This is a genomic window from Streptomyces sp. Da 82-17 (genome assembly GCF_046098215.1).
Lineage (GTDB): Bacteria > Actinomycetota > Actinomycetes > Streptomycetales > Streptomycetaceae > Streptomyces.
Genome location: NZ_JBJURH010000007.1, coordinates 1 through 56,161, shown reverse-complemented (window position 1 = coordinate 56,161; position 56,161 = coordinate 1). Strand labels below are relative to the sequence as shown.

At 70.4% G+C, this 56,161-nt stretch carries 53 protein-coding genes and 2 pseudogenes (1 of these 55 cut by a window edge); 30 read left to right on the top strand and 25 right to left on the bottom strand.

The annotated features are described in order from the left end of the window. Positions 1-849: the 5' portion of a glutamate-1-semialdehyde 2,1-aminomutase gene (gene hemL / locus ACIDOF_RS13895; protein WP_409006420.1), read on the bottom strand. 489 nt of this gene lie to the left of the window's left edge; only the first 849 of its 1,338 coding nucleotides appear in the window; its start codon is at positions 847-849; its stop codon lies off the left edge, out of view. 505 nt (positions 850-1,354) lie between these two features. On the opposite strand from hemL, the gene ACIDOF_RS13890 reads away from it, so the two are divergent. Both ACIDOF_RS13890 and ACIDOF_RS13885 read left to right on the top strand, forming a co-directional pair. Beyond that, entirely contained in the window at positions 1,355-1,792 is a 438-nt protein-coding gene (locus tag ACIDOF_RS13890; protein ID WP_409006148.1) for a hypothetical protein, read from the top strand. Positions 1,793-1,955: 163 nt separating this feature from the next. Next, positions 1,956-3,092 carry a MerR family transcriptional regulator gene (locus tag ACIDOF_RS13885; RefSeq protein WP_409006147.1) on the top strand — a complete coding sequence of 379 codons (1,137 nt, stop codon included), beginning with the start codon at positions 1,956-1,958 and terminating at the stop codon, positions 3,090-3,092. Between the two features lie 55 nt (positions 3,093-3,147). On the opposite strand, the gene ACIDOF_RS13880 is transcribed toward ACIDOF_RS13885, so the two are convergent. The 3 genes from ACIDOF_RS13880 to ACIDOF_RS13870 form a co-directional block, all read right to left on the bottom strand. Beyond that, positions 3,148-3,591: a MerR family transcriptional regulator gene (locus tag ACIDOF_RS13880; protein WP_409006146.1), complete on the bottom strand. Its 444-nt coding sequence runs from the start codon at positions 3,589-3,591 to the stop codon at positions 3,148-3,150. A gap of 185 nt (positions 3,592-3,776) precedes the next feature. Continuing rightward, the gene (locus ACIDOF_RS13875) at positions 3,777-4,670 is read right to left on the bottom strand and encodes an SDR family NAD(P)-dependent oxidoreductase (RefSeq protein ID WP_409006145.1); all 894 of its coding nucleotides are present in this window, start codon (positions 4,668-4,670) and stop codon (positions 3,777-3,779) included. 35 nt (positions 4,671-4,705) lie between these two features. Continuing rightward, positions 4,706-5,275 (bottom strand): hypothetical protein, encoded by a 570-nt coding sequence (locus tag ACIDOF_RS13870; protein WP_409006144.1) that lies wholly within the window; start codon positions 5,273-5,275, stop codon positions 4,706-4,708. A 270-nt stretch (positions 5,276-5,545) separates the two neighbouring features. On the opposite strand from ACIDOF_RS13870, the gene ACIDOF_RS13865 reads away from it, so the two are divergent. Further along, entirely contained in the window at positions 5,546-6,649 is a 1,104-nt protein-coding gene (locus tag ACIDOF_RS13865) for a magnesium and cobalt transport protein CorA (protein ID WP_409006419.1), read from the top strand. Between the two features lie 118 nt (positions 6,650-6,767). Here the strand turns inward: ACIDOF_RS13865 and ACIDOF_RS13860 are convergent, their stop codons facing one another. Next, a complete protein-coding gene (locus tag ACIDOF_RS13860) occupies positions 6,768-7,340 on the bottom strand; it encodes a TIGR03086 family metal-binding protein (RefSeq protein ID WP_409006143.1) in 573 nt (190 codons plus the stop codon). A gap of 88 nt (positions 7,341-7,428) precedes the next feature. On the opposite strand from ACIDOF_RS13860, the gene ACIDOF_RS13855 reads away from it, so the two are divergent. Further along, positions 7,429-8,265: a DUF6597 domain-containing transcriptional factor gene (locus ACIDOF_RS13855; protein ID WP_409006142.1), complete on the top strand. Its 837-nt coding sequence runs from the start codon at positions 7,429-7,431 to the stop codon at positions 8,263-8,265. Between the two features lie 18 nt (positions 8,266-8,283). Here the strand turns inward: ACIDOF_RS13855 and ACIDOF_RS13850 are convergent, their stop codons facing one another. Beyond that, positions 8,284-8,961: a TetR family transcriptional regulator gene (locus ACIDOF_RS13850; RefSeq protein ID WP_409006141.1), complete on the bottom strand. Its 678-nt coding sequence runs from the start codon at positions 8,959-8,961 to the stop codon at positions 8,284-8,286. A 172-nt stretch (positions 8,962-9,133) separates the two neighbouring features. Here ACIDOF_RS13850 and ACIDOF_RS13845 point away from each other — a divergent pair, with 172 nt between their 5' ends. The 3 genes from ACIDOF_RS13845 to ACIDOF_RS13835 all read left to right on the top strand — a co-directional run bounded on the left by ACIDOF_RS13845 (position 9,134) and on the right by ACIDOF_RS13835 (position 11,843). Beyond that, positions 9,134-10,654 carry an FAD-dependent oxidoreductase gene (locus tag ACIDOF_RS13845; RefSeq protein WP_409006140.1) on the top strand — a complete coding sequence of 507 codons (1,521 nt, stop codon included), beginning with the start codon at positions 9,134-9,136 and terminating at the stop codon, positions 10,652-10,654. A 164-nt stretch (positions 10,655-10,818) separates the two neighbouring features. Further along, complete coding sequence (locus ACIDOF_RS13840) at positions 10,819-11,580, top strand: SDR family NAD(P)-dependent oxidoreductase (protein ID WP_409006139.1); 762 nt, start codon at positions 10,819-10,821, stop codon at positions 11,578-11,580. Continuing rightward, positions 11,577-11,843 (top strand): hypothetical protein, encoded by a 267-nt coding sequence (locus ACIDOF_RS13835; RefSeq protein WP_409006138.1) that lies wholly within the window; start codon positions 11,577-11,579, stop codon positions 11,841-11,843. The genes ACIDOF_RS13840 and ACIDOF_RS13835 overlap by 4 nt, the downstream gene beginning before the upstream one ends. Positions 11,844-11,909: 66 nt before the next feature. On the opposite strand, the pseudogene ACIDOF_RS13830 reads toward ACIDOF_RS13835, so the two are convergent. Further along, a pseudogene (locus tag ACIDOF_RS13830) lies at positions 11,910-12,452 on the bottom strand (RtcB family protein); the annotation flags it as partial. Between the two features lie 139 nt (positions 12,453-12,591). Between ACIDOF_RS13830 and ACIDOF_RS13825 the strand changes: the two are divergent. The 8 genes and pseudogenes from ACIDOF_RS13825 to ACIDOF_RS13790 all read left to right on the top strand — a co-directional run. Then, on the top strand, positions 12,592-12,999 hold the full coding sequence (locus ACIDOF_RS13825; protein ID WP_409006137.1) for a hypothetical protein: 408 nt from the start codon (positions 12,592-12,594) through the stop codon (positions 12,997-12,999). Between the two features lie 103 nt (positions 13,000-13,102). Next, positions 13,103-14,275, top strand: a complete 1,173-nt coding sequence (locus ACIDOF_RS13820; protein WP_409006136.1) for a putative T7SS-secreted protein — start codon at positions 13,103-13,105, stop codon at positions 14,273-14,275. A gap of 37 nt (positions 14,276-14,312) precedes the next feature. Then, a complete protein-coding gene (locus ACIDOF_RS13815; protein ID WP_409006135.1) occupies positions 14,313-14,996 on the top strand; it encodes a hypothetical protein in 684 nt (227 codons plus the stop codon). A gap of 207 nt (positions 14,997-15,203) precedes the next feature. After that, on the top strand, positions 15,204-16,385 hold the full coding sequence (locus ACIDOF_RS13810; RefSeq protein WP_409006134.1) for a tyrosine-type recombinase/integrase: 1,182 nt from the start codon (positions 15,204-15,206) through the stop codon (positions 16,383-16,385). Further along, on the top strand, positions 16,382-17,719 hold the full coding sequence (locus ACIDOF_RS13805) for a hypothetical protein (RefSeq protein WP_409006133.1): 1,338 nt from the start codon (positions 16,382-16,384) through the stop codon (positions 17,717-17,719). Before ACIDOF_RS13810 ends, ACIDOF_RS13805 begins: the two co-directional genes overlap by 4 nt. Beyond that, a complete protein-coding gene (locus ACIDOF_RS13800) occupies positions 17,719-18,849 on the top strand; it encodes a tyrosine-type recombinase/integrase (RefSeq protein ID WP_409006132.1) in 1,131 nt (376 codons plus the stop codon). Before ACIDOF_RS13805 ends, ACIDOF_RS13800 begins: the two co-directional genes overlap by 1 nt. Before the next feature lie 8 nt (positions 18,850-18,857). Beyond that, a complete protein-coding gene (locus ACIDOF_RS13795) occupies positions 18,858-19,364 on the top strand; it encodes a DUF6262 family protein (RefSeq protein WP_409006131.1) in 507 nt (168 codons plus the stop codon). 186 nt (positions 19,365-19,550) lie between these two features. Next, positions 19,551-19,876 (top strand): annotated as a pseudogene (locus tag ACIDOF_RS13790) (alpha/beta hydrolase); the annotation flags it as partial. 49 nt (positions 19,877-19,925) lie between these two features. On the opposite strand, the gene ACIDOF_RS13785 reads toward ACIDOF_RS13790, so the two are convergent. Further along, positions 19,926-20,813 carry a 3-hydroxyacyl-CoA dehydrogenase family protein gene (locus ACIDOF_RS13785; RefSeq protein WP_409006130.1) on the bottom strand — a complete coding sequence of 296 codons (888 nt, stop codon included), beginning with the start codon at positions 20,811-20,813 and terminating at the stop codon, positions 19,926-19,928. A 102-nt stretch (positions 20,814-20,915) separates the two neighbouring features. On the opposite strand from ACIDOF_RS13785, the gene ACIDOF_RS13780 reads away from it, so the two are divergent. The 3 genes from ACIDOF_RS13780 to ACIDOF_RS13770 all read left to right on the top strand — a co-directional run bounded on the left by ACIDOF_RS13780 (position 20,916) and on the right by ACIDOF_RS13770 (position 23,347). After that, positions 20,916-21,713 carry an acetoacetate decarboxylase gene (locus tag ACIDOF_RS13780; protein WP_409006129.1) on the top strand — a complete coding sequence of 266 codons (798 nt, stop codon included), beginning with the start codon at positions 20,916-20,918 and terminating at the stop codon, positions 21,711-21,713. Continuing rightward, complete coding sequence (locus tag ACIDOF_RS13775) at positions 21,710-22,339, top strand: TetR/AcrR family transcriptional regulator (protein ID WP_409006128.1); 630 nt, start codon at positions 21,710-21,712, stop codon at positions 22,337-22,339. The genes ACIDOF_RS13780 and ACIDOF_RS13775 overlap by 4 nt, the downstream gene beginning before the upstream one ends. A gap of 120 nt (positions 22,340-22,459) precedes the next feature. Beyond that, entirely contained in the window at positions 22,460-23,347 is an 888-nt protein-coding gene (locus ACIDOF_RS13770) for an alpha/beta hydrolase fold domain-containing protein (RefSeq protein WP_409006127.1), read from the top strand. Between the two features lie 93 nt (positions 23,348-23,440). On the opposite strand, the gene ACIDOF_RS13765 is transcribed toward ACIDOF_RS13770, so the two are convergent. Then, complete coding sequence (locus ACIDOF_RS13765; protein ID WP_409006126.1) at positions 23,441-23,695, bottom strand: transposase; 255 nt, start codon at positions 23,693-23,695, stop codon at positions 23,441-23,443. 517 nt (positions 23,696-24,212) lie between these two features. Next, the gene (locus ACIDOF_RS13760) at positions 24,213-25,469 is read right to left on the bottom strand and encodes an RtcB family protein (RefSeq protein WP_409006125.1); all 1,257 of its coding nucleotides are present in this window, start codon (positions 25,467-25,469) and stop codon (positions 24,213-24,215) included. Positions 25,470-25,714: 245 nt separating this feature from the next. On the opposite strand from ACIDOF_RS13760, the gene ACIDOF_RS13755 reads away from it, so the two are divergent. The 3 genes from ACIDOF_RS13755 (at position 25,715) to ACIDOF_RS13745 (ending at position 29,468) form a co-directional block, all read left to right on the top strand. Next, positions 25,715-26,752 carry a DUF3558 domain-containing protein gene (locus ACIDOF_RS13755; RefSeq protein ID WP_409006124.1) on the top strand — a complete coding sequence of 346 codons (1,038 nt, stop codon included), beginning with the start codon at positions 25,715-25,717 and terminating at the stop codon, positions 26,750-26,752. Between the two features lie 165 nt (positions 26,753-26,917). Next, positions 26,918-27,811, top strand: coding sequence for a DUF3558 domain-containing protein (locus ACIDOF_RS13750; protein WP_409006123.1), 894 nt, complete (start codon positions 26,918-26,920; stop codon positions 27,809-27,811). Positions 27,812-28,016: 205 nt separating this feature from the next. Further along, on the top strand, positions 28,017-29,468 hold the full coding sequence (locus ACIDOF_RS13745; protein WP_409006122.1) for a DUF2637 domain-containing protein: 1,452 nt from the start codon (positions 28,017-28,019) through the stop codon (positions 29,466-29,468). Positions 29,469-29,547: 79 nt separating this feature from the next. On the opposite strand, the gene lysS is transcribed toward ACIDOF_RS13745, so the two are convergent. Next, positions 29,548-31,341 (bottom strand): lysine--tRNA ligase, encoded by a 1,794-nt coding sequence (gene lysS, locus ACIDOF_RS13740; RefSeq protein WP_409006121.1) that lies wholly within the window; start codon positions 31,339-31,341, stop codon positions 29,548-29,550. A 243-nt stretch (positions 31,342-31,584) separates the two neighbouring features. On the opposite strand from lysS, the gene argS reads away from it, so the two are divergent. After that, a complete protein-coding gene (gene argS, locus ACIDOF_RS13735) occupies positions 31,585-33,339 on the top strand; it encodes an arginine--tRNA ligase (RefSeq protein ID WP_409006120.1) in 1,755 nt (584 codons plus the stop codon). A 15-nt stretch (positions 33,340-33,354) separates the two neighbouring features. On the opposite strand, the gene ACIDOF_RS13730 is transcribed toward argS, so the two are convergent. Further along, on the bottom strand, positions 33,355-34,563 hold the full coding sequence (locus ACIDOF_RS13730) for a PLP-dependent aminotransferase family protein (RefSeq protein ID WP_409006119.1): 1,209 nt from the start codon (positions 34,561-34,563) through the stop codon (positions 33,355-33,357). Between the two features lie 145 nt (positions 34,564-34,708). Between ACIDOF_RS13730 and ACIDOF_RS13725 the strand changes: the two genes are divergently transcribed. The 4 genes from ACIDOF_RS13725 to ACIDOF_RS13710 all read left to right on the top strand — a co-directional run bounded on the left by ACIDOF_RS13725 (position 34,709) and on the right by ACIDOF_RS13710 (position 37,841). Beyond that, complete coding sequence (locus ACIDOF_RS13725) at positions 34,709-35,035, top strand: hypothetical protein (RefSeq protein ID WP_409006118.1); 327 nt, start codon at positions 34,709-34,711, stop codon at positions 35,033-35,035. Next, positions 35,032-36,348 carry a transglycosylase SLT domain-containing protein gene (locus ACIDOF_RS13720; protein ID WP_409006117.1) on the top strand — a complete coding sequence of 439 codons (1,317 nt, stop codon included), beginning with the start codon at positions 35,032-35,034 and terminating at the stop codon, positions 36,346-36,348. The genes ACIDOF_RS13725 and ACIDOF_RS13720 overlap by 4 nt, the downstream gene beginning before the upstream one ends. Before the next feature lie 66 nt (positions 36,349-36,414). Then, positions 36,415-36,804, top strand: coding sequence for a VOC family protein (locus ACIDOF_RS13715; RefSeq protein ID WP_409006116.1), 390 nt, complete (start codon positions 36,415-36,417; stop codon positions 36,802-36,804). Between the two features lie 125 nt (positions 36,805-36,929). Then, on the top strand, positions 36,930-37,841 hold the full coding sequence (locus ACIDOF_RS13710) for an NAD(P)-dependent oxidoreductase (protein ID WP_409006115.1): 912 nt from the start codon (positions 36,930-36,932) through the stop codon (positions 37,839-37,841). Here ACIDOF_RS13710 and hemB read toward each other — a convergent pair. Then, on the bottom strand, positions 37,805-38,797 hold the full coding sequence (gene hemB / locus ACIDOF_RS13705; protein ID WP_409006114.1) for a porphobilinogen synthase: 993 nt from the start codon (positions 38,795-38,797) through the stop codon (positions 37,805-37,807). The genes ACIDOF_RS13710 and hemB overlap by 37 nt on opposite strands. 291 nt (positions 38,798-39,088) lie before the next feature. On the opposite strand from hemB, the gene ACIDOF_RS13700 reads away from it, so the two are divergent. Then, a complete protein-coding gene (locus tag ACIDOF_RS13700; RefSeq protein ID WP_409006113.1) occupies positions 39,089-40,474 on the top strand; it encodes an FAD-binding oxidoreductase in 1,386 nt (461 codons plus the stop codon). An 83-nt stretch (positions 40,475-40,557) separates the two neighbouring features. Here ACIDOF_RS13700 and ACIDOF_RS13695 read toward each other — a convergent pair whose 3' ends face one another. The 5 genes from ACIDOF_RS13695 to ACIDOF_RS13675 form a co-directional block, all read right to left on the bottom strand. Then, positions 40,558-42,213 (bottom strand): uroporphyrinogen-III synthase, encoded by a 1,656-nt coding sequence (locus ACIDOF_RS13695; RefSeq protein ID WP_409006112.1) that lies wholly within the window; start codon positions 42,211-42,213, stop codon positions 40,558-40,560. Further along, complete coding sequence (gene hemC, locus ACIDOF_RS13690; RefSeq protein WP_409006111.1) at positions 42,210-43,190, bottom strand: hydroxymethylbilane synthase; 981 nt, start codon at positions 43,188-43,190, stop codon at positions 42,210-42,212. Before hemC ends, ACIDOF_RS13695 begins: the two co-directional genes overlap by 4 nt. Continuing rightward, positions 43,187-44,950: a glutamyl-tRNA reductase gene (locus tag ACIDOF_RS13685; protein ID WP_409006110.1), complete on the bottom strand. Its 1,764-nt coding sequence runs from the start codon at positions 44,948-44,950 to the stop codon at positions 43,187-43,189. Before ACIDOF_RS13685 ends, hemC begins: the two co-directional genes overlap by 4 nt. Next, the gene (locus ACIDOF_RS13680) at positions 44,947-45,777 is read right to left on the bottom strand and encodes a redox-sensing transcriptional repressor Rex (protein WP_409006109.1); all 831 of its coding nucleotides are present in this window, start codon (positions 45,775-45,777) and stop codon (positions 44,947-44,949) included. The genes ACIDOF_RS13685 and ACIDOF_RS13680 overlap by 4 nt, the downstream gene beginning before the upstream one ends. Positions 45,778-46,119: 342 nt before the next feature. Then, positions 46,120-46,398 carry a glutaredoxin family protein gene (locus ACIDOF_RS13675; protein ID WP_409006108.1) on the bottom strand — a complete coding sequence of 93 codons (279 nt, stop codon included), beginning with the start codon at positions 46,396-46,398 and terminating at the stop codon, positions 46,120-46,122. A gap of 139 nt (positions 46,399-46,537) precedes the next feature. Between ACIDOF_RS13675 and ACIDOF_RS13670 the strand changes: the two genes are divergently transcribed. The 3 genes from ACIDOF_RS13670 to ACIDOF_RS13660 all read left to right on the top strand — a co-directional run bounded on the left by ACIDOF_RS13670 (position 46,538) and on the right by ACIDOF_RS13660 (position 50,302). Continuing rightward, positions 46,538-47,482: an HAD family hydrolase gene (locus ACIDOF_RS13670; RefSeq protein ID WP_409006107.1), complete on the top strand. Its 945-nt coding sequence runs from the start codon at positions 46,538-46,540 to the stop codon at positions 47,480-47,482. A gap of 399 nt (positions 47,483-47,881) precedes the next feature. Continuing rightward, positions 47,882-48,709 carry an ECF subfamily RNA polymerase sigma factor, BldN family gene (locus ACIDOF_RS13665; RefSeq protein ID WP_409006106.1) on the top strand — a complete coding sequence of 276 codons (828 nt, stop codon included), beginning with the start codon at positions 47,882-47,884 and terminating at the stop codon, positions 48,707-48,709. A 375-nt stretch (positions 48,710-49,084) separates the two neighbouring features. Then, the gene (locus ACIDOF_RS13660; RefSeq protein WP_409006105.1) at positions 49,085-50,302 is read left to right on the top strand and encodes a DUF5667 domain-containing protein; all 1,218 of its coding nucleotides are present in this window, start codon (positions 49,085-49,087) and stop codon (positions 50,300-50,302) included. Positions 50,303-50,372: 70 nt separating this feature from the next. Here ACIDOF_RS13660 and ACIDOF_RS13655 read toward each other — a convergent pair whose 3' ends face one another. The 7 genes from ACIDOF_RS13655 to ACIDOF_RS13625 all read right to left on the bottom strand — a co-directional run bounded on the left by ACIDOF_RS13655 (position 50,373) and on the right by ACIDOF_RS13625 (position 56,135). Continuing rightward, on the bottom strand, positions 50,373-51,428 hold the full coding sequence (locus tag ACIDOF_RS13655) for a lysophospholipid acyltransferase family protein (RefSeq protein ID WP_409006104.1): 1,056 nt from the start codon (positions 51,426-51,428) through the stop codon (positions 50,373-50,375). A gap of 14 nt (positions 51,429-51,442) precedes the next feature. Then, entirely contained in the window at positions 51,443-52,525 is a 1,083-nt protein-coding gene (locus tag ACIDOF_RS13650) for an NAD-dependent epimerase/dehydratase family protein (RefSeq protein ID WP_409006103.1), read from the bottom strand. Between the two features lie 186 nt (positions 52,526-52,711). After that, positions 52,712-52,810, bottom strand: a complete 99-nt coding sequence (locus tag ACIDOF_RS13645) for a 30S ribosomal protein bS22 (RefSeq protein WP_003948845.1) — start codon at positions 52,808-52,810, stop codon at positions 52,712-52,714. 132 nt (positions 52,811-52,942) lie between these two features. Continuing rightward, a complete protein-coding gene (locus tag ACIDOF_RS13640) occupies positions 52,943-53,152 on the bottom strand; it encodes a helix-turn-helix domain-containing protein (RefSeq protein ID WP_282517019.1) in 210 nt (69 codons plus the stop codon). 157 nt (positions 53,153-53,309) lie between these two features. After that, the gene (locus ACIDOF_RS13635) at positions 53,310-54,125 is read right to left on the bottom strand and encodes a phosphatase (protein ID WP_409006102.1); all 816 of its coding nucleotides are present in this window, start codon (positions 54,123-54,125) and stop codon (positions 53,310-53,312) included. A gap of 141 nt (positions 54,126-54,266) precedes the next feature. Continuing rightward, positions 54,267-55,430: an acetoin utilization protein AcuC gene (locus ACIDOF_RS13630; RefSeq protein WP_409006101.1), complete on the bottom strand. Its 1,164-nt coding sequence runs from the start codon at positions 55,428-55,430 to the stop codon at positions 54,267-54,269. Between the two features lie 60 nt (positions 55,431-55,490). Beyond that, positions 55,491-56,135 carry an HAD family hydrolase gene (locus ACIDOF_RS13625; RefSeq protein WP_409006100.1) on the bottom strand — a complete coding sequence of 215 codons (645 nt, stop codon included), beginning with the start codon at positions 56,133-56,135 and terminating at the stop codon, positions 55,491-55,493. Positions 56,136-56,161 lie beyond the last annotated feature (26 nt).

Genomic DNA, 56,161 nt, shown 5'->3' with positions numbered 1-56,161 from the left:
CGCCGGGAAGCCGCCGCCCATGACCTTGCCGAACGTCATGAGGTCCGGCACGACGCCGTCGACGCCGAACCAGCCGGCCCGCGACGTACGGAAGCCGGTCATGACCTCGTCCGAGATGTACAGCGCGCCGTTGTCCCGGCAGAGCTGCTTCAGGCCGGCGTTGAAACCGTCGCGCGGCGGGACCACGCCCATGTTGCCCGGCGAGGCCTCGGTGATCACGCAGGCGATCTCGCCCGGGTGCGCGGCGAACGCGGCCCGCACGGCCTCCAGGTCGTTGTACGGCAGCACGATCGTGTCGCCCGCCTGGGCGCCGGTGACGCCCGGGGTGTCCGGCAGGCCGAACGTGGCGACGCCGGAGCCGGCCGCGGCGAGCAGCGCGTCCACGTGCCCGTGGTAGCAGCCGGCGAACTTGACCACCTTGGCGCGGCCGGTGCAGCCGCGGGCCAGGCGGATCGCCGACATCGTCGCCTCCGTGCCCGACGACACCAGGCGGACCTGCTCGACCGGCGCGATCCGGTCGACGATCTCCTCGGCGAGCGCGACCTCGCCCTCGCCCGGCGTGCCGAACGACGTGCCGCGCGCGACCGCGTCCTGCACCGCGGCGATCACCTCGGGGTGCGAGTGGCCGAGGATCATCGGTCCCCAGGAGCACACCAGGTCCACGTACTCCCGGCCGTCGGCGTCGGTGAGATACGGACCGGTGCCGGACACCATGAAGCGGGGCGTGCCCCCCACGGCGCGGAACGCGCGCACGGGAGAGTTCACGCCGCCGGGCGTCACGACGGCCGCTCGGTCGAAAAGCGTCTGCGAAACGGGGGCTTCGTATGAATACGGCACTTTGGTCCTGATCTGCGATGCGTCGGTGCGTGGACGCCGACGGAATTCGACGGGAGTCTGCGCAAGTCTGTGCAAGTGTGCGTAAGTCTGCGCAAGCAGGTGGGTCGCTCGGTCATAACGACCGGGCGTCAGCCCCCTCGCGTCTGCGAGACTGGGTGGACATAGGGAAAGCTCACACAAGCCATGGTGTCAGAGCCTCCGGACATCCTGTGGACAGGTGTTTCAGCACGGCTGTTCACACCCACGTTTCGGCGTACGGTCACGGGGGAGGTCAACTGACACGATGATCGGGTTGCACGGCATCGCCGTGTTGCCTAAAAAGCAGTCGGGTGGAGATATGCATCGCGGTGGCGGACTGGGCGAGGGGACCGACGACCTCGGTCCCCGGCGTGCCCGCCGGGGGAGGCACCGTAGGGAACCTGAGGCCGCGGAGCCGGCGGACACGACGGCGGGCGCGCACGACCGGCGCGACGCCACGACGGGGATCCCTTCGAGCACGGGGAGCAGGAGTGGCCGGGTGGGGGTGACCTACAAGTACTTCGGCGCCCCGGACGGTGCGACCGCCGCCCGGGTGCCCATCTCGATGCGGCCGGAGGAGCTCGGCGGTGACGAGCTCGGCATGGGCGGGATGTTCACGAAGATCAAGCCGGAGACGATGGCCGCGATGGTCCTCACCGGCATCGAGGGCATACCCCTGCACAAGGTGCCCCCGCTCGAACTCGTCGTCCTGCACCCCGACTACGCCGTCGTGAAACTCCCGATGACCGTCGTCGACCCGCTGCGCGGCATCGGCGAGGAGTCGGTCGGCGCGGCCGCGTTCATCTGGTCCACGGTCCCGGACCGCGGCGGCCCGCGCGACGCGTTCAACGTCTATCAACTGCTCCACGAATGGCAGGACTTCAGCCACCGCCTGCACGAGGCGGGCCATCAGGCCTATTGCCTGGTGTGGCCTTAGGGCTTGGAGGCGGAAAGCCTCTTCTCCAGCCCTCTGTTGACCTTCCCCTTGGGGAAAGCCGCAGCATCGGCCTGACCGGGGCGAGAACTCCCGGTCGAGGAAGGTTGGAGTGCGGACGCCATGGGTGCGGACGCACGGGGTGCGGAGGCACGGAGGCACGGGGATGGGGCTGCTCGGCATCGGCGCGTTCGCGAAAGCGGCACGCCTGTCACCCAAGGCACTGCGGCTGTACGACGAGTTGGGGCTGCTGACTCCGGCGCACGTCGACCCTGCAACCGGCTACCGTCGTTACGCGCCCGGCCAGTTGGAGCAGGCCCGCCTCGTGGCGTGGCTGCGCCGCATCGGGATGCCGCTGGCCCGGATCCGTACCGTGTGCGCGCTCCCGCCCGATGCCGCGGCGCAGGAGGTCCGATCCTTCTGGGCGCAGGTCGAGGCGGACATCGCCGGCCGCAGAGACCTGGCCGCCTTCCTCGTCGACCATCTGACGCGGAAGGACCCCGCCATGACATCGACGACCGGAACACCCGCCACCCCGCTCGGCATCCGCTACGCCGCGCTCTCCGACACCGGCCTGGTCCGCGAGAGCAACCAGGACGCGGCCTTCGCCGGCTCCCGTGTACTCGCCGTCGCGGACGGGTTCGGCCCCTCCGGCGGCCCCGCCAGCGCTGCGGCGATCGACGTGTTCAAGCGCCTGCAGAGCGAGCCCGTCCCGGCCGGTGACCTCCTCAACTCCCTTGCGGAAGCCGCCGACCGCGCCGGGGCGGCCGTACGGAACGTGGCCGCCGCCGACCCCGCGCCCGGCGCCGTCGGCACGACCCTCACCGCGATGCTGTGGACCGGCTCCCAGCTCGCGCTCGTCCACATCGGCGACTCGCGCGCGTACCTGCTGCGTGATTCCGAGCTGTTCCGCATCACGCACGACCACACACAGGTCCAGGCCCTGGTCGACGAGGGCCGCCTCACGCAGGAGGAGGCCGCTTCCCACCCGCAACGCGCGCTGCTGCTACGGGCGTTGTGCGGCGAGGCGGGCGGTACGGGATCCGACGGGATCGGGTCGGGCCCGGGCGGGGCGGGGCCCGGTCTCGGGGGTCGCGCCGATCTGCGGCTGCACGACGCCGCCGCCGGGGACCGCTACCTGCTGTGCTCGGACGGCCTGAGCGCCGTGGTGCCCGAGGACCGCATCGTCCACGTACTCGCGGGGGCACCGGACCCGGAGACGGCTGTACGTGAACTCGTCGGCCTGGCCCGGGAGTTCGGTGCTCCGGACAACGTGAGTTGCGTGGTGGCGGACGTGGGGTGAGGCGGGCCGGGGGCGGCGAGCGGACCCGCGCGGCGGCCGGGCCCGGGCCCGGCGGTCAGGACTTGAGGGTGGCCTCACCTGGGTCCGGTGTGCGGGCTGTTTCCGTTGGATCCGGTGTGTGTGCTGCTTCCGTTGGATCCGGTGTGCGGGCTGCTTCCGTCTCGTCGAGTGCTGCTGCCAGGCGGTTCCGCAGGGCGGTCTGGGCGGCGATGCGGCGGTCGAGCACGGCGAGGCGTTCCCGCGCCACCTCCAGTCCCTTCGGCGCGGGCGGCGCCGAGGCCACGTCCCCGTCCAGGCACTGGGCGAACACCCGCACATCGTCCAGGGTCAGCCCGACCTCAAGCAGGTGCCGGATGTTCTGCACGCGTACGACCGCGCCCTCGTCGTAGTCGCGGTACCCGTTCGACCTCCGCTCGGAAGCGATCAGCCCCGCCTGCTCGTAGTGGCGCAGGGCGCGCGCCGTCGCACCGGTACGCGCCGCCAACTCCCCGATCCGCACTGCCGCTTCCCCTCCCGGCCCGGCCCTCGACCTCGACCTCGCACTCGCCCTCGCCCCTCGTCGGGGCCAATCCCATCACGTGAGCGGGTGGGCGCTAGCGGGGCGGGGCGGGGCGGCGGTCGGGGCGAGGGGCGGTTGGGGCGGTTGGGGCGGGGGACGGTCGGGGCGGGGCGGGCGGCTGGGGGTCAGGCCACTACCGCTCCCCCGTCGACCGGCAGCACCACTCCCGTCACGTACGACGCCTCGGGCGCGGCGAGTCGTGTGATCGCCCAGGCCACTTCCTCCGGCCTGCCGATCCGGCCGAGCGGAGTGTGCGCGAGCTGCCAGGCGCGGATCTCCGCGATCCGTTCCGGCGACAGCCCCTGGTGCTCCCCGATCGACGTCTCCACCGCACCGGGCGCGACCGCGACCACCCGCACCCCGCGCGGCGCCAACTCCACCGCCCAGCTACGGGTGAGCAGTTCGAGGGCCGATTTCGTCGCCGCGTACACGGCGCTCCCCGGAAACGCCCGCTGCCCCACCGACGTACTCACATTGACGATCACCCCGCCTGTCGCCCCTCCCGTCGCTCCTCCTGTCGCTTCTCCCAGCGCTGCCTCCGTCTCCTCTCCCGTCACCTCTGCCGCCTGCGACAGCAACGGCAGCGCGGCCTGTGCGAGCAGGATCGGCGCCACCAGGTTCGTGGCCAGCTGCTCGTCGATCCCGTCGCGCGTCACCGCGCCGAGGGCTCCGCTGCGGACGACGGCGGCGTTGTTGACCAGCACATCCAGCCGGCCGTACGCGCGCTCCGCCTCCTCGACGATCCGCTCCGGGCCGCCCTCCGCCACGACGTCCGCGACGCACGGGGTGATCAACTCCGGGTGTGCGCTCGCCGTTTCCCGCAGCGGCTCCGGCCTCCGCCCCACCGCCAGCACCCGCGCGCCCTCCGCCGCGAAGGCCCGCGCGGTGGCCCGCCCGATGCCGGTCCCCGCCCCGGTCACACACACGACCCGCCCCACGCGCTCCCGCCCGCCGACGCGCTCGCCCCAGCCCTTGTTGCCGTCGTAGCCGCTCTCGTACTCTCGCTCGTTGCCGTTCATGGCGTCAGCGTCCGACCCTGACGTCAACGGCAAGGTCAAGCGCGCTTGTTGGCCGCCCTGCGGGCCCGCACCACCCGGGCGACGGCACGCGTCCGGATCCGGGCCCGGCCGCGCACCGGATGCAGGGCCTGCCCCAGTCGGCGACAGCCCTCGCACCACACGTCCGAGCGCCGGGCCGCACGCGCGGCGGCGTTCGCGTCGTCGAAGAACAGCGGGTCGCCACGGTGCGTGAGGCACTCCACCTCGTACCGGTCGTCGGCCGCTCCCGCGACCAGCACCGGGTCCGCCGCCGCGAGCGTGTCCCGCGTCCTGACCTGCGCTCCCGTGTCCCGGCGCGTGAAGATCCGCCCGCCCGCGTCGAGTTCGCGGACCTCCCGCTCGGCCTCCTGGACCAGGGCCCGGCGGGCGAGCACGCCGTCCGGGTCGGGCGTGAGGGCCAGCGCCGCCCTGGACCGCAGCTTGTCGAGCGCCGTCTCCACGCGCCGCGCGTGCACCTTGAGGCTCGCGCGGAGGCGACGGCGTCGGGCGTCCTTGACGTCGAGACCGGCGTACGTGGACCCGAGACGCGCGTACGGGGCGTCGGCCGGTATGCCGCTGCTGCTCATGAGGCGGTTACTCCTTCTGCTCCCCGAGGCAGCCGTCCCCCACGGGAGTCGACTCTAGGGCGGATCCGGCCCCGCTGCCCGTTCTGCGCGAGACGGTGCGGTTCGCGGGGTGGGTCTTCGTCGGCACGCGCCCCCTCCGACCAGGCCCGACCCTGCCCGTCGCCTCCTCGCTCTCCTCGTACTCCCCGCTCCCGACGCCGACGCCTGTGAGGGCCCGCGACGGCGATGGCACACTGGCACGTCGAGCCCGGAGGGAGACCGGACGTGCCCATGATCCGCAAGCTGCGCCGCATGGTCGGCCGCGCCAAGCACCGCACGGTGGACCTCAGCCACCCCGCGCGCTCCCCGCTCGGCAGCACTGTGGTGAACTGCGTCGTCTACCAGGACGGCAAGCGCCGCGCCGACGGCCGCGCCGACGTCTCGGCCGCCCAGGCCCTGGCCCGCGTGCGCAGGGAGGGCGAGGGCTTCGTCTGGATCGGGCTGCACGAGCCGACCCCCGACGAACTCGCCGAGCTCGCCGAGCCGTTCGGCCTTCACCCGCTGGCCGTCGAGGACGCCGTGCACGCCCACCAGCGGCCCAAGGTCGAGTCGTACGACGACACGCTGTTCGCCGTCTTCAAGTCGGTCTGCTACGTGGATCACGACGAGCTGACCGCCAACAGCGAGGTCGTCGACACCGGCGAGATCATGGTCTTCACCGGCCGGGACTTCGTCATCACCGTCCGGCACGGCCGGCACGGCTCGCTCGGCCCGGTCCGCGAGGCCCTCGAGGCCGACCCGGAGCAGCTGGCCAAGGGCCCGTCGGCCGTGCTGCACGCGATCGCCGACCATGTCGTGGACGAGTATCTGAGCGTCGCCGACGCCGTGCAGGAAGACATCGACGACGTGGAGTCGCAGGTCTTCGCGGCGCAGCCGGACCGTACCGGCGGGCGGGCCGACGCCGGGCGGATCTACCAGCTCAAGCGCGAGCTCCTGGAGCTGAAGCGTGCCGTCTCCCCGCTCGACCGCCCCCTGCAGATCCTCGCCACCCGCGCGAACACCCTGATCGCGCCGGACATCCAGCCGTACTTCCGGGACGTCGCCGACCATCTGGCCAGCACGAGCGAGCACATAGCGTCCTTCGACGCCCTGCTCGACTCGATCCTCCAGGCGCATCTGGCGCAGGTCACGGTCGAGCAGAACGAGGACATGCGCAAGATCACGTCCTGGGCCGCGATCATCGCCGTGCCGACCATGGTCTGCGGCGTCTACGGCATGAACTTCGAGCACATGCCGGAGCTCAAGTCGCCCTACGGCTACCCGGCCGTCGTCGGCGTCACCGTCCTCGCCTGCGTCCTGCTGCACCGGATGCTGCGCCGCAGGGGCTGGCTCTAGCAGCCCGGCCAGGTTCGGCCCGCCCGGAGCGCGCGGCCCGTCCGGAGCGCCCAGTCCGTCCAGGCCACCGGGACCGCCCAGGCCACCGGGACCGCCCGACCCGTCCGGACCGGTGTGCTCAGGGGCGCCAGTGCGGGTCGCGGCCCAGCGTGCCCAGGAGACGGTCCTGCTCAGGCGCGTCCGCAGGGACTTCCACAGGCTCACCGAGCACCCCCGCCTGCCGTGCCGTGGGGGCCAGCCCCTCGTAGGCGGCGGTGACCTCGGCGAGCACCGCCGGGTCGATCACCAGGTCCCTGCCGGTGGCGCGGGCCAGGTCCCAGGCGTGCACGGCCAGGTCGCCGAGCACCATGTGGCCGACCGTGCGCGCCGGGAAGTGCATCGCCCCGGTCGTGCCCTCCTCGGCGCCGGGCTCGGCCCAGACCTCCACCAGCCGGCGGGTCTCCTGCTCGAACCGCTCCCGCCAGTCCGCGCCCCGGCCGACCTCGTCGGGCGTCTGCGTGAAGTCCGCGTCCCGCTTCGCCCCGAGCGCCTGGAACTGGACGATCACCTGCGTCAGATGGTTCACCAGGGCTCGTACGTCGTACTCGGAGCAGGGCGTGCGCCCGCCGAGCTGCTCGTCCTCGATGCCCCGGACGACGGCGACAGCCTGCCCGCCCGCCGTGTCCAGGAGTTCGCTGATGCTCTTCGTCATGCCCCGAACGTAAGCCGCGATCGGCGCCCGCGCCTTGAAGAAATGCGACAGCCACAGCCTGGTCCCTCCCCCGTCCTAGACTCCGTTCATGGCAGCTCCGCGCCGTGACACCAAGGGCATCGTCGATGCCGCCGAGCTCTTCGCCCGCGTACGGTTCCGCCGTCGCGAGCCCGCCGTTCCGCTGCGCCCCTACCTCGAGCACTACTGGCTGATCGACTGGGACCTGCCCGAGCCGTACGCCTCCCACGTCGTCCCCCACCCCTCCGTCAACGTCGTCTTCCAGCGCTCCGGGACCTCCGCCGGCGTAGGTGAGGTCGCGGGCATCGGCCTCGAGCTGTTCACGAAGAAGCTCGAGGGCCGGGGCCGGGTCTGCGGCGTGCAGTTCCGGCCCGGGGGCTTCCGCCCGTTCTCCCCCGTCCGGCCGGTGTGCGACTGGACGGGGCGGGAGGCGGCCCTGGACGAGGCGTTCCCCGCCGACGCCGGCGTCGAGGCCGAGGCCGTCGCCGACGCCGTCTCGGCCGTGCTCGATCCGGACGACGAGGACGCCCGCGTGGCCGCCCTGGACGCCTTCCTGCTGGCGCTCGGCCCCGCCCCCGATCCGCAGGCCGACCTCGCCATGGCGCTCGTCGACCGGGTGCGCGGCGACCGCTCCGTGCGCCGCGTCGACCAACTCGCCCGCGCGGCAGGCCTGTCGACGCGCAGCCTGCAGCGGCTGTTCTCCGCCTACGTCGGTGTCGGCCCGAAGTGGGTCATCCTCCGCTACCGCATCCACGACGCCCTGGACCTGGCCGAGACCGGCGACGCGGTCGACTGGGCGGCCGTCGCCGCCGACCTCGGCTATGCCGACCAGGCCCATCTCGTACGGGACTTCACGGCGACGGTCGGCGTGCCGCCCACCGCCTACGCGACGACGACCGGAATCTGACGCGCCGAGAAAGGGAGTTCAGCAGTCCGACGGCTCCGGTGCGGTCAAGTACCGGTGCACGGTGGGGCCCAGCCAGGCGACGACCTCGTCTCTGCTCATCTCCGCGGCGGGCGGGAAGCGCAGCACGAATCTCGCGAGGGCCATGCCGAGGATCTGCGAGGCGACCAGCGCCGCTCTTCGCGGGGCGGAGTCCGGATCCGGCGAGAACTGCGCGGCGACCGGAAGCACTTGCTGCTGGAAGACCTCCTGCATGCGCTCGGCGCCGGACGTGTTGGTCACGCCGACGCGCAGCAGCGCCGTCAGGACGTCGTTCTTCTCCCACAGATCCAGGAAGTGCCCGACGAGGGCGCGGCCGACGAGGGCGTCCTCCGCACGCTCCCCCTCCACGGCCGCCCACGGCTCCCCCTTGCGCGGCCTGACGAAGTCCGGCATGCGCAGGTTGATCTGGGCGGCCGCGGCGAAGAGGCCCTCCTTGTTCCCGTAATAGCGCATGACCATCGACGGGTCGATGCCGGCGTCCCGCGCTATGGCACGGATCGTCGCCCGCTCGTATCCATCGGCCGCGAAGCGTTCGCGAGCGGCGGCGAGGATCGCGGCACGGGTGGCGTCGGAGCGGCGCGCGGACTTCTGCGAAGGCTCGCTCGCCTCCGCCCCCGCGTGCTCGCTCGACCGTGAGGACTGCGCTGTCTCGGACATGCAGCCAAGCGTATGCCAACACTCGTTGGCCCACAAGTGTTGACTTTCTCCGAGGGCGGCCCTAGATTCGCCAACAAGCGTTGACCAACAGCCGTTGACCACCGTCCGCCGGCTCGCGGGCAGCGCGCCGGCACGTACCAGGCAGACAGGCATGGGCATCGAGGAGGCCGCAATGATCGGCAGCACGAGCACCGGCGCACACACCGACCCGAGCACGCACCCGCACCCCGCCCCGCAGGCGGACGTGATCGTCGTCGGCGCGGGCCCCACCGGCCTGCTGCTCGCGGGAGACCTGGCGGCAGCCGGCATCCCCGTCACCGTCCTGGAGAAGCGGCCGGCCGCCATCAGCAACCTCACCCGCGCCTTCGGCGTGCACGCCCGCACGCTGGAGCTGCTGGACGCCAGAGGTCTCGCGGACGAACTCGTCGAGCGGGGACGGAAGATCGAGGAGATCCGGCTGTTCGACGGCCTGACGCTCGACGTCACCGGCCTGCGCTCCCGCTTCCCGTTCCTGCTCACCGCTCCGCAGTACGAGGTGGAGAAGCTGCTCCGCCGCCGCGCCGAGGAGCACGGGGTCGCGTTCCGGCACGACACCGAGGTCACGGGCCTGCGCCAGGACGACTCGGGCGTCGAGGTGGAGGTGCGGCACGCGGACGGCTCGGCGGGCACGCTCCGCGCCGCGTACGCGGTGGGGGCGGACGGGGTGCGCAGCGCCGTCCGCGAGGCGGTCGGCCAGGCTTTCCCCGGCCGGCCCGTCATCAGCTCGATCGTCCTGGCCGACGTGAAGCTGGCCGAGAGCCCGGACCTGACGGTCGCGGTGAACGGCTCGAAGGACGCGTTCGGCTTCGTCATCCCCTTCGGCGACGGGTACTGGCGGGTGGGCGGCTGGAACCGCGAGCGGGCCGACATCCCGGACTCGGCGCCGACCTCTCTGGACGAGCTGAGGGACATCATCCGCCGGGCCTTCGGCTCCGACTTCGGTATGCACGACGCCCGTTGGCTCTCCCGCTTCCACAGCGACGAGCGCCAGGTGCGGTCGTACCGCACGGGCCGGGTGTTCCTCGCCGGGGACTCCGCGCACACCCACAGTCCGGCCGGCGGGCAAGGCATGAACACCGGGCTGCAGGACGCGGCCAACCTCTCCTGGAAGCTGGCGGCGGTCCTGCGCGGGGACTCCCCCGAGGCACTGCTCGACTCGTACCAGGCGGAGCGGCACCCGGTGGGGCGGGCCGTGCTGCGCAGCAGCGGCGCCATCGTCCGCCTGGCGATGGCGCACAACCGCCCGCAGTACGCGCTGCGTTCACTGGTGACGAGCCTGCTGAAGCGGGTCCGGCCGGCGCGCGAGAAGGCCCTCGGCCAGATCACCGGCGTGGGGTACGTCTACGCGGCGCCGCGAGGCTCCCACCCGCTCGTCGGCCACCGCGCCCCGGACGTGTCGCTGGCCGAGGGCCCGGCGGGCACACGGCTCCACGAGGCGCTGCGCGCGGGCGAGTTCGTCCTCGTCACCCCGGCCGGGACGGAGGTCGAGCCGAAGAACGAGGAGGGCCACGAGCGGCGGGTCACCCGCACCCACTGGTCGAGCCCTCGCGACACCTCCCTCCTGGTCCGCCCCGACGGCTACGTCGCGTGGGCCGCCGAGGCGGCCGACCCCCGGCAGATACGGGAGGCGCTGCGGGAGTGGACGGGGGCCTGAGAGAACAGGGCCAGAGAAGGGCCCAGGAAGCAGCCCCACGAGACCAGGGGCCAGGAAGCAGCCCCACGAGCACAGGGCCTGGGAGAACCGCCCCGGGCCCGCCCGTCACCCGCCTATCCTGGCTTGACCTGTCCTGTCGTACATACGCACGAGGAGTACCGCACATGGCCGCCGCCCCGATCGCCGTCGTCACCGGAGCGAGCAGCGGCATCGGCGCCGCCACCGCGCGGCAGCTGGCCGCCGCCGGGTACCGCGTGGTGCTCACCGCCCGCCGCAAGGACCGCATCGAGGCGGTCGCCGCCGAGATCAACGAGGCGGGCCACCAGGCCATGGCGTACGGCCTGGACGTGACGGACCGCGAGGCGGTGGACGCGTTCGCCACCGCTTTCCGGGAGGTCGCGGTGCTCGTGAACAACGCGGGCGGCGCGCTCGGCGCGGACCCGGTGGCGACGGGCGACCCGGCGGACTGGCGGCAGATGTACGAGGTCAACGTGATCGGCGTGCTGAACCTGACGCAGGCGCTGCTGCCGTCGCTGATAGCGAGCGGGGACGGCACGGTCGTCGTGCTCTCCTCCACGGCCGGCCACGCGACGTACGAGGGCGGGGCCGGGTATGTGGCCGCGAAGAACGGTGCGCGGGTGCTGGCGGAGACGCTGCGGCTCGAGATCGTCGGTCAGCCGGTGCGCGTCATCGAGATCGCGCCCGGCATGGTCAAGACCGAGGAGTTCGCCACGACCCGCTTCCGCGGGGACACGGAGAAGGCGGCCAAGGTGTACGAGGGGGTGGCCGAGCCGCTGACCGCGGAGGACGTGGCGGACACGGTCACCTGGGCGGTGACGCGTCCGCCGCACGTCAACATCGACCTGCTCGTCGTCCGCCCCCGCGCGCAGGCGTCCAACACCAAGGTGCACAGGGAGCAGCGGTGACCGGAACCCCGGCCCACGGCCCGGCGCCCGAGGCCACGGCCCCGACGCCGACCGCCGTCGCCAAGAGCCCGGCCGAGGACGACGGCTCCCCGGCCGAGCAGACGACCACCTCGGCCGAGCCGAAGAACACCTCGGCCGAGCAGCGGCGGCTCGTTCAGGAGAAGAAGAACGAGCGGATGGTGTGGTGGTACCTCGCGTACTTCCTGTTCGGCATCCACCTCGTCGCGTTCGTGATGATCTACGCCGTCACGCACGCGAAGTAGCCGCCGGGCAACCGCCGATCGGAAGAGCGGGCGGGCAGGAACGGAAGGGCGGGCGAGCCCAGCCGCTCAACCCTTCACGCACACCACCTGCTTCAGCTTCGCGACCACCTGGACGAGGTCCCGCTGCTGGTCGATGACCTGCTCGATCGGCTTGTAGGCGCCGGGGATCTCGTCCACGGCACCGGAGTCCTTGCGGCACTCCACGCCCCGGGTCTGCTCCTCCAGGTCCTTGGCGGAGAAGCGCCGCTTGGCCGCGTTCCGGCTCATGCGCCGACCGGCGCCGTGCGAGGCCGAGTTGAAGGACTTCTCGTTGCCGAGGCCCTTCACGATGTACGAACCGGTGCCCATGGAGCCGGGGATGATCCCGTAGTCGCCGCTGCCCGCGCGGATGGCGCCCTTGCGGGTGACGAGCAGGTCCATGCCCTGGTACCGCTCCTCCGCCGCGTAGTTGTGGTGGCAGCCCTTCATACAGATGACCTGCTTGAGCTTCGCGTTGGCCTGGACCAAGTCGCGCTGCTGCTCGATGACTTGACGGATCGGCTTGTACGCGCCGGGGATCTCGTCCACCACACCGGAGTCCTTACGGCACTCCACACCCCACATGTACTCCTTCAATGGCTGACCAGCCAACAGCTCGGCTGGAAGTCCACGATGAAACCTCAGCACCAATCCCCACTTGCTGTGCGGCTGGAAGCGATGTCGTAGGGTCGATGCCACGTTTGCAGCAGCCAAGCAACGGGGGTGGATGATGGCAGATTCTCTGCCAGGAACGTTCCGTGTCGACGTCCAGCAGCTCAGCCGTCTTTCGGGGCGTCTTGATGAGTGCGCGTCGGAGATGAAGTCTGCCGGTTACAAGATGGAGCAGGCTTCGGTACGGGACGTCGGGCACGCGGGGCTTGAGGCGCGTTGCAGTGAGTTCAGGGATGCGTGGAAGTACGGCATCGACCAATTGTCGAAGCTGACTGGCGCGATTCGTGGTGGCGTGCAGGCCACGGCATCCAATTACGCGGAAGCGGAACGTCGCATCGCCGACGTGTTCCAAGGCGGGGGCGCGGGAGCCTCATCGGGCAGTAGTGGCGGTAGCACCTCCGGCGGAACGGCGGCCGGCGAGGAAGCACATGCTCGCAACTACAGCATGGCCAACGACTTCGGCTGACAAGTCTCGCCATGTTTCGCGAGCACAGCTACAGGGTTGGCGCATCGCTGGCCCGCGCCCGCTGAGCTACGTCTCTTCTCGCACCCATGACTTGGAGCCGTTCATGACCACGTCTGCCATGCCTACCGCTGGTGGATCCTTCCCGGCCCTTGGCTTCGACCCGGCGCCCGGCTCTCCAGCAGCAGTAACAACGCTCGCCCAGGATGTCCACGGTACGTACACCAAACTCAAGGCCGCTGACGATGTCCTCAGCGACATCATCAAAGGTACTGGGGGCTGGACCGGCATCGCCGCCGACGCCTTCACTTCCAAGGTTCGCGAGCTCCCGAAGATACTCAGCGAGGCCACCAGCAGCTTCCAGCGCACCTCGTCCGCGCTGACGGACTGGCAGGGCCAACTGAGCACGATGAAGCAGACGGCCATCGATTACGAAACCAGGGCTCAGCAGGCGCGGTCACGGCTACGCGATGCTGAGATGAATCCCGACCTGCACATCAGCGGCAACTTCACCCCCGAAGAAGCCGCACAGATGCAGCGTCGCGTCGATCAAGCAGTAGAGCAGGTCAACGCCGCCAACAGGGACCTCGAAGCGATCATCACTGAGGCGAAAGAACTCCTCGCACGTCACGACGAGATCGCCGAGACAATAGCTCAACAGGTACAGAAAGCCTGCGAAGCCGCTCCCGACGAGCCAGGCTTCTGGGACAGACTCCTCGATGGCATCGAATCCATCAATCAAGGTCTGGCCCAGCTCGCCAACATGACATGGGACTGGGTAAAGGACCATGCAGACAACATCGCGAACATCGGCGATGTGTTTTCAGTCATGAGCACTGTGACAGGAATCGCTGGGTTCACGCTCACAGCGGTAGGCCTGGGAGTGTCAGCCGTATTTCCTCCGGCCGCTCCAGTCGGCCTTGCCGTCGCGGGCGTCGGGGGCGTCCTGGAAGTCACTTCGGGGGGCCTCGCGGCGGGCGCGCTCGCTTTGCACGGCGTAGCACGACTCGCAGGCTTAGAAAAAGTCAGCGACCGGACACTGATCGAAGACACCCTGGGAGCGGTTTCCTTCGGTACGAGCGGTGCCGCCACCGCGGTACTGAAGGGTGTCAGCAACCTGACGGGGCGCGGATCGGCGGCATCGGGCGGATTGGGGCTGGCCGACAACCCGGCCGCGCTCGAACACTTCGCACCGAAAGACACCCGACAGGCAGCCGAGATGGCCCTTCCAGGCGGCCCCCTTTTCGTCGCCCTGGAAAATGCATGGAACGCAGGATGATGTCGGCACTGACAGCGCCAGGAGAGGGGAGGCAATCATGACGAAGACACACGGCCCCCTGGAACCTTGGCACCTCATCCCGTTGCTGGACGGCAGGAGCGAGCTACATTTCTGGGTCCTCAAAACGGACATGAATCCGGCGCGACGTATCTATTCCAGCTATCTGATCTGGCTCGCACGCCGCTACGGCTATGCCTTCTCCTCGGCTGTCAGCGTGCGGAGCGCTGGCCTGCCCGTACCCAGACCTGCCTTCAAGGTGACTCTGGTGCGGGACGACTCTCCCGCCGGAATCCAGAGAGCTCGTGAAACTAGACAGAACTTCCCTTTCGCTGGACACGGAGGGCAAATTCCCGGCCTCACCTACGGGGGTGCTGGCGCAGATCTCTCCCTGGCCAACGAGATCACCACTGAAGTGGCGGTCTGGGAGCGAATTCTCATTCATGACGCGTTGAGGCCGACTTCAGAGACTGCCATATCTCTGTACGTACTCGCGCTGGCCGCCATCGGCTGGTTGGCTTACACCCTTGGACATCAGCCCGAACAATTCATACGCGCCATAGTGGCTGCTTGTGCATCCACACTCTTCACATTCAGCGGCTTGGCCATCATCCTCGGCCACAGGCGCAACGGGAAGAAGATTGAGCAGGCAGGCTTCACGAAGATCCACCCACCCGGCCGACTGGCCTACTATGTGAATTCCGCGGACACGACCACAAATTGACCTCACCGAAAGGGGTTCCAACCGTGGGCACGGCAACACCGACCCGGGTGGCCTTCTCCGTTCCCGACGACTTCGAGGCGATCGAGATATCAGACGTTCTCTGGGGGTTCGTACCTAGTGGTGTGACGTTGCACAGCCCTCTTCGTTGGAGGTTGTGCAACGGGTCTCAGGGGGTGTGGCTCTGCGGCAGATCGTTGCGATCAGGCCGTGGAGGCAGAAGTGAGAGTGCGGGCATTTCGGGTGGTGCTGCCGTCGGGCACCCGGTACTGGACCGTGATCGACGAGAACTTCGAGGTGGTCAAAGAGGCTGATCAGTTCCTGCGTGAGCTCCGGCTGTCGAGGGGGAGGGCCGAGACGACATCCAAGGCGTATGCCGAGGGAATCGCGCTGTTCCTGCGGTGGTGTCTGATCACCGGGAGGGACTGGAGGGCTGCGGCACGGGAGTTCGGGCTGTTCATGCTCTGGCTGAAGTGGACGCCAGGGCACGGAAGTAATGCTCCGGTCGTCACGCCGGGGCCGGGAGTGAAGCCTGTCCGGGGTGAGATCCGCGTCAACAAGGTCCTGACCGCGGTGAGGATGTTCCTGTTCTACGGCGTCACGAACAAGTTGGTGCCGGCCTGGGTGCTGGAGCAGATTTACGAGGTCGGCGACACCCGCGACCTGCCCGACCAGGCTCAGGGCGAGAACGGCGGCATGAAGGTGCGGCTTCGGGCTCGCCATCGGGTCCAGGAGCCGGAGACGGACATCGACCGCTCCAGCGACGAAGAGGTCGTCGCGATGTTCCTGGCCTGTCGATCAGCACGCGATCGGCTGACACTGCTCTTGCTCTCCCGGGTCGGTCTGCGCCCGGGGCAGGTTGCGGGACTGCGCCGCAGTGACTGCCATCTGATGATGGACTCCCGGTCGCTGGGCTGTGATCTCGACGGCGCCCACGTTCACGTCGCCCGGCGACAGAACGAGAACGGCGCCTGGTCGAAGTCGAAGAAGACATGGGTAATGCCGGTGGACTTCCTCGTGGTGCAGGCATTCGACCAGTACGCCCTGGAGCGCTTTGAGCGACTTCCCTCCTGCGACAGCGACTTCCTGCTGGTCAACCTCTTCCGCCCGCCCTACGGCAAACCGGTGACCACGGACGCGATCGGCGAGCTATGCGAGTCGCTGTCCCGTCGCGCCGACCTGGGCCGGATGATCACGCCGCGGATGTGTCGGCATGCGATGGCCAGCAACGTCGCGGACGCGGGCGGCAGCCTGGATGAGGTCCAGGCCCTGCTCGGGCAGAAGAACCCGCACTCGTCCAGGCCATATCTGCACCCCAGCCGCACCCGGCTCCGGGAGGCCGTCGAGCGCGTTCCTTCTCCTCGTCTGCAGTTCGGGGGCGAGGACCAGTGACGATCAGCGCGATCGCCGCCGTCCCGGCGCTTGAGTCCGTCGACCCTCTGGTCGAGGCCATCAGCCCGGAGTTTCTCCAGCTCATGGGCTGGGACCCTCAGGTGAGGCTGCTGTTCATTCCGCGTGACCATCCGCAGTTCAGTGCCCCGGCGTGTTTGATCGAGGGCTGCAGCAAGATGGTCTACTACGCGTTCCAGCAGGGTCTTTGTGTCGGCTGCATGCGGCGGTGGGAGACGAGCGGCCAGAGCATCGAGGAGTTCACGGGAACCGCGAAGCGGTACTGGCGGGCCATCGGCGAAGTCATCTGCGGGGTTCCTCAGTGCGCCAGGCCCAGCACCGGCCTGGCCAAGCCGCTCTGCTCTTCTCACCAGTATCAGCAGAGACGCGTCTACAAGATCTCCGTCGAGGAGTTCGTACGGCATCCCGATGTCGTCCCGCTGGAGGGGTTCGGGATCTGCCACGTCGCGGCGTGTCACCGCCAGCGGCAGAGCCCGACGGGCTACTGCCCTGCTCACGCCCAGCGACGCCGGAACGCGATCCGGCAAGGGACTCTCGGCGACGAGGATCACTGGCGCCGCACCACGAACGGAATCCCGCAGCATGGCGTGGTCAGCCTGCGCGGACTGCCCGACCGGGTGGTGAACGAGATCCTTTACGGGCTGCAGGAACGTGTCCGCGAGGGCGTGATGCAGAAGGATTACCTGCTGCGGCCGTTCTGTGATCAGGCTCGGTCGCAGCAGATCGCCACCCTCACCGAGGTCGATGCCGGCTCCTTCAGCCGGCACACCAGGCACATCGCCTCCGGCTTTCTCAAGCACCTCAGTCGGTTCGGCCTGTCCCCTGAGACCGAGCGTCACAAGGACATCTGGTCCGGCTATGCCTTCGGCCTCACCGGCAGTCTCTACTTCGACAAGATCACTCAGTCCTGGCTTCGGGAGGCGACCAAAGCGTGGGCTCTGGACGACATTCCCAAGCGCCGGGGCAAGAGCAAGCAGACCATCCAGTCGCACATCAACGCCATCGTTCAGCTCTCGGACAGTCTGCGGCTGAATCGGCCGGACCAGGGAGTCGACGTCCGCGCTGTCGCTCGGGACGACATCACGGTCTTCCTGACCCGCCTGCGGTTCCTGAATGAGCAGGACACGATCAGTGCCTACCAGCACGTCCGGATGGTCCGATACGTCCGGCGGTTGCTGAATCGGATGCGGACCCTTGGGCTGGCCAGGCCAGATCAACCACTCCACGGGCTCTGCGAGACGTTTGTCCTGGGGCCGAGGACGTTCCGGACGACGTCGAGGACAGGGAAGCCGGCAAGGACCTTCCGGTCGAAGTGATGAGGCAGCTCTGCCAGCACCTCGACGGCCTCGACGCCAGGGGAGCCCCGGAGATCCGCACGGCCATCGAGCTGATCATCGACACGGGCCGCCGGCCGTCGGAGATCTGCAAGCTCCCTCATGACTGCCTGGAGCGAGACGACGACGGCAATCTGACATTGATCTACGACAACCACAAGTCGGCGCGGAAGGCCCGCCGCCTGCCCATCAGCGGTGAGACCGGCGCCCTGATCACGGTCCAGCAGGAGCGCGTGAGGGCGCGGTTTGCCAACACCCCGGCCGACTCGCTCAAGCTGCTGCCGACCGCCCTGGCGAACACAACAGGCACCAAGCCCATCACGGCGGAGTGGCTCTCTGTCCGTCACCGGGCCTGGGTGGACTCACTGCCCGAGTTCCTCGTCCCCACGGTGGTCACGGTCGAAGGCCGGCAAGTCACCAAGATGCTGCCGTTCGACAAGGCCAAGATCTTCCCTTACGCCTACCGGCACACCTACGCTCAGCGACACGCCGATGCCGGTGTCGCCGCCGACGCCCTGCAGTCCCTCATGGATCACCGGCAACTCTCAACCACTCAGCGTTACTACCGAGTTGGTGAGAAACGCAAGCGTGAAGCGGTGGACCGGGTCACTGCGATGCAGTTCGACCGGCACGGCAATCGTGTCTGGCGAAAGGCACAGACCCTCCTCGATTCCGAGCACACCCGCCGAGTTGTCGGGGAGGTCCAGGTCCCCTACGGGCTCTGCACCGAGCCCACCAACGTTGCCGCGGGCGGACACGACTGCCCCGCCAGGTTCCGCTGCGTCGGCTGCGAGCACTTCCGCACCGACATCTCCTACCTTCCTGACCTGGAGGCATACCTCGCCGACCTCCTGCACAGCCGTGAACGTCTGGCGGCGTTCGCTGCTGACGCATGGGCGAAGGCCGAGGCCATGCCCTCCGACGAAGAGATCACCCGAGTCCGCTACCTGGTGAAACGCGTCCGCGAGGACCTTGGTGATCTCACCGAAGAGGACCGGATCCAGATCAAGGAGGCCGTCACCGTGGTCCGACGCACCCGCCGCGTTGTCTCACTGGGGCTGCCCCGCATCGGCCCGCCCCAGGACCTCCGCCCAGAAAGGCCGGCTGGATGAGCAATCCCATGATCGAAGGCAAGCGCGCAGACTCGGCCCGCCGTCGCGAGCGCGTCCTCAAGGCCATCGAGGCCGCGACCAAGCATGGCGGGGACATCACCGTCTCCGGCCTCGCCAGAGCCGCTGGAGTCGACCGCACCTTCCTCTATCGCCACCGCGACCTGCTCGAACGCGTTCATACCGCGGCGAGCACTCCAGTTCAGGACGGTCGCGTCGCCGCAGTCAGCCGGGTCTCGCTTCAGGCCGACCTGGCGAATGCCTTGGAACGAAACAAGCGCCTCGCAGCACGGGTCCGGCAGCTTGAAGAGAGGCTGTCCTCGCAGCTCGGGGACGCTATCTGGGCCGAGTCCGGTCTCGGAGCACCCGTCGACATCGACCAGCTCCAGCGTCGCATTGCCCTCCTCGAACAGGAAGTTGCCGACAAGCAGGGTGAACTCGACGAACGCACCGAAGAGTTGGAGGCCGCCCGAGCCGCAAACCGGGAGCTGACCAGGGCCCTCAACCATCGCCCGTGACCACTAGGTAGTTTCGTTTGGATCAGTCGGTTTGTCCGGGTGTGCCGTTGGCTGATGCGCAGTGGGCGCGGATGGAGCCGTTGCTCCCGGACCGGATGCCGAAGCGGGGTGGCCGCTGGCGAGAGCATCGTGAAGTGATCGACGCGATCGCCTACAAGTTCCAGACCGGACAGGGCGTCGAGCGCCGACGAGGAGTGGGGCGACGTCGACGCTGGCGAGTGGGGCACCGTCGTACCCGCATCATCGAGCCCAAGGGCGCCACGGATCCGCGGCCCGTGGGCTTCTGCATCCACGGCGCTGGGTGGGTCTTCGGCGACGACAAGACTCACGACCGCCTCTTCCGGGAGCTCACCGTTGGGGCCGGTGCCGCCGACGTCTCCTCGGTCTACGACTGGGCGTCCGAGAAGGGGCCCACCACGCAGGTCGAGCAGAACTACGCCGTCGCCCAGTGGCTGCAGGACAACGGCGTCGAACATGGCCTCGACATCTCCCGCGTCTCCGTCGGCGGCGAGTAGGCCGGCGGATGCGAGTAGTGAGGCCCGACGTGATCCGGGCGGTGCGTCAGGCGTCGTTCGCTGCGGTGGCGTAGTCGTCGTAGAAGCCGCGGCCGGTCTTTACGCCGAGGCGGCCGGTGTCGACGTACTCGTGCAGCAGTCGGCGAGGGCCTTCGGGCAGGTGCGGATTCTCCGCGGCGTAGTGGTTTTCGATGTCGAGGACGACGTCCAGGCCGACCTGGTCCATCATCCGGAACACCCCGAGCTTTGCGCCGGTGTTCACCTGGAACATCGCGTCGAATTCCGCCGGCGTGGTCACGCCTTCGGCCACAACCTCCAGCGCTTCGCGCTTGATCGCGGCCCAGACGCGGTTGAAGATGAAGCCGGTGCTTTCCCGGCGGGCCTCGAAGGGGTGCACTCCATAGCGCGGCAGCTCGTTCTTGAGCCGCTCGATGATCGCGGGGTCGGTGGCCCCGTCGCTCATCAGGTCGACCGCGTTCTGCGCCGGCGGCATGTAGAAGTGCATGTTCAGCACCCGCTCCTTGTGCTCCACCCGGTCGACGAACAGCCGGGAGGCGTAGGAGGAGGAGTTGCTGGCCAGGATGGTGTCGGCCGGGGCGATCCGGTCCAGCTCGGCGAACAGGGTGCGCTTGAGGTCGAGCCGCTCGGGCACCGCCTCGATGACCAGCCACGCGTCGTCCAGCGCGGCTTCCAGGGTGTCGACGCCGACCACCCGGCCCTCGGTGGCGCCGGGCCGGGCGGCGACCACCCGAGGCAGTTCCGCCGCGACGTAGTCCAGGGCCGCGGTCCGGACGTCGGCGGACAGGTCGTACAGGCGCACCGGCCCACCGTCGGAGGCGAACATCATCGCGATGCGGCGACCGAGGGTGCCTGCGCCGATCACCGCGACCGGGCGGGCGGCGAGCTGACGAGAAGTGTCAGAAGTGTGGGTCATCACGGGACTCCTTTGCGCACGGTCGGTCCGGCCGGTTGCCGGACACCCGAACTCGATGCAAACTGTACTCAATACGTTTTGTATCGCAAGGAGAGTGGAGCAGTGCGCGAGTCAGAGGTGGCGCGTCAGGCGCTCACGCCGCTGGGGGTGCCGGTCTATCCGGTGCGGGCGACCCGGTTCACCGACCGGGAGTACTTCAACATCGTCTACCGCACCGACCCCGATGTCCTGCGCGCGGTGGTGCCCGAGCCGCTGGACGTGCCCGAGCCGTTGGTGCGGTTCGAAGTGATGAAAATGGGTGACGTCGAGGGCTACGGCCCCTACCTGGAGTGCGGCCAGGCGATCGCCGTGGAGTTCGACGGCGAGGTGGGCGAGTACCTGCACGCCATGTATCTGGACAGCTTCGCCGCCACGGCCGCGGGCCGCGAGCTGAGCGCCTACCCCAAGGTGGCCGGCAGCCCGGCACTGTTCACCGACACCGGTGCGCTGGTCGGCACCCTGGACCGCGGCGGCCAGCGGGTGGCCACCGCGACCATGCCCTACAAGTGGCAGCCCCTCGACCTCGACGCGGCCCGGGCGCAGATCACCGTGCCCACCTTCGCGCTCAAGCAGGTGCCCAACGTGTTCACCGGGCAATTGCGCGCCTCGGACCTGGTCCGCACCGAAATCACCGACATCGTGGTCAAGGAAGCCTGGACCGGGCCCGCCCGCTTGCAGCTGTTCGAGCACGTCATGGCCCCCCTGGCCGATCTGCCGGTGCTCGAGGTCGTCTCCGCCAGCCACATCCTCACCGACCTGACCCTCAGCCCGGTCACCTCTGTGCACAACTACCTGAACAGCGGCTCGCCCCTCAGTCAGGAGCCAGGCTCGCAGCCGCCGACGGAGAGGATGGCCCGATGAATCACCCGACCGCCTCCGCGTCCGCCCGACCGCCCCGCCAGCGCAAGGCGACCCGCGCGCAGCTGATCGCCGCGGCCGCCGACCTGTTCGCCGAGCACGGCACTACCAACGTCAGCATCGGGGCGATCTGTGAGCGCGCCGGGTTCACCCGCGGCGCTTTCTACTCCAACTTCAAGACCGTCGACGACGTCTTCTTCGCCCTGTACGAACAGCGCAACGCCGAGGTTCAGCAGCGACTGGAGGCGCTGGCCGCCGACGCGCCGCCCGCTGAGCAGGCCTACCGTTCCCTGGAGTCCGTCGTGGCCACGGCGTTGCGGGCGCTGCCGATGGACCCGCAGTGGGTCGCGATCCGCACCAGCTTCGCGGCTCAGGCCCAGCACCGGCCAGAGGTCGCGGCCATACTGCGCGAGCACGCCGAGCAGCTCCGCCGGCACCTCCAGCCGCTGCTGATGCAGGCCCTGGAGCTCACCGGCCGTCGACCGCTGGACTCCCCGGAAGACTTCACCCGGGCCGTCATCACCGCGCACGTCGGCGCGATGACTCAGTCGCCGCTCCACGACGACCCCGAAGCCGTCCGCGAAGCCGTCGTCCGCGGCATCGTTCTTGGCCTCACCACCGGCCAGTGAACAACAGCGCCTCCACTCAGCTCAGTGGCTGTTGTCGGTCCGCCCGTGAGGCGGGTGCCTCGCATTGCATGTAGTAAATGACCTGTTCAGGTGTAAGCCCGTGAATGAGAAGGAGCCACGGTGTCTCTGGTAATGAAAGCGCTGGTGCAGGCCCTACGGCTGCGGCCGAAGCCTCTCGCCTCGGCCGATGCGATCGCCGCGGAGGTCGACCGTGATCGCCCCAACGCCAAGGTGCCGCGCACACTCCTTAGGGCGTACGACGTCCGCCAAAGCAGCATCGACGGCATGCCGGTCATCACGCTCACCCCGAAGGGTGTTCCCCCTGTGGGGGAGCTGCTCTATACGCACGGCGGCGCGTACGTGCACCCGCTGGTCACACCGCACTGGCACATCATCGGAAACCTGGGGCTGACCACCCCACTGCGCATGACGGTCCCTCTGTACGCGCTCGCACCCGAGCACACCGGCGACGAGACCTACCCCAAGCTCCACAAGCTCTACGACAGCCTGACCGAATCCGGGTTGCCGGTGATCACCGCGGGCGATTCAGCCGGCGGCGCCCTCGCAATGGCCCTCACCATCCGCGCCCGGGACGAACACCGTCCTCTTCCCGACGCGGTCCTGCTGTTCTCACCCTGTGCAGACGCGACCCTGACCAACCCCGACATCCCAGCCATCGAGCCGCGAGACCCCATGGTCGGCAGCGAAGGAGCGCGATGGGCCATGAGCCGCTGGGCCGGCGACCGCCCCCTGCAACACCCCTGGCTCAGCCCGCTCAACGACAGCCTGCGTGCCCTGCCCCGGATCTCCGTCTTCCACGGCGAACGCGACATCCTGTGCCCCGACGCCAAGAAGATGGTCGCCAAGGCCAAGGCCGCCGGCACCAACGCCGAGATCAACCTCTACCCCGACGCCTTCCACGTCTTCGTCGGCCTGCCACAACTCCCCGAATCCCGGGCAGCCCTCGCCCACGCCAGAGAGATCATCAAAACCGTCACCACGACCTGATCCCACCACGGAGCGGAAGCCGCCCCGGGTTTCGCTGCCCGTCCCCGTCGTCAGGCGTCCTTGAGCGAGCCGGATAATCGTCATGCCCTCGCATCACTCCTGATGTGGGCGTGACATCGGCCTGGGCCACCAGGGCTGCGAACACCCGCTCCCACGTGCCGTCGACGGCCCACATCCGCAGCCGACTGTAGACGCCGCGCCAGTTGCCGTACTCCCCGGCAGGTGCACCCACTGGGTACCGGTCTGGAACTTGAAGGCGATCGCGTCGATCACCTCACGATGATCTCGCCAGCGGCCACCCCGTTTCGGCGTCCGGTCCGGGAGCAACGGCTCGATCCGCGCCCACATCAGTCAACGGCACCCCCGGACCAACGACCGACTGATCCAAACGAAACTGCCTAGACCGGGCAGAGAACGGCCTGCGTCGTCAGGTCACTACCTGGCGATTCTCGGCGGCCTTCGGCCGCCGAGAATCGCACCAGGCCGTCCAGCGAACCACCGGATTGAGCGATAGCACCACAGGTGTCGTGATGGCTAGACTCGCTCACAGGTCGCTGAGCTGCATCAACGTGAGGCACATTCCACGGCAACGGCTTGGACCCCCAGAGAATCGACGACGTCTCCAGGTCTCAGGAATACGCCGCAAACAGACTGAGAAATAGCGACCTGTCGGAAGACTTGATCGAGGAACTATCCGCTTCTTACGCTCAGGCGTCCAGATCTTTGCACGAGGTCAACGCGATCTATGCCGGAGTATGCCTCGGAACCATTCACGGCGAGATATCGACCGCTTCTCTGCTCGCGACGAGCGGAGGGCCCCAGACTGACGGCTCTGGGGCCCCGTCGACCAAGTGGATTGCTGAATTCAGCCCTTTACGCAGATGACCTGCTTGAGCTTGGCAACCACCTGCACCAAGTCCCGCTGCTGCTCGATGACTTGGCCGATCGGCTTGTACGCACCGGGGATCTCGTCCACCACACCGGAGTCCTTACGGCACTCCACGCCCCGCGTCTGCTCCTCCAGGTCCCTCGCCGAGTACTTCCGCTTGGCCGCGTTACGGCTCATCCGGCGGCCGGCACCGTGCGAGGCCGAGTTGAACGACGCCGGGTTGCCCAGGCCGCGCACGATGTAGGACTCCGTACCCATGGAGCCGGGGATGATCCCCCACTCCCCCGAGCCCGCGCGGATCGCTCCCTTACGCGTGACGAGCAGATCCATCCCCTCGTACCGCTCCTCGCTGACATAGTTGTGGTGACAGCTGATGACACCAGGGCGGTACTCGACGGTCCTCATCTGACCTTCGGCATCTTCCTGCTGGCAGGAGATGACCGGTTCGAAGGTCGGCTTCGCCTTCTTGAACTCCTTGCGGACGACGTCCTGGAAGAGGCCCATCATGATCGCCCGGTTGTACTTGGCGTACTCCTGCGCCCAGAAGAGGTCGTTGCGGTACGCCGCCATCTGCGGGGTGTCCGTGACGAAGACGGCGAGGTCGCGGTCGACCAGGCCCTGGTTGTGGGGCAGCTTCTGGGCGACGCCGATGTGGTACTCGGCGAGCTCCTTGCCAATGTTCCGCGAGCCGGAGTGCAGCATCAGCCAGACGGAGCCGGACTCGTCGAGGCAGAACTCGATGAAGTGGTTGCCGCCGCCGAGCGTGCCCATCTGCTTGGTGGCCCGCTCCTGGCGGAACTTCACGGCATCGGCGATGCCGTCGAACCGCGACCAGAAGTCGCCCCAGCCGGCAGTCGGGAAACCGTGCAGCCGGCCCGGGTCGACGGCGTCGTCGTGCATGCCCCGGCCGACCGGGATGGCCTGCTCGATCTTCGAGCGCAGCCGGGACAGATCGCCGGGCAGATCGTTGGCGGTCAGGGACGTCTTGACCGCGGACATGCCGCAGCCGATGTCCACGCCGACCGCAGCCGGGCAGACCGCGCCGTGCATGGCGATCACGGAGCCGACGGTGGCGCCCTTGCCGTAGTGGACGTCGGGCATGACGGCGAGGCCCTTGATCCACGGGAGCGTCGCGACGTTCTGCAGCTGCTGGAGCGCGACGTCCTCGACGGACGCCGGGTCCGTCCACATCCGGATCGGTACCTTCGCGCCCGGAACCTCTACATAAGACATAGCTACCTCAATCCCCCGAAATCCCCGTCTCCGATGCGGAGTCGTGGAGGGGTCCACTCGTCCGTCGGTGCGCCGGGGCCGAAAAGTCTGTGCGCGCAAAAACCCGGCTCAAAGCCTTCAAATCGGATGCCCGACCGGCATCCGCGGCTGCGCTTGCGATAGACATTGTGTTCACCGGCCGCCTCCTGGCGGCAACCATTTTTCGGTCCGACGGGGCCTCAACCGAGCCGAAGGGAGCCGCGACCGTGCAGCGTAAGGGGTACGTCCCGGGCGCAGCCGCGCTCCTCGCGGTGCTGCTCACCGCATGTTCGGGCGGCGCCGGGACCGACGACCCGACGGACGACGCCAAGCCCGGCGAGGCCTCCGCGACCCAGACCGCCGAGCCCGGCCGGTACCGCACGCTGCCGGACGCCTGCCGCGCCGTCGAGCACGGCACGCTCGACCGCATGCTCCCCGGACTCCGGCAACTCGACCAGGAGCAGCGGACGAAGGCGTACGAGGGCACGGCCGCGGCCACGTACGACACGGACCGGCGCGTGGGCTGCTCGTGGAAGGTCGACTCCCCGGACGCCACGCACCACCTCGACGTCGACTTCGAGCGCGTGGTGTCGTACGACGGCGCGGTCAGCGACGATGCGCGGGCCGAGGAGGTGTACGGGCAGAAGGAGGAGGCCGCCGACCTGCCCGAGCCGTCGCCCGGCACGGAGGGCGCCGAGGAGGACTCCGGCTCGCCCTCGACCGACGCGTCCGGATCCGCCGACGCCACCGAGTCGACGGACCCGGAAAAGACCGGCGACACGGATAAGGCGGACAAGGCAGACAAGGCGGGCGACAAGACCGCGCAGGACGCCAAGTCCCCGGAGAAGGCCGACGCCGACAAGACCTCCGACGGCAAGACGGACGACCCCAAGCCCGGCGACGGCAAGAACCCGGACGCGGACGCCGACACGGACACCGGCGCCGACGAAGACACCGACAACGGCACCGGCACGGACGACGACACCGGCACGGACGGCGAGGGCGAAGCGGTCGTTCCGGACGAACTGCTCCCCCGCGTCCTGACCGGCCTGGGCGACCAGGCGTTCGTCGACGACCGCCTCACATCGGCCGGTTCGACGGTTCGGCACCGGACCGTGACTGTGGTGTTCCGCACGTCCAACGTCGTCGTGACCGTCCAGTACGGCGAGCAGCCGGCGCGCGGCACGGAGCTGCCGGACAGCAAGGAACTGCAGGACAGGGCCCGGGAACTGGCGGGCAGGCTGGCCGAGCAGTTCGCCGACTGACCCGCACGGCACTCGCCCCCGAACCACCCCGTCGAGCCCCGTCGCCTTTACGTATCCCTCACGACACACGCACCTTCCGCGTACCGTGGGCGAGCGGAATCCGCACGGAACCGGAGCCGCCGCACGTAACCGGCACCGAGTGCACGACTGATGAGCGAAGGAACCATGCACCGAAAAGGACCGCGATTCACCCGCATACTCGCCGCCTGCGCGGCCGTGCCGGTGATCCTCACGGCAGCCGCCTGCTCCTCCGACGCGGACGCGAGCAAGGGCGACGGCGGAAGCAAGAGCGAGTCGGGCACGTCCTCGTCGGCGCCGAGCGGCAAGGACAAGCCCGCAGCCGTCGAGAAGGCCAAGTTCAGCAAGCTGCCCGACGCCTGCAAGGCCCTCAAGGGCGACACGATCGAGGACCTCGTGCCCGAGGTCGACGACAAGTCGGGCAAGTCGGCCAGCTCCGAGGACACGTCGACGCGCGGCTCCTGCTCCTGGACGGGCCTCGACAGCAACGGCACCAAGGGCTCGCAGTTCCGCTGGCTCAACCTCGGCCTGGTGCGCTACGACTCCAACGCCACCCTCGGCACCGGTGACAAGCTCGCGCAGACGCAGTTCACCAAGAAGATCGAGGAAGCCAAGGCGCTCGACGGCGCCAAGAACGTCGAGACGAAGACGCTCGAGGGCGTGGGCGACGAGGCGACGCTGATCACCTCCGACCAGAAGAAGAAGGAGGGCGACTTCAAGAACCACCGCGTGGTCGCCCGAGTCGCGAACGCCGTCGTCGTCATCGACTACAACGGCGCGGGTCTCGCCGGCGCCGGCGACCCCGACTCCAAGAAGATGGCGAAGGACGCCCAGGAGGCGGCCGAGGAGGCCGTCGCCGCCGTGGAGTCCGCCAACAAGTCCTCCGGCAAGAGCGGTTCGAAGACCGGCGGCTCGGACGACGCGAGCACCGGAAGCGGCGGCTCCGGCTCCGGCTCCGGCAGCGACGACAGCAACAGCGACAGCGACAGCGACGACAGCGACTCGGGCAAGACGACGAAGAAGCCCAGCACCAAGCACTGACGTCAGCACGTCCCCCGAAGCCCGGTCACTGCTCGTGGCCGGGCTTCGCGCATGACGCCGAGCGGGCCCCGCGCACAGCGACGGCGAGGCTTCGCGCACAGCGACCGCGAGGCTTCGCGCATGACCCGGAGGCGGCCGTTCAACCGCGTGTGCCAGGCTGTGCGACGCAACAAGCCGAACAGGGAGGGGTTCGCGGGTGGCCGCGATGCAGCTGACACGCACACACCGGATACTCATCGGTGTCGTGATCGCCGGTGCGGTGGTCATCGCCGGTATCGGCTTCGCGGGGTCCTACGCGGCCGTGCGTGAGCTGGCCCTGAAGAAGGGCTTCGGCAACTTCAGTTACGTCTTCCCGATCGGCATCGACGCGGGCATCTGCGTGCTGCTCGCCCTCGACCTGCTGCTGACCTGGATCCGTATCCCGTTCCCGCTGCTGCGGCAGACGGCGTGGCTGCTGACCGCGGCGACGATCGCGTTCAACGGCGCGGCCGCCTGGCCCGATCCGCTCGGCGTGGGCATGCACGCGGTCATCCCGGTGCTGTTCGTCGTCGCGGTCGAGGCCGCCCGGCACGCCATCGGCCGGATCGCGGACATCACCGCCGACAAGCACATGGAGGGCGTCCGCATCACCCGCTGGCTGCTCTCCCCCGGCCCGACGTTCCTGCTCTGGCGCCGCATGAAGCTGTGGGAGCTGCGCAGTTACGAGCAGGTCATCAAGCTCGAACAGGAACGCCTCGTCTACCAGGCGCGGTTGCGCTCCCGCTACGGCCGCAACTGGCGCCGCAAGGCCCCCGTCGAGTCGCTGATGCCGCTGCGCCTCGCCAAGTACGGGGTGCCGCTCGCCGACACCGCGCCCGCGGGCCTCGCCGCCGCGGGGATCGAGCCGACCCTGCTTCCGGCGGCGCCGGTCCAGGCGGCCCACGAGCCCCGCCAACTCGCCCCCGCCCAGCGCCAGTCCATCGCGGCACAGCCCGTACGGGAGGCGGACGCGGGACCGGATACGGAAGCGGAACGGGAAGCGGAAGCGGAACGGGAAGCGGAAGCGGAACTCATCCCCGAAGGCCCCGACGCCGAGGCCGGCCCCAACCCGTGGTTCCAGGCCCCGCCCCCGGAGAAGGTCCCGTACGAGGGCGGGTACGACCCGAACTACGACCCGGAGCACGAGCACCCGGAACAGGCCCAGCAACCCCAACAGCCCCAGCACGCCCAGCACGCCCAGCACGCCGAACAGCCCCAGCACGCCCAACAGGACGAGCACAACGCCGAGTTCCCCGTCCCCGCGGGCCCCGGCCGCACCCGCCCGCTGACCGTCCCGGGCCCGCGCACCGAGCAGGCCCCCCAGGTGGCGGTCGAACCGGAGCCCCTGCCCGAGCCGGAGGCAGAAGCGGAAGTCGAGGAGGAACCGCAGCTCGTCCCCTCTCCGTACGACCTGCCCGAGGACATCAGCCGGGAGGAGGCGTACTTCGGGGCGTTCCGCAAGTACGTCAGCGAGTACGGGGACATGCCCAACGCGCGGCAGCTCGGCACCTATCTGCTCGACCTGTACGGCGTCACCGGCCAGTCCGGCGGCCCGCTCAGCGAGCGGACGCTGCGCCCGTACGTACGGGAGTTCCGCGGCCGTTACCAGGAGGAGCTGGACGCGGAGTACTCCGCGTGACCGTCGCCGGCCGCAGCCACCGCGAAGGCCCCCTCCCGCGACCGGGGAGGGGGCCTTCGTCGTGCCGAATGCGGGACGCCTACGCGCCGAGCAGCTTCCGGACGCGGTCCGCGCCGACCGCGAGCAGCAGCGTGGGCAGGCGCGGGCCGGTGTCGCGGGAGACGAGCAGCTGGTAGAGCAGCGCGAAGAACGTGCGCTGCGCGACCTTGATCTCCGGCGGCAGCTCCTTGGCGGTGGCGTCCGCCGAGAAGCCGGCCTGGACCTTCGGCACGCCGTACACGAGGTGCGTCAGGCCGTCCAGGGACCAGTGCTCGTCCAGGCCTTCGAGGAGCAGGCGCAGCGATTCGCGGGCCTGGTCGTCGAGGGAGCCGAGCAGCTCGGCGTCCGGCTCGTCCCGCACGATGGTGCGCTGGTCGGCCGGGACCTGGGTGTTGATCCAGGACTCGGCGCGGTCGAACCGCGGGCGGGCCTCGTCGAGGGACGCCAGCGGGTTGGCCGGGTCCAGGTCGGAGAGGATGCGCAGGGCCTGGTCCTCGTGGCCGGCGGTGATGTCGGCGACCGAGGCGAGCGTGCGGTACGGCAGCGGGCGCGGGGTGCGCGGCAGTTCGCGCTCGGCGGTGCGGACCGCGCGGGACCAGGCGAATTCGTCGGCGGGCAGCACCGTGCCGTCGGCGACCTTGGCCTCCAGCTTGTCCCACTCGTCGTAGAGCCGCTGGATCTCCTGGTCGAAGGCGATCTTGAAGGACTGGTTGGGCTTGCGGCGGGCGTACAGCCAGCGGAGCAGCTGGGGCTCCATGATCTGCAGCGCGTCACCGGGGGTGGGGACGCCGCCCTTGCTGGACGACATCTTGGCCATGCCGGAGATGCCGACGAACGCGTACATCGGGCCGATCGGCTGCTTGCCGCCGAAGATCCCGACGATCTGCCCGCCGACCTGGAACGACGAGCCGGGCGAGGAGTGGTCCACGCCGGACGGCTCGAAGATCACGCCCTCGTACGCCCAGCGCATCGGCCAGTCGACCTTCCACACCAGCTTGCCGCGGTCGTACTCGGAGAGCCGGACCGTCTCGGTGTGGCCGCACTGGCAGACGTAGGTGAGCTCGGTGGTGTCGTCGTCGTACGCGGTGACCGTCGTCAGGTCCTTCTCGCAGTTGCCGCAGTACGGCTTGTACGGGAAGTACTCCGCGCCGGAGCCGGAGCCGTCGTCCTCGCCGGCGGCGCCGGAGCCCTCGGCGGCCTCCAACTCGGCCTCGTCGACCGGCTTCTGGGACTTCTTCTGCGCCTTGGGCTTCGTGCGGTACTGCGCGAGGACCGCGTCGATGTCGCCGCGGTGCTTCATCGCGAACAGGACCTGCTCGCGGTAGACGCCCGAGGTGTACTGCTCGGTCTGGCTGATGCCGTCGTACTCCACGCCGAGCTGCGCCAGGGCGTCCACCATGGCGGCCTTGAAGTGCTCCGCCCAGTTCGGGTACGCGGAGCCGGCCGGGGCGGGGACGGACGTCAGGGGCTTGCCGATGTGCTCGGCCCAGGACTCGTCGATGCCCGCGACGCCGGCCGGGACCTTGCGGTACCGGTCGTAGTCGTCCCAGGACAGGACGTGGCGCACCTCGTACCCGCGGCGGCGGATCTCGTCGGCGACCAGGTGCGGGGTCATGACCTCGCGCAGGTTGCCCAGGTGGATGGGGCCGGACGGGGAGAGGCCGGACGCGACCACGACGGGTTTGCCCGGGGCGCGACGTTCCGACTCGGCGATGACATCGTCCGCGAATCGGGAGACCCAGTCCTGGGTCTCCGCTCCGGTGCTCTGGGCCACGGTGGGTTCGTCCTTCTCTCCGTGATCGGGGTGTGGGGCGGGGTCCTCCCGCCGTCCCATTGTCCCAGCTACTGGGTGCTTCGGGAAAACGCCTTATCAGTGGGGTGGCCGGGGCGGTCGGGCGGCTGCGGCCAGTGGTCCGTCCTCGCGCAGTTCCCCGCGCCCCTGAGATGCGCACTGCGTGCGGCATCTCCCGGGCGAGACCTGCACCCGGCGACGCAACCCACAAAACCCCTTTGCGGCCCCGTGGGATACTGGCCGGGCTCAGCAATCCGACCCCGACCAGAACGGCAGCCCATACCCATGGCACCGGTCACCTCGATCGCTTCGAACGTCAGCAAGCGCCTCACCGACGCCCTCGCGGCCGCTCTGCCCGAGACCGCCGGCGACCCCCTGCTGCGACGAAGCGACCGGGCCGACTTCCAGGCCAACGGCATCCTCGCCCTGGCCAAGAAGGTCAAGGGGAACCCGCGCGAGCTGGCCGGGAAGGTCACGGACGCGCTGGACGCGGGCGACCTGCTGAAGGACGTCGAGGTCTCCGGCCCCGGCTTCCTGAACATCACGGTCGCCGACCGCGCGATCATCGAGACGCTCGCCGCCCGCGCCGCCGACGGCGACCGGCTCGGCGTGCCGCTGAAGGAGAACCCGGGCGTCACGGTCATCGACTACGCGCAGCCGAACGTCGCGAAGGAGATGCACGTCGGCCACCTGCGCTCGGCGGTCATCGGCGACGCGCTGCGCGGCATGCTCGACTTCACCGGCGAGAAGACGATCGGCCGCCACCACATCGGCGACTGGGGCACCCAGTTCGGCATGCTGATCCAGTACCTGATCGAGCACCCGGACGCGCTGGCCCCGGCCGACGAGGTCGACGGCGAGCAGGCCATGTCGAACCTGAACCGGGTCTACAAGGCCTCGCGTGCCGTGTTCGACGCGGACGAGGAGTTCAAGGAGCGGGCCCGCAAGCGGGTCGTCGCCCTGCAGTCCGGGGACAAGGAGACGCTCGACCTCTGGCAGCGGTTCGTGGACGAGTCGAAGGTCTACTTCTACTCGGTCTTCGAGAAGCTGGACATGGAGATCCGGGACGACGAGATCGTCGGCGAGTCCGCGTACAACGACGGCATGCCCGAGACCGCCCGGCTCCTGGAGGAGATGGGCGTGGCCGTCCGCTCCGAGGGCGCGCTCGTGGTGTTCTTCGACGACATCAAGGGCAAGGACGACCAGCCGGTCCCGCTGATCGTGCAGAAGGCCGACGGCGGCTTCGGGTACGCGGCCTCCGACCTGACCGCGATCCGCAACCGCGTGCAGGACCTGGACGCCACCTCGCTGCTGTACGTGGTGGACGTGCGCCAGTCGCTGCACTTCAAGATGGTCTTCGAGACGGCCCGCCGCGCGGGCTGGCTCGGCGACGAGGTCACCGCGCACAACATGGCGTACGGCACGGTCCTCGGTGCGGACGGCAAGCCGTTCAAGACCCGTGAGGGCGCGTCGGTGCGCCTGGAGGACCTGCTCGACGAGGCCGTGCAGCGGGCCGCCGAGGTCGTCCGCGAGAAGGCCCGCGACCTCACCGAGGACGAGATCCAGGAGCGGGCCCAGCAGGTCGGCATCGGCGCCGTGAAGTACGCGGACCTGTCGACGTCCCCGAACCGGGACTACAAGTTCGACCTGGACCAGATGGTGTCCCTGAACGGCGACACGTCGGTGTACCTGCAGTACGCGTACGCCCGGATCCAGTCCATCCTGCGCAAGGCCGAGGGCGCCCGCCCCGTCGCCCACGCGGAGCTCGAACTCGCCCCGGCGGAGCGGGCGTTGGGCCTGCACCTGGACGCGTTCGGCGAGCTCGTCGCGGAGGCCACGGCGGAGTACGCGCCGCACAAGCTGGCCGCGTACCTCTACCAGCTGGCCTCGCTGTACACGACGTTCTACGACCAGTGCCCGGTGCTCAAGGCCGAGACGCAGGAGCAGGTGGAGAACCGCCTGTTCCTCTGCGACCTCACCGCCCGCACCCTGCACCAGGGCATGGCGCTCCTGGGCATCCGCACCCCGGAGCGCCTCTGAACAGCCCTGCGGGGCTTACGAGTTGAGCCCGCGCCGCAGCCTCCGCAGACCCTCGGCGATCTCGTCGGGGGTCTGCGTCACGTAGCAGAGCCTGAGCGTCGCCCGGTCCGGGTCCGCGGCGTGGAACGGGGCGCCGGGGACGTACGCGACGTCGTGCCGCACCACCTCGGGCAGCAGGGCCGTGGCGTCGTACTCCTCGGGCAGGCGGACCCACAGGAACATGCCGCCTTCGGGGCGGGACCAGGTGGAGCCGGCGGGCAGGGCGTCGGGGAGGCCCGCGAGCATCGTGTCGCGCCGCTCGCCGTAGACGGACGCGACCCGGGCGACGTGCGCGTCCAGGTCGCCGTCCGCCAAGTACCGTGCGGCGGCGAGCTGGTTGACGGTCGGGGTGTGCAGGTCGGCGGCCTGCTTGGCGACGGCGCAGGCGCGCAGCAGCAGCTCGGGGGCGCGCAGCCAGCCGAGGCGCAGGCCGGGCGCCATCACCTTGGAGAAGCTGCCGAGGAGCACGGTGCGGTCCTCGGCGCCCGGGTAGGAGGCGATCCACGGCACCCGTTCGCCCTCGAAGCGCAGCTCGCCGTACGGGTCGTCCTCGATCAGCCACACGCCGTGCCGGGCGGCGGTCGCGGCGACGGCGGCGCGGCGGTCGGCGGGCAGGGTGCGGCCGGTGGGGTTCTGGAACGTGGGGACCGTGTAGAGCAGTTTGGGCCGCTCTCGGGCGACGAGCTCGTCCAGCGCCTCCGGGTCGAGCCCCACGGCGTCGCCGGGCACGGGCAGGACGCGGGCGCCCGCGAAGGCGAAGACCTGAAGGGCCGCCAGGTAGCAGGGGTTCTCGACGAGCACGGTGTCGCCCGGCTCGATCAGCGCGGTGGCGAGCAGCGACAGCGCCTGCTGCGAGCCGGTGGTGACGAGCACCTCGTCCGCGTCGGTGGCGAGCCCGCGCACGGTCGTACGGGCGGCGAGCGCGGCGCGCAGCGCGGGCTCGCCCTCCGTCGTGGAGTACTGCAGCGCGCGCTCCGGCGTCTCGTCGAGGACGGCGCGGTACGCGGCGGCGATGCCCTCGCGGTCGAAGAGGCCCGGCGCGGGCAGGCCCCCGGCGAAGTTGATCACCTCGGGGCGCGCGGTGACCGCCAGGATGTCCCGCACCGGCGAACCGCCGACGTCGGTGGCGCGGGCGGCGAGCGGGGGCAGGGGCGCGGCGGTGCGGGCTGCGTCGGTCACGGTCACGGCGACTCCTCGGGGCTCGGTGGTGACCGCACCCTAAGCAGGTCGCTGGCCCCTACACGTACCGTTTCGCGATACGGACGCCCGGCGCCGCCTACGATGCTGCGCACCCGGACCGACCTGGACCCGCCCCCACGCGAGGAGCCACATGACCGACGGAAGCGGCTTCGCCGCCGACCCCCACTCCATAGACGGCAGTGCCCATCTCCTCACCGAGATAGCCGGGTTGCTGCACGAGGGCCGGCTCGACGCCGACCTCGGCACGCTCGCCCGCACCCCCGCCGCGCACGCCGAACTCGGCGCGAAGACCGAGCAGTTCGCCCGGCACGCGGCCGACCAGCACCAGGACCTGGTCACCCTGCTCACCGCCCTGTCCACGGCGCTCAGGACGACCGGCGGCGGCTACACACAGGTCGACGACGCGACCCGCGACGGCTTCAAGTCCTTCCTGGACACCGCGGAGTTGAGCCGGTGAGCGTCACGTACTACGCGGACGTCGCGTACCTGGAGGACTGCAACCCGGCGCTGATCGAGCGGAACGCCGCCGAGTACAAGCGGATGCGGGACCTGCTCGACTCGGTCGGCCCGTCCGTCGCCAAGGCCGCCGACACGCACTGGATCAGCGCCTCCCGCACGCACTACGACGCCCGCATCGGCGACGTGCGCACCCTCGTCGCCGGCCTCAAGGACGGCTTCGAGGCCGCCTGGAAGGCCCTCCTCCGGTACGCCGACGCCGTCGAGGAGGCCCACAAGCACCTCAGCACCGGCACCGACTGCGCCGAGCGGCTCGGCAAGCTCGTCGGGGACGGCGACGGCGAGGCGATGAAACGCTGGGAGGACCTGCGCGACTCGACCGGCGTCGTCGACTGGCTGCAGGACCGCACCGCGCCCGGCGACGTGGACGACATCCGCGAGGAGGCGGACCGCTGGTACGAGGACGCCTCGGACGCCTTCCGGCGGGCCCGCGCTGCCGAGGAGTCGGTGCGCGGCGACTCCATGAAGGACCTGGACGCGGCCCGCGCCCTGATCCCCGAGTTCCGCAGCGAACTCAAGGACGCGGCGGCCCTCCTGGACCGCGTCGGCGATCTGCGCACCGAGGCCGCCCAGGCGAGCTCCGACCCCAAGACCCGCCTGCCGGGCGGCGGTTCGAAGACCGACTTCTTCCCGCGGGTCGGCCCCGACGTCACCGTCTCGCCCGCCCTGCAGCGCATCCGCGACCTCAGCGCCGGGCTCCCCGAGGGCAAGGGCACCAGCTACTGGCTGCCGGGCGCGTCCGACGAGAAGCGCAGCGAGTGGATCGACGCCAACAGCGCCGCCATCCGCGCCGCCGCGAAGGAGAACGGCCTGCCGCCGGACATGATCGCCGGGATCGCCTGGCGCGAGGTCGACGGCGACCCGGCGGTCGTCGACGACGTCACCGACACCGCCCGGCAGTGGGGGATCGGCGGCGACGCGGACCGTACGTCGATGGGCCCGATGCAGATCCAGATCCGGCGGGCCGCCGAGGTGCTCGGCTACGACCCGGCGGAGCTCACCGACGCGCAGCGCGACGAGGTCGAGTCGGCGGTCAAGGACCCCACGCAGAACGTCTTCATCGCCTCCGAGTACCTGGCCCGCCTGAAGGCCGAGAGCGAGTTCGCGGACGTACCGGCGGAGCGGATGACGGACGCGCAGTACCAGGAGCTCGCGGCCCGCTACAACGGCGGCCCGTACTGGGAGAGCGACGACGCGCAAGGGTACGGCCGGGACTTCATGCGGGACCTGGACTCGGCCCGCGGGGCGCTGTAGGGCCGGGCCGGGGGATCCGCGAAAGGCTGTGGCAGGGTGCGGCGCCGCACCCTAAGGTTCGGGATCATGACCACGCCGTACCCGTTCATCCACCACATCACCCTGCTCTGCAGCGACTTCGACGTGAGCGAGCCGTTCTACACGGCCGCGCTGGCGCCGCTCGGCGTCATCGCCGGGGACCGCGACCCGGGCGGGATCGAGTACTGGGAGGACGGCATCGACACCCCGTCGTTCGCCGTCGGCCCCGCCCAGCCCGGCGAGGACGTGACGCGCGGGGTGCACGTGGCGTTCACCGCGAAGGACCGGGCCGCCGTGGACGCCTTCCACGCGGCCGCCCTCGCCAACGGCGGCACCGAGCGGCACGCGCCGCGCCTGTGGCCGGAGTACCGCGCGTACTGCTCGTTCGTCTCGGACCCCGACGGCAACAACATCGAGGCGCTGCACAAGGAGATCTGAGCCCTCCCGGCCCACGGCAGTCTCTCCCGGCTCACGGCGCTGACCTCGATACGTACCCGGAGGTCAGTACCGCACCGAATAGTCGGTACTTGTGGGGAGTTGGGCACCCGCCGAGGATCGTCGGCATGACCACGAACCCCTCGCCCGGCTCCCCCCGCGCATCCGTCTCCGTGCTCGGCCTCGGCATGATGGGCGGCGCGCTCGCCGCCGCCTTCCTGAAGGCCGGGCACCGCACCACCGTCTGGAACCGCTCGGCCGCCAAGACCGGCCCGCTCGTCGCCCAGGGCGCCGCCCCGGCCGCCACCTCCGCCGAGGCGGTCGCGGCGAGCGACCTGGTCGTCGTCTGCCTGACGACGTACGCGAACGTCGAGGAGGTCCTGACCCCCCTCGACCTCACCGGCAAGACCCTGGTGAACCTCACCAACGGCACCCCGGCCCAGGCCCGCGCCTTCGCGAAGACCGCGGGCGACCGGGGCGCCCGGTACGTGGACGGCGGCATCATGGCCGTACCGCAGATGATCGCCGGACCCGGCGCGTACATCCTCTACAGCGGCGACCAGGAGGCCTACGAGGCGCATCGGGCCACGCTCGCCGCCCTCGCCGACACCCACTGGACCGGCACCGACCCGGGCCGCGCCGCGCTCTACGACCTGGCCCTGCTCACCGGCATGTACGGCATGATCGCCGGCGTCCTTCAGGCGTACGCCCTGGTCGGCACCGAGGGCGTCCCGGCCAAGGAGTTCCACGCGCTGCTCGAACCCTGGGTCGGCGCGATGCTGCGGGGCACCTCGGGCGAGTGGGCCGAGGCGATCGACTCCGGCGAGCACCTCACTGACGTGTCCAGCCTGGCCGTCAACCAGGCGGCGTTCCCCAACCTGCTCAGCACCTACGCCGACCAGGGCATCGACGGTCAACTCCTCGCGCCCTTCCAGGAGTTGCTCGACCGGGCGGTCGCCGCCGGCCACGCGGCCGACGGCATGTCCCGCCTCGTCGAGGTGATTCAGCGCAGGGCGCGCGCGGCCTCCACCGCCCAGTAGGTGAGGATCGTGTCGGCTCCGGCCCGCTTGATGCCGGTGAGGGTCTCCAGGATCGCCTGGTCCCGGTCGATCCACCCCTTCTCGGCGGCGGCCTCGACCATCGCGTACTCCCCGGAGATCTGGTACGCCGCCACCGGCACGTCGACCGCGTCCGCGACCTTCGCCAGGATGTCGAGGTAGGGGCCGGCCGGCTTGACCATCACCATGTCGGCGCCCTCCTCCAGGTCCAGCGCCAACTCCCGCAGCGACTCCCGGGCGTTGGCCGGGTCCTGCTGGTAGGTCTTGCGGTCGCCCTGCAGCGACGAGCCGACGGCCTCGCGGAACGGCCCGAAGAACGCCGAGGAGTACTTCACCGTGTACGCGAGGATCGACACGTCCTCGTGCCCGGTCTGGTCCAGGGCGTCCCGGATCACGCCGACCTGGCCGTCCATCATGCCGCTCGGGCCGACCACGTGGGCGCCCGCGTCGGCCTGGACCTGGGCCATCTCCGCGTACCGCTCCAGGGTCGCGTCGTTGTCCACCCGGCCGCGGTCGTCCAGGACGCCGCAGTGGCCGTGGTCGGTGTACTCGTCCAGGCACAGGTCGGACATGATCACCAGGTCGTCGCCGACCTCGGCCCGCACGTCCCGCAGCGCCTGCTGCAGGATGCCGTCGGGGTCGGTGCCCGCCGTGCCGGCGTTGTCCTTCTTCTCGTCCTCGGGCACGCCGAACAGCATGATCCCGGAGACGCCCGCCTCGACCGCCTCGACAGCGGCCTTCTTCAGCGTCTCCCGGGTGTGCTGCACGACGCCCGGCATGGCCTGGATCGGCACGGGCTGGTCGATCCCCTCGCGCACGAACGCCGGGAGGATCAGATCGGCCGGATGCACCCGGTTCTCGGCGACCATGCGGCGCATCGCGGGCGTGGTCCGCAGCCGCCTCGGCCGCGAACCCGGAAAGGCTCCGTACTTCGTCATGGGACCTACGCTACGCCCGCACAGACACCCGATTTGCCGACTGAACGTCGGATCCGGGCATACCCGAACAAGCCGCACACGCCCCCGGCATGCGGGCCCGCGCGCCCGGGGCGATGCTGGAGGAAAGGACCTCGACGGCCTCCTCCCTCACGCCGCACGCAGACGCATGACTCGGCAGACGCCCGACTCGGCAGCACGCCCGGCTCGCAGCAAGCCGACGCATGATCGGGCACGCGCCGGTGCCTGACCGAGCCGCCGCGGCCCTCCGTACGCCCCACCGCGGAGGACGCGATGACCACCACACCCCACCGCCCCGGCCGCCTCGCCCTGTCGGAGATCCGCGGCCCGGTGCTGCACCCCGGCGACGACGGCTACGCCGAGGAGGTCACCGGCTTCAACCTGGCCGCCCTGCACACCCCCGACGTGGCCGTCGGCGCGACCGGCGCCGAGGACATCGTGGCGGCGCTGCGCTGGGCGTCGGCGACCGGCACACCCGTCGCCGTGCAGGCCACCGGGCACGGCGCCAACTTCCCCATCGAACAAGGCCTGTTGATCAGCACGAAGCGGATGACCGACGTCCGCGTCGACCCGGAGGCGCGCACGGCGACCGTCGCCGCGGGCGCGAAGTGGCGGCACGTCCTCCAGGCCGCGGCCCCGCACGGCCTCGCCGCGCTCTGCGGCTCCTCCACGGACGCGGGCGCCGTCGGCTACACCCTGGGCGGCGGCCTGCCCGTCCTCGGCCGCACCTTCGGCTACGCGGCCGACATGGTCCGCTCCTTCGACCTGGTCACCCCGGACGGCACGCTCCGCGAGGTCACCGCCGAGGCCGAGCCCGAGCTGTTCTGGGCGCTGCGCGGCGGCAAGGGCAACATCGGCGTGGTCACGTCCATGACCTTCGACCTGCTGCCGGTCGCCTCGCTCCTCGGCGGCGGCATCTACTGCCCGGGCGAACACGCGGCGGCGCTCCTCGACGCCTGGGCCGACTGGACCGAACTGGTGCCGGAGGAGATGTGCAGCTCGTACACGCTGCTGCGGCTGCCGCCCATCCCGGAGATCCCCGAGCCGCTGCGCGGCGGCTTCTGGGCGCGCGTCGCGGTCGCCTGGACCGGTGAACCCGCCGAGGGCGAGCGCCTGTTGGAGCCGATCCGGGCCGCCGCCCCGGTGGTCGTCGACACGGTCGAGGAGATGCCGTTCGCGGCCGTCGACCGGATCTACATGGAGCCGCAGGACCCGCTCCCCGCGACCGAGGCGTGCGTGCTGCTGCGCGAGCTGCCGACCGAGGCGCGGGCGACGCTGCTCGCGCAGGTGGGCCCGGGCGTCGCCGACTGCCCGCTCCTCATGGTCGAGCTGCGGCACATGGGCGGCGCGCTGTCCCGCCCGGCGGCGGCGGACGACGCGATCTGCGCCCGGGACGCCGGCTATCTCCTGGAGACGGTCGCGGTCCTCCCGGTGCCGGAGGCCGCGGCGGCCGTCCAGGAGACGGTGACGTCCCTGCAGTCCGCGATGGCCCCGTACGCCACCGGTCACACCATGGTCAATCTGCACGGCACCCCGCACGACGAGCCGGACCGCGCCCGCGCCTGGACGGCGGAGGTCTACGACCGGCTGCGGCACGACAAGGCCACGTACGACCCGGACAACCTGCTCCGCTACGGGCACACCGTCGCACCCGAGTAGCCGGGGGTACGCGTCGGGCCCCGCGCCCTCGTCGGAGGAGGGTGCGGGGCCCGCGTACTGCTGCGGTGCGTCCGGCGCTCGCGTCAGGTGGTCGCGGCCCGGCGGCGGCGTGCTCCGGGGCGGCGCTCGCTGGGCCGGGTGACCGCCTCGCCGGCCTCGACGGCCGCGGCGCGACGGGCCGCGCCGAACTCGGCGAGGGCCTCGGCCAGCTTGTGCACGGACGGCTCCGGGGCCATGACGTCCACCCGCAGGCCGTGCTCCTCCGCGGTCTTCGCGGTGGCCGGGCCGATGCAGGCGATCACGGTGACGTTGTGCGGCTTGCCGGCGATGCCGACGAGGTTCCGCACCGTGGACGACGACGTGAACAGCACGGCGTCGAAGCCGCCGCCCTTGATGGCCTCACGGGTCTCCGCCGGCGGCGGCGAGGCCCGCACGGTCCGGTAGGCCGTGACGTCGTCGACCTCCCAGCCCAGCTCGATGAGCCCGGCCACGAGCGTCTCGGTGGCGATGTCGGCCCGCGGCAGGAAGACCCGGTCGATCGGGTCGAAGACGGGGTCGTACGGCGGCCAGTCCTCCAGGAGGCCGGCGGCCGACTGCTCGCCGCTCGGCACCAGGTCGGGCTTCACGCCGAAGGCGATGAGCGCCTTGGCGGTCTGCTCGCCGACCGCGGCGACCTTGATCCCGGCGAAGGCACGGGCGTCGAGCCCGTACTCCTCGAACTTCTCGCGTACGGCCTTCACGGCGTTGACCGACGTGAACGCGATCCACTCGTACCGGCCGGTGACGAGGCCCTTGACCGCGCGCTCCATCTGCTGGGGCGTGCGCGGCGGCTCGACGGCGATCGTCGGAACCTCGTGCGGCACCGCGCCGTACGAGACGAGCTGGTCGGAGAGCGAGGCCGCCTGCTCCTTGGTGCGCGGCACGAGCACCTTCCAGCCGAACAGCGGCTTGGACTCGAACCACGACAGCCGGTCGCGCAGCGCGGCCGCGGAACGCTCGCCGACCACGGCTATGACGGGCTGGTGCCCCTGCGGCGAGGGCAGCACCTTGGCCTGCTTGAGGACCTGCGCGACCGTGCCGAGCGTGGCGTTCCAGGTGCGCTGCCGGGTCGTCGTGCCGGCCACGGTCACCGACATCGGGGTGTCCGGCTTGCGGCCCGCGGCGACCAGTTCACCGGCGGCCGCGGCCACGGTCTCCAGGGTGGTGGAGACGACGACCGTGCCGTCGGAGGCGCCGACCTCGGTCCAGCAGCGCTCGGAGGCGGTGCGGGCGTCCACGAACCGGACGTCCGCGCCCTGCTCGTCCCGCAGCGGCACACCGGCGTACGCGGGCACGCCGACGGCAGCCGCGATGCCGGGCACCACCTCGAAGGGGATGCCCTCGGCGGCGCAGGCGAGCATCTCCTCGCCGACCCCCGCGTCCAGGCCCGGGTCACCGCTCACGGCACGGACGACCCGCTTGCCGCCGCGTGCGGCCGCCATGACAAGATTGGCGGCATCCGCGGGGCTTGATGACTCGTCAGCCTCGGCCTGCTGCGCCGCGCCCGAGAGCTCCGCGCCGGCCCGCGCATGCACCCGGACGACGTCCAGCACTTCGGGCTCGGCGACCAGCACATCGGCGCCGGCCAGCGCCTCGACGGCGCGCAGTGTGAGCAGTCCCGGGTCGCCCGGACCCGCACCGAGGAAGGTGACGTGTCCGGGTCCGAAGGACGCCTGAGGTACAGAGGTGGTGGGGCTCAATGTGCTCGCTCCCCCATCAGACCGGCCGCACCCTTGGCCAGCATCTCGTCCGCGAGTTCGCGGCCGAGCGCTTCGGCCTGGTCCTGGGTGGTGGGTACGGGACCGGTGGTGGACAGCTGCACCAGCTCGGAGCCGTCGGTCGCACCGACGACGCCGCGCAGGCGCATTTCCTTGACAACCTGCTCGTCGGCCAGCACGTCGGCGAGTGCTCCCACGGGTGCGGAGCAGCCGGCCTCCAGGGCGGCGAGCAGGGAACGCTCGGCGGTCACGGCGACCCGCGTCAGCGGGTCGTCGAGCTCGGCGAGGGTGGCGGCGAGCTCCGCATCGGCTGCGGTGCACTCGATGGCCAGGGCGCCCTGGCCGGGGGCGGGCAGGACGTGGTCGGGGTCGAGGTACTCGGTCACCTCGTCCGCCCTGCCGATCCGGTTGAGCCCGGCCGCGGCAAGCACCACGGCGTCGAGCTCTCCGTTGCGTACGAAGCCGATGCGGGTGTCGATGTTCCCGCGGATCGGCACGGTCTCCAGGCGGAGGCCGCGGTGGTGGGCGCAGGCGTTCAGCTGCGCCATGCGGCGGGGCGAGCCGGTGCCGATGCGCACGGTGCCGCCCTGGGCGGCCTCGGTGAGCTCGGCGAGGGTCATGCCGTCGCGGCCGATCAGCACGTCCCGGGGGTCCTCGCGGCGCGGGATCGCCGCGAGCGCCAGGTCCTCGGGCTGGGAGGTCGGCAGGTCCTTGAGGGAGTGCACGGCGAAGTCGACGTCACCGCGCAGGAGCGCGTCGCGCAGGGCGGTGACGAAGACGCCGGTGCCGCCGATCTGCGCGAGGTGCTCCCGCGAGGTGTCGCCGTACGTGGTGATCTCCACGAGCTCGACGTCGCGGCCGGTCAACTGCCGTACGGCGTCGGCGACATGGCCGGACTGCGCCATGGCGAGCTTGCTGCGGCGCGTGCCGAGCCGCAGCGCTTTCTGGGTCTGAGTCATGCTCGCCCCCGGTTTCTTGCATCGGTGTCGTCGTTGCTGTTCGAGTCCGCCCGGGATACGGAGGCCACCGTCTGCGGGTCGAGGTCGAAGAGGGTGCGCAGCGCGTCCGCGTACTCGGCTCCGCCGGGTTCGGCGGCGAGCTGCTTGACCCGCACGGTCGGGGCGTGCAGGAGCTTGTCGACGACGCGGCGCACGGTCTGTGTCATCTCGGCCTGCGCGCGTTCGTCGAGGTCGGGCAACCGGCCGTGGAGCCGGGCGAGTTCGCTCTGCACCACGTCGGCGGCCATGGTGCGCAGGGCGACCACGGTCGGCGTGATGCGCGCGGCCCGCTGCGCGGCGCCGAAGGCGGCGACCTCGTCGGAGACGATGCCGCGCACCTGGTCCACGTCGGCGGCCATCGGCGCGTCGGCGGAGGCCTCGGCGAGCGACTCGATGTCGACGAGCCGCACGCCGTCGATCCGATGCACGGCGGCGTCGATGTCCCGCGGCATGGCGAGGTCGAGCAGAGCGAGCTTGACGGGGGCGTGCTGCGCGGGAATGACGGCCCGCACGGCACCGTGACCGGCTTCGCCGCCGCCTACTGCACCGCCGCTGCTACCGCTACCGCTGTGGGCAGCTGGTCCGCCAGGGGCGGTGGGGGTCCCCCCTGCTCGAGCGGAGTCGAGAGCTTGGGGGAGGGTGGGCACAGCCCCCGGCACCGGGCAGGACGAGGACGAGTCCAGCCCTGTCGCCGGGCTGTCGAGGACGACCCCGTTACCGGCCCAAGTCCCGTGCAACTCAAGGGACTCCACGCCAGGAGCATCCGCGACGGACCCCGCGTCGGGGATACGACCATCACGCGCGGCGGCAGCCGCAAGCCGGGCCACCAGGCTGCCGTCCGGAGCCCGCAGGCTGGGCGCCTCGGCACCCGAAGCGGGCCGAGCCCCGGAAGCCACAGCCGCCGCAACCGCCTCACCGGTGAGCACGAGCCCGGTCGCCCCCGTACAGGAGACGACGACGTCGACTCGTGTCAGCTCGTCGGCGACGGAACCCATCGGCGCGACCCGAGCCGCGCACCCCGTGCCCGACTCGGAGAGGATCTCGACGAGCCGCTCGGCCCGGGCCTGCGTACGGTTCGCGACCACGATCTCGGCCACGCCGACCCGCGCGAGCGTCGCCGCGGCGAGCGACGACATGGACCCGGCGCCGATCACGAGCGCCCGCTTGCCCTTCGCCCACTCGTCCACCGGCGCGCCGTCGGCGAGCTGTTCCAGGCCGAAGGTGACCAGGGACTGCCCGGCGCGGTCGATGCCGGTCTCGGAGTGCGCGCGCTTGCCGACCCGCAGGGCCTGCTGGAACAGGTCGTTCAGGAGGCGGCCCGCGGTGTGCAGCTCCTGCGAGGTGGCCAGGGCGTCCTTGATCTGGCCGAGGATCTGGCCCTCGCCGACGACCATGGAGTCGAGCCCGCACGCCACCGAGAGCAGGTGGTGGACGGCCCGGTCCTCGTAGTGCACGTACAGATACGGGGTGAGCTCCTCCAGGCCGACGCCGCTGTGCTGGGCGAGCAGCGTGGACAGCTCGGCGACGCCCGCGTGGAACTTGTCCACGTCGGCGTAGAGCTCGATGCGGTTGCAGGTGGCGAGCACCGCGGCCTCCGCCGCGGGCTCGGCGGCGACGGTGTCGTGGAGCAGCTTGGCCTGCGCGTCCGCGGGGAGCGCGGCCCGCTCCAGGACGCTGACGGGGGCGCTGCGGTGGCTGAGGCCGACGACGAGGAGACTCATGCCGGCATCACGGCGGGGACGTCCCCGTCGGGTCCCTTGCGGTCGGTGGCGCTCTCGGCGCGGGCCGCCTCCGCGGCGGCCTGGGCTTCGGCGGCGGCCTCGGCGACGACCGGTACGTCGGCGGCGGCGACGGCGTCCGCGACGACGGCCTCGGCACCGGCTTCCTCGCCCGCCTTGCGCTGCTCGTGGAAGGCGAGGATCTGCAGCTCGATGGAGAGGTCGACCTTGCGCACGTCGACGCCGTCCGGCACGGAGAGCACGGTCGGCGCGAAGTTGAGGATCGAGGTGACGCCCGCGGCGACCAGGCGGTCGCAGACCTGCTGGGCGGCACCGGCCGGGGTCGAGATCACGCCGATGGAGACGCCGTTGTCCTCGATGATCTTCTCGAGGTCGTCGGTGTGCTGCACGGGCATGCCCGCGACCGGCGTTCCGGCCATGTTCGGGTCGGCGTCGATCAGCGCGGCGACCCGGAAGCCACGGGAGGCGAACCCGCCGTAATTGGCGAGCGCCGCACCGAGGTTACCGATACCGACGATCACAACCGGCCAGTCCTGGGTGAGCCCCAGTTCGCGGCTGATCTGGTACACGAGATACTCGACGTCGTACCCGACACCGCGGGTGCCGTACGAGCCGAGGTACGAGAAGTCCTTGCGCAGCTTCGCGGAGTTGACCCCCGCCGCGGCCGCGAGTTCCTCGGAGGAGACCGTGGGAACCGAGCGCTCCGACAGTGCGGTCAGCGCGCGAAGGTACAGCGGAAGCCTGGCGACGGTGGCCTCGGGAATCCCTCGGCTGCGGGTCGCCGGTCGGTGAGTTCGGCCAGTTGCCACGGTGCTCCTGCGGGTAGAGCGGGGCTGTAGGCGGCCAGAAGTCCCCAGACCGCCCCGTCGAATGCAGGCTATGCCTTTGTGAACGCGTGCACAAAGATAGTGTCCGGTTTGTCCGGCCAAAGTGACCGGGGTCACGCGCCAGTTGTGACCCGAAGTGGAACCGGCGCGGACGCTCCGACGTTGGTTACCCGAAGGGGGCAAAACCGCACACACTCCTCACGATTTCCAGACCCCCGAGTCCAAATCGCCCCCGATCGTAATCGAATTTCAGACCAGCCGGTCAGTTCGCATTCCGCCGCACACTCCCCGTGACCGCTCCACCACTCCCCGACCCGGGCTCAACTAAGCGGTGAGCGCCCGCCGTAGACGATCTTCATTGACACGCCAGAAGTCGTGCTGCGCCCCGTCCACCAGCACGACCGGAATCTGCTCCCAGTACTTCCGGTGCAACTCCTCGTCCTGCGTGATGTCCTTCTTCTCCCACGCCGCGCCGGTCTCCGCGCAGACCTTTTCGATCACTTCCTGTGCCGTATCGCACAGATGACAGCCCGGCTTACCGATCAAGGTCACCACCCGGTCCTCGGGCCGCTTCTTCTCCGTACGACGAAAAATGGGACTCATACGGCCATTCTCGCGCGCCCGCGACCGGACCGGGGACCCGCCGACGGTGACGGTGCTTAACGGTGCGGTAGCGGAGAGTTCACAGGCTCCGAACGCGCTCGACTCCGTCACCGCCGAACAGACTGGCTATGCTCACGACATGGCCGCTCTCGGATGGCTCACCCCCCGTAGGCGCTCCGCGACCGCGCGCAGCGTCCTGGCAGGCGAGGCCTCGGCGGAGGCAGCGCGCAAGACCTCGCAGGAGTTGGAGCAACTCGCCGAGGAACCCGCCGAGTCCCCCGAAGCCGCGGAACCCGAATTCCCCGTCGCGGGCGACGAGCGCGCCGCCGCCTTCTTCGACCTCGACAACACCGTGATGCAGGGCGCCGCCCTCTTCCACTTCGGCCGCGGCCTCTACAAGCGGAAGTTCTTCCAGCGCCAGGAACTGGCCCGATTCGCCTGGCAGCAGGCGTGGTTCAGGATCGCGGGCGTAGAGGACCCGGAACACATGCAGGACGCGCGCGACAGCGCCCTGTCCATCGTCAAGGGCCACCGCGTCGCCGAGTTGATGTCCATCGGCGAGGAGATCTACGACGAGTACATGGCGGAGCGCATCTGGCCCGGCACCCGCGCCCTCGCCCAGGCGCACCTGGACGCCGGCCAGAAGGTCTGGCTCGTCACCGCCGCCCCCGTCGAGACCGCGACGATCATCGCCCGCCGGCTCGGCCTGACCGGCGCGCTCGGCACCGTCGCGGAGTCCGTCGACGGCGTCTACACCGGCAAGTTGGTCGGCGAACCGCTGCACGGCCCCGCCAAGGCCGAGGCGGTCCGCGCCCTCGCCTCCGCGGAGGGCCTGGACCTGAACCGCTGCGCGGCGTACAGCGACTCGCACAACGACATCCCGATGCTGTCGCTCGTCGGGCATCCGTACGCGATCAACCCCGACAGCAAACTGCGCAAGCACGCACGCGAACGGGACTGGCGGCTGCGCGACTATCGCACCGGGCGCAAGGCCGCCAAGGTCGGCATCCCGGCCGCCGCCGGAGTGGGCGCGATCGCGGGCGGCACGGCCGCCGCCGTCGCCCTGCACCGCCGCCGCCGCTGAGCCCCAACTCCCCGCCGAATCCGCGTACTCCCCGTGACCGACGGGGTCCGTGTGCCGTGCACGCTCCGTGCCCGGCCGGGCCCCGGGCCCCGCACAGGCCGATCCGTACTGGTTACCCGCGGCGCGGCCCCGCCAGTCCTGTTCGGGGAACTCGACCACAACACGCCCCGCACTCAGACAGATCACGATCTGATCCGATCAACAACTGCTCACTCTGCGGTACTTGAAGCAGCGAAGATCCGTAACAGAAGCGACGGAATCGATGATTTGAGCAACTGGGTGTAGCGCTCCCTGCACGAAGCGTTATTCTCCTCAGACGCATACAGGACCCCACACGTCGCTACGACGGGTGAACGGTCCCACACTGCACGTGATGGAAGCTCTGCCTCTGGGAGTCCCGTGTACCCACACGTCGGGGTTGACACCTCGGGCCTGGCTACGCTGCGCGCAACGGTCATCGACCGCTTGCGCGGCTTCGTCCCCACCGCGTACGCCGTCCCCGCCTTCGCCGTCCCTGCACCCGCCGCCCCCTGCTACGCGTTGGCCGAAGGCCTCGGGAAGGGACCGGCGCGCACCGCCGTCGTCGAAGGCCGCAGGCCCGACGGCCGGCATGCCGCCGGCAGACGCGGCCGCTCCGGCGCCACGTCGACCACCGCCCGCCGTCCCGCAGCGGACAGCGACAGCGCCCGCATGATGGAGTTGGTCGAACGCGCCCAGGCCGGCGAGGCCGACGCCTTCGGCCGCCTCTACGACCAGTACAGCGACACCGTCTACCGCTACATCTACTACCGCGTCGGCGGCAAAGCCACTGCCGAGGACCTGACCAGCGAGACCTTTCTGCGCGCCCTGCGCCGCATCGGCACCTTCACCTGGCAGGGCCGTGACTTCGGCGCCTGGCTCGTGACGATCGCCCGCAACCTCGTCGCCGACCACTTCAAGTCCAGCCGCTTCCGCCTCGAGGTCACCACCGGCGAGATGCTCGACGCCAACGAGGTCGAGCGCAGCCCCGAGGACTCGGTCCTGGAGTCCCTCTCCAACGCCGCGCTGCTCGAAGCGGTGCGCCGGCTCAACCCGCAACAGCAGGAGTGCGTGACGCTGCGCTTCCTGCAGGGCCTCTCGGTCGCCGAGACCGCCCGCGTCATGGGCAAGAACGAGGGCGCGATCAAGACCCTCCAGTACCGCGCCGTGCGCACCCTCGCCCGGCTCCTGCCGGACGACGCCCGCTGACCCCACGCCCCGCACGACGTCCCGTACACCCCACATCCCGTACGTCCCCAGTTCCCCACTCGTCCCCAAGTTCCCCCACCCGTCCCCATTCCCCCACTCGTCCCCTTTTCGAACGCCCCCCTCGCCCCTCTCCGGCCCTTCCGGCGACACATCGTGACCCCCAACTCACCTGCTGTGACTGGGCGATGCCGAAAGCGGTCGGATCATCTTTCGTCCGTAACCCAAGTGCCGAGACCGTCGTTGTGCGGGATGCAGGCTCCCTGTGGTCATCCCCTGCCCCGCGCCACTCACTCGATCGAGTGGCCGGACTCAAGGCCGGGCAACCTTCAGGACCCCCTGGGGAGTCGGACGTCATGACGAGAGGAGGTGCCGCCAGTGATCGCGAATGTTTCGGCACACCGGCGGGCGAACGCCTTCGCCCAGGCCCTGGAGGAGCAGTCCGACCAGGCCGCGGCGGCCGAGCAGCCAGAGAGCACAGAGGACTCCCCCGCTGCCGAACAGGCAGCGCGGAGCCGGATGTTGGCCTTGGCCGGCGGTCTCGGCGAGCTGCCCAAGCCGGAGTTGGACCCCGAGGTCAAGGTGGTCCAGCGGGCCCAGCTGATGGCCGCCATGGAGGCGATGCTTCAGGAGGGCACCGCCGCCGGAGGCGACGGCGTGAGCCCCTCGGTACCCGAACAACGCGCGGCCAAGGGCGCCCACCGGGCAAGCCCGCTACGCAAGTTGCGCCCCCGCTCCCGCCTGTCCAAGGGCATCGCCGCCGGCGGGCTCACCGTCGGCGTGGCCGCCGGAGCGTTCAGCGGAGTAGCCGCCGCCAGCTCCGACGCCCTCCCCGGCGACTCGCTGTACGGCCTGAAGCGCGGCATGGAGGACCTCAAGCTCGACATGGCCGACGACGACTCGGCCCGCGGCGAGCTCTACCTCAACCAGGCCTCCACCCGCCTCCACGAAGCCCGCCGCCTCATGGAACGCGACCGCGCCGGCGCCCTCGACCACGAGTCGCTCGGCGAAGTCCGCCACACCCTCCGCGGCATGCGCAACGACGTCAGCGAAGGCCACCGCCTGCTGCACGCGGCGTACGAACGCGACGGCTCGATCGCCCCCATCCAGGCACTGTCGAGCTTCTCCCAGGCGCACCGCGAAAGCTGGACCGCCCTGCGCGACCGGCTCCCGCTGCAACTGTCGGACGTCGGGGACGAGGTCAGCTCCGTCTTCGACGCCATAGACGAGGAAGTCGGCCCGCTCCAGTCGCTCCTCCCCCGCACCCCGGAGACCGGCGACAGCCCGGACGGCGACACCCGCCGCCCCGACTCCGGCGCCACCGGCACGGACGACGGCAAGCAGTCGCCCGACAGCGACAGCAGCAGCCCCGGCGGCGACACCGGCAAGCCCAAGCCGTCCGAGTCCGGCAGCGAGGACGACAGCCTGATCGGCGGCGGCACCGGCGGCCTGCTCGACCCGCCCCTCGGCGAGGACGAGAAGGCCACCCCGTCCGACGGCAAGGCCACACCCGACAAGCCGGACGTCACCCTCCCGCCGGTCCTCCCGGGCCTCCTGCCCGGCCTCGGCATCGACGGCGAGGACACCACGAAGTAGCGCGGCACGTATACGCAGTTGGGGGCGCCCTCCTCGATGGAGGGCGCCCCCGACCACGTATACGAGGCCGTCAGAAGAACACCGACCGCCGCTGCACCAGCAGTTTGTACAGCGTGTGCTGGATCTGCTCCCGCACCTGGTCGGTCAGGTTGAACATCAGCATCGGGTCCTCCGCCGCCTCCGGCGGATAGCCGTCCGTCGGGATCGGCTCGCCGAACTGGATCGTCCACTTCGTCGGCAGCGGCACCGCGCCCAGCGGCCCCAGCCACGGGAACGTCGGCGTGATCGGGAAGTACGGGAAGCCCAGCACCCGCGCCAGCGTCTTCGCGTTGCCGATCATCGGGTAGATCTCCTCGGCCCCGACGATCGAGCACGGCACGATCGGCGTCCCGGCCCGCAGCGCGGTCGACACGAACCCGCCGCGGCCGAAGCGCTGCAGTTTGTACCGCTCGCTGAACGGCTTCCCGATGCCCTTGAACCCCTCCGGCATCACGCCGACCAACTCCCCGCTCTCCAGGAGCCGTTGGGCGTCCTCGGCGCAGGCAAGGGTGTGCCCGGCCTTGCGGGCCAGCTCGTTCACCACCGGCAGCATGAAGACCAGGTCGGCGGCGAGCAGCCGCAGATGCCGCTGCTGCGGATGCCGGTCGTGCACGGCGACCTGCATCATCAGCCCGTCCAGCGGCAGCGTCCCGGAGTGGTTGGCGACGATCAGCGCACCGCCGTCCGCCGGGATGTTCTCGATGCCCTTCACGTCGACCCGAAAGTACTTCTCGTACACGGGCCGCAGCAGCGACATCAGGACCTGGTCGGTCAGCTCCTGGTCGTAGCCGAACTCGTCGACCTCGTACTCGCCGGTGAGGCGGCGGCGCAGGAAGGACAGGCCGCCCGCGATCCGGCGCTCCAGGGATGCGCCGGGCGACGGCCGCTCCGCCCGCTCCCCGGGCTCCTCCGCCCCGCTCTGCGCGTCCCCGTCGGCCGGCTCCGCCTGGCCGGGCAGGGCCCTCATCTCGCGTACGGCCGACTGCTCGGCCTTGCGGCGGCCCGTGGACCGCTGCCGGGGGCGGCGCTCACCGCGCGGGCGGTCGGCAGCTCCCTCGTCGAACGGAATGACCTTGGCGTCCGCCATCGTTGCTGCGCTCCTCAGTTGGCGCTCTGCGTCGGGTGCTGTGCGGCGTCGTCGCCGGTGGCCCGGCCGCCCGCGAACGGCAGGGCGGCGAGCCGGTCGACCGCCTTCGCCACGGCCTGCGGGGGCAGCAGGCCGGGGCCGCGGCTGCGCGCGAAGTCCGCGAAGGTCTCCGCCGTCGTGAAGTGCGGCCGGAAGCCCAGTGTCTCGCGCATCTGCCGGGTCGACACCACCCGGCCGTGGGTGAGCAGCCGCACCTGCTCCGGCGAGAAGTCCGTGACGCCCACCGTGCGCAGCGCGCTGCCCGCCCAGGTCACCGCGGGCAGCAGCACCGGCACCGTCGGCCGGCCGAGTCGCCGCGAGCACTGCGAGAGCAGCAGGACGCCGTCTCCGGCGATGTTGAACGTGCCGCTGTTGAGCGTGCCCCGCTCCGGCTCGCGCGCGGCGATCCGGAGGACGTCGATCACGTCGTCCTCGTGCACGAACTGGAGCCGCGGGTCGTAGCCGAGCACGGTCGGCAGGACGGGCAGCGAGAAGTAGTCGGCGAGCGGCGAATCCGCGGTCGGGCCGAGGATGTTGGCGAACCGCAGCACGCACACCGCGACGTCGGGCCGGCGCCGGGCGAAGCCCCGTACGTACCCCTCGACCTCCACCGCGTCCTTCGCGAAGCCGCCGCTCGGCAGGGACTTCGGCGGGGTCGTCTCGGTGAACACGGCCGGGTCCTTGGGCGCCGAACCGTACACATTCGTACTGGACTTGACCACGAGCCGCTGCACCGACGGGGACTTCTGGCAGGCGCCGAGGAGCTGCATGGTGCCGATGACGTTGGTCTCCTTGACGGAGCCGCGGCTGCCGCCGCCGAGCGGGGTGCCCGTCACGTCCATGTGCACCACCGTGTCCACGGAGTGCTCGGCGAGGACCCGCGCGATCGTCGCCTGCCGGATGTCGGCCTGCACGAATTCGGCGTCGCCCAGCTGGTGCCCGGGCGCCACGGCGTCCACGGCGATCACCCGGTCCACATCGGGCTCGCGCTGCACACGGCGTACGAAACGGCCTCCGAGTTGCCGGGCCACCCCGGTGACCAGCACGACCTTGCCCAAGATCAGCGCCTTCCTCTTCCACGTCCGGGTAGTGGCCACGTTAGCGCCTGGATGTTGCGCTGTGATGACCTCCCGCTGCACGAAGTGAGGACACGTACGTCACAGGGCGCGCCCCGGGCCGGAACGCGGCGAAGCCCCCCGCCGCGGAACGGTGGGGGGCTTCGCCAGGCGCTGCGTACGCGGCGCTTACTTCTTGTTGCGACGCTGAACGCGCGTGCGCTTCAGCAGCTTGCGGTGCTTCTTCTTCGCCATCCGCTTACGCCGCTTCTTGATAACAGAGCCCACGACTACCCTCGCTCACTTCTCGGAACATTCCCGCGTCGGCGGGAATCTCGGTGCGGGGCAATCGGGGCCCACACGACCTACGTCGGCACAGCCTACCCGCCCGAGCGCCGAGGCCGTAATCGAGGTGGTCGGTCAGGCCGTCTCCACCCCCACATACGAGTCGCGAAGGTATTCGTGCACCGAATTCTCCGGCACGCGGAAGGACCTCCCCACCCTGATCGCGGGCAGATGACCGCTGTGCACCAGGCGGTACACGGTCATCTTCGACACTCGCATCGCCGAGGCGACTTCCGCCACGGTCAGAAACTGCACCTCGCTCAGAGGCCTCTGCTCAGCAGCCATGACACACCCGAACCTTCCGCACATGACGGGCACCGGCTTCCCCTTCCGGTAACTCCTCGTCGCTGCGCGCTCACACCCAGAGTAGAGGCGGGTGGTGCGAGTGGGGAAGAGGTGCTGCAACAGGCCGCCTACCGTGACAGACGGGCCCCTCGGCCCCCTACCGTGACAGACGGGCGCGACCCAGCACATACCGCGTCAACGGCCGGTAATAGTCGGACCGCACCCCGTCGTCCAGCGGTACGGCGACCGACACGAGCCCTTCCGCCTCCCCGACGAACAGCGCCGGGTCGTCGGTGTCGGCGAGGCCGATGGCCTCCACGCCGAGCTGACCTGCGCCGCAGACCCAGCCGTGGTCGCCGACGACCAGTTCCGGCAGCGGCCCGCCCGACTCGGCCGCGGCGGCGAGGGCGGTGCGCACCGGCAGCGGGGAGTGGCTGTGCGCTCCGGTCGCACGCCCGGCGCCCGCCGCGCCCGGCTCACGCACCAACGCAACCCCTCGCACATAGTCGAGCGTGTACGTACGTAGACCGAACCGGGTCGTTATGTCGACACGTACGCCCTGCGCGGGGGTGAGCACCCTGCAGCCATGCGCCGAGAGCGCGGCCGCCAACTCGGCGTAGAAACCGAGCAGTCGGTGCGGGTGCCCGGTGCCGAACAGCACGGGCGCGCGCTGTTCGGCGGCCCACCGCAGCCGGCCGGCGAAGGCGTCCAGTCCGGCCAACGTCCGTTCGGGGTCGATCACATCGGGCCCTGTGGTGTGCCGGGGGTCGGCGGAGACGCCGCACTTGTCGGCCATGAGCGCGATCAAGTCCCGGTCGCCCCAGGACCATTGGGGGTCGAGCCCGAGCAGTACGCGGGGGTCGCGGGCGGCGAAGAGCCGGTAGCTGCGCAGGCTCTCCTCGCGCGAGGTGGCCACGGGCCCGGCGAGCCGGGCGGCCAGCAGATGCGCCCGCAGGGCGCCGGTGCTCAACACCCTTGCGATGCTGACGCATCGGGTCCGGGCCCGGCTCGGGATCGGGGGACTTTCCCCACCGTCGGGCTAACTTCCCGGGCGGGCTCTGGTGGCTCTCCTGCCGTGGCTGCTACGCGAGTTGGGCCGCTGCGTCGCCATGCCTCACGGCAACAGGCCCCTGAGCGGGAACACCGCACGCCGGGTCGCGAGCACGGCCTGGTCGAGCCGGTCGGCCGGGTCGTATCCCGCTTCCCAGTCGGCCCAGGTGGGTGTGCGCCCGTCGGTCATGCGCCGGGGCGCGGACTCCCGCGTACGCGCGAAGACTTCCTGCCGCCACTCCTCCGGGATCTCCGTCTCCGGCGCGATCTCCTTCCCGGCGGCGATGGCGACGAGGTGCGTCCAGGACCGGGGTACGACGTCCACCACGGCGTACCCGCCTCCGCCGAGCGCGACCCACCGCCCGTCGGCGTGCTCGTGCGCCAGCTGGTGGCAGGCGAGTTGTACGGCACGCTGCGCGTCGAGGGAGACGGCCAGGTGCGCCAGCGGGTCCTCGAAGTGGGTGTCCGCGCCGTGCTGGGTGACGAGGACCTGGGGCCGGAATTCGGCGAGGAGTTCCGGTACGACCGCGTGGAACGCCCGCAGCCACCCGGCATCGCCCGTGCCGGCGGGCAGTGCCACGTTCACGGCACTGCCTTCGGCGGCGCCGGTCTCCTCGGGCCAGCCGGTCTGCGGGAACAGCGTCCTGGGGTGTTCGTGCAGGGAGATGGTCAGCACCCTGGGGTCTTCCCAGAACGCCGCCTGCACTCCGTCGCCGTGGTGCACGTCCACGTCGACGTATGCGACGCGTTCCGCCCCCAGTTCGAGGAGGCGCGCGATGGCGAGCGCCGCGTCGTTGTAGATGCAGAAGCCGGCCGCGCCGCCGGGCATGGCGTGGTGCAGGCCGCCGGCGAAGTTCACCGCGTGCTCGGCCTCTCCCCGCCACACGGCTTCGGCGGCGCCCACGGACTGCCCCGCGATGAGCGCCGACACGTCGTGCATTCCGGCGAACGCCGGGTCGTCCACGGTTCCGAGTCCGTACGACCCGGTCGCGGCACCGGGGTCCAGGGAGGCGGCCTTGACCGCGTCCACGTAGTCCTCCCGGTGCACGAGCCGCAGCGTCGACTCTCCCGCGGGCTTCGCGGCGACGACTTCGACTTCCCGGTCGAGCCCGTACGCCGAGACGAGCCTTCTGGTCAGCGCGAGACGCACCGGGTCCATCGGGTGCCCGGTGCCGAAGTCGTAGCGCGTTACTGCCTCGTCCCACATCAGCTGTGCGCGGCCGCTCATGCCCGTCACCGTATCGGTCGTCCCCGGCCGGTACGACGGCGCGTCCGCGCGGCAGCCGAATCAGCCGAGCAGTTCGGGGAGTTGGCTCATGTCGGAGAAGTACGCGGTGGCCCCTTCGAGCCGGTCGCGCGGCATCATCGACGTGAACGCGAGCACGTCCATTCCGGCCGCCCGCGCCGCCTGAATCCCGAGCGGGCTGTCCTCGACGACGACACACCTGTGCGCTTCGACGTCCATCTGCTGTGCCGCGTGCAGAAACAGATCGGGCGCCGGCTTACCCTTTCCGACGTCCTCCGAGCTGAAGATCCACTCGTCTTCGAACCACTCGTCGAGCCCGGTCTTGAGATGTCCGACACGAATCTTCTCGTGACTCCCGGACGACGCCACGCAGTACGGAACGCCTTCAGCGGTGAGCTTCTCCAGTACGTCGGCGACGCCGGGGACGGGTTCCAGCTCTTCCCGGAACGCGGCGAACACCCGGCTGTTGTAGGCGGTTTCGAAGTCCTCGGGCAGCGGCTTCCCGCCGCGCTCGGCCACGAGGTCGTGCACGCGGTGCATAGCGGCGCCCATGTAGTCCCGCAGCGACTCCTGGTAGGTCGTGGGGTGCCCCAGCTCGGTCAGATAGCTGGCCAGAATGGCGTTGGCGATGGGTTCGCTGTCCACGAGGACACCGTCGTTGTCGAAGATCACCAGGTCATAGCGCATGCTTTGACTGTAAGTCCTAAGACCCC

Coding starts and splice junctions, on each gene's coding strand:
- ACIDOF_RS13760 (WP_409006125.1), bottom strand. CDS start 25,469: ATGTCTTATGTAGAGGTTCCGGGCGCGAAGGTACCGATCCGGATGTGG.
- ACIDOF_RS13710 (WP_409006115.1), top strand. CDS start 36,930: ATGACCACGAACCCCTCGCCCGGCTCCCCCCGCGCATCCGTCTCCGTG.
- ACIDOF_RS13885 (WP_409006147.1), top strand. CDS start 1,956: ATGGGGCTGCTCGGCATCGGCGCGTTCGCGAAAGCGGCACGCCTGTCA.
- hemB (WP_409006114.1), bottom strand. CDS start 38,797: ATGACGAAGTACGGAGCCTTTCCGGGTTCGCGGCCGAGGCGGCTGCGG.
- ACIDOF_RS13715 (WP_409006116.1), top strand. CDS start 36,415: ATGACCACGCCGTACCCGTTCATCCACCACATCACCCTGCTCTGCAGC.
- argS (WP_409006120.1), top strand. CDS start 31,585: ATGGCACCGGTCACCTCGATCGCTTCGAACGTCAGCAAGCGCCTCACC.
- ACIDOF_RS13845 (WP_409006140.1), top strand. CDS start 9,134: ATGATCGGCAGCACGAGCACCGGCGCACACACCGACCCGAGCACGCAC.
- ACIDOF_RS13795 (WP_409006131.1), top strand. CDS start 18,858: ATGATCGAAGGCAAGCGCGCAGACTCGGCCCGCCGTCGCGAGCGCGTC.
- lysS (WP_409006121.1), bottom strand. CDS start 31,341: ATGGGACGGCGGGAGGACCCCGCCCCACACCCCGATCACGGAGAGAAG.
- ACIDOF_RS13630 (WP_409006101.1), bottom strand. CDS start 55,430: ATGAGCGGCCGCGCACAGCTGATGTGGGACGAGGCAGTAACGCGCTAC.
- ACIDOF_RS13800 (WP_409006132.1), top strand. CDS start 17,719: ATGAGGCAGCTCTGCCAGCACCTCGACGGCCTCGACGCCAGGGGAGCC.
- ACIDOF_RS13860 (WP_409006143.1), bottom strand. CDS start 7,340: ATGACGAAGAGCATCAGCGAACTCCTGGACACGGCGGGCGGGCAGGCT.
- ACIDOF_RS13855 (WP_409006142.1), top strand. CDS start 7,429: ATGGCAGCTCCGCGCCGTGACACCAAGGGCATCGTCGATGCCGCCGAG.
- hemC (WP_409006111.1), bottom strand. CDS start 43,190: ATGACTCAGACCCAGAAAGCGCTGCGGCTCGGCACGCGCCGCAGCAAG.
- ACIDOF_RS13840 (WP_409006139.1), top strand. CDS start 10,819: ATGGCCGCCGCCCCGATCGCCGTCGTCACCGGAGCGAGCAGCGGCATC.
- ACIDOF_RS13865 (WP_409006419.1), top strand. CDS start 5,546: ATGATCCGCAAGCTGCGCCGCATGGTCGGCCGCGCCAAGCACCGCACG.
- ACIDOF_RS13775 (WP_409006128.1), top strand. CDS start 21,710: ATGAATCACCCGACCGCCTCCGCGTCCGCCCGACCGCCCCGCCAGCGC.
- ACIDOF_RS13745 (WP_409006122.1), top strand. CDS start 28,017: ATGCAGCTGACACGCACACACCGGATACTCATCGGTGTCGTGATCGCC.
- ACIDOF_RS13825 (WP_409006137.1), top strand. CDS start 12,592: ATGGCAGATTCTCTGCCAGGAACGTTCCGTGTCGACGTCCAGCAGCTC.
- ACIDOF_RS13640 (WP_282517019.1), bottom strand. CDS start 53,152: ATGGCTGCTGAGCAGAGGCCTCTGAGCGAGGTGCAGTTTCTGACCGTG.
- ACIDOF_RS13820 (WP_409006136.1), top strand. CDS start 13,103: ATGACCACGTCTGCCATGCCTACCGCTGGTGGATCCTTCCCGGCCCTT.
- ACIDOF_RS13750 (WP_409006123.1), top strand. CDS start 26,918: ATGCACCGAAAAGGACCGCGATTCACCCGCATACTCGCCGCCTGCGCG.
- ACIDOF_RS13785 (WP_409006130.1), bottom strand. CDS start 20,813: ATGACCCACACTTCTGACACTTCTCGTCAGCTCGCCGCCCGCCCGGTC.
- ACIDOF_RS13625 (WP_409006100.1), bottom strand. CDS start 56,135: ATGCGCTATGACCTGGTGATCTTCGACAACGACGGTGTCCTCGTGGAC.
- ACIDOF_RS13765 (WP_409006126.1), bottom strand. CDS start 23,695: ATGTGGGCGCGGATCGAGCCGTTGCTCCCGGACCGGACGCCGAAACGG.
- ACIDOF_RS13850 (WP_409006141.1), bottom strand. CDS start 8,961: ATGTCCGAGACAGCGCAGTCCTCACGGTCGAGCGAGCACGCGGGGGCG.
- ACIDOF_RS13655 (WP_409006104.1), bottom strand. CDS start 51,428: ATGGCGGACGCCAAGGTCATTCCGTTCGACGAGGGAGCTGCCGACCGC.
- ACIDOF_RS13700 (WP_409006113.1), top strand. CDS start 39,089: ATGACCACCACACCCCACCGCCCCGGCCGCCTCGCCCTGTCGGAGATC.
- ACIDOF_RS13670 (WP_409006107.1), top strand. CDS start 46,538: ATGGCCGCTCTCGGATGGCTCACCCCCCGTAGGCGCTCCGCGACCGCG.
- ACIDOF_RS13815 (WP_409006135.1), top strand. CDS start 14,313: ATGACGAAGACACACGGCCCCCTGGAACCTTGGCACCTCATCCCGTTG.
- ACIDOF_RS13870 (WP_409006144.1), bottom strand. CDS start 5,275: ATGAGCAGCAGCGGCATACCGGCCGACGCCCCGTACGCGCGTCTCGGG.
- ACIDOF_RS13685 (WP_409006110.1), bottom strand. CDS start 44,950: ATGAGTCTCCTCGTCGTCGGCCTCAGCCACCGCAGCGCCCCCGTCAGC.
- ACIDOF_RS13725 (WP_409006118.1), top strand. CDS start 34,709: ATGACCGACGGAAGCGGCTTCGCCGCCGACCCCCACTCCATAGACGGC.
- ACIDOF_RS13675 (WP_409006108.1), bottom strand. CDS start 46,398: ATGAGTCCCATTTTTCGTCGTACGGAGAAGAAGCGGCCCGAGGACCGG.
- ACIDOF_RS13875 (WP_409006145.1), bottom strand. CDS start 4,670: ATGAACGGCAACGAGCGAGAGTACGAGAGCGGCTACGACGGCAACAAG.